Origin of the sequence: Natrinema gari JCM 14663 (assembly GCF_000337175.1) — an archaeon.
Taxonomy (GTDB): domain Archaea; phylum Halobacteriota; class Halobacteria; order Halobacteriales; family Natrialbaceae; genus Natrinema; species Natrinema gari.
The window spans coordinates 1-48,353 of record NZ_AOIJ01000082.1 but is presented as its reverse complement, the minus strand read 5'-3'; the positions used below and the strand labels follow the sequence as shown (position 1 = coordinate 48,353).

Here is a 48,353-nt window from a genome sequence, read left to right as displayed (position 1 = left end):
CGCGCCATCAGAGATGTGTATAAGAGACAGCCCCTCCTGTTCCTCTCGGAGACCTTCGTCTCGCCCGAACTCCTCCCCGGCTGGTTCGGCCCGCTGGTGAACCTCTCGCCGCTGACGTACTTCGCGCGGGGCGTGCGGGCGGTGACCTACGCGGGGGCGGACACGGAAACCGTCGCGGGCGTCGATCCCGCGCTCGCGAACCTCGGCATTCTCGCCGCCCTTGCCGTCCTCGCGTTCGCGCTGGGTGCGCGATCGATCCCGCAGACGGACTGACCGTCGCGACGGTCGATCGCAGTGGAGCCGCGCCGCTCGCCGCGAGAACGAACCGATTTACGCGCGCCGCTCCAATCGACGGCAACCAGTATGCGCTCGGGACACCCCACGGAGCAGGCTGTCGGCATGGAGTACTACGTCAGCGACGCGGACGGCGTCGGCGGCCGTCTCCGCGAGGACGACGCCGATTTCCGGGTGCGCGAACTCGAGCGCTTCGATACCGAGCCCGTCGACGCGCCGACGGCTGCCTACCCGCACCTCGTCTTTCGAGCGACGCTACGGGGCTGGGACACCAACGATTTCGCCGCGCGGCTCTCGGACGCGCTGGGGATCTCCCGCGAGCGAGTCAACTGGGCCGGCACGAAGGACAAGTACGCCGTGACGACGCAGTTGTTCTCGGTCTACGGTGCCGACCCCGACGAACTGCCCGAAATCGACGGCGTCGAGATCGAGGTCCTGGGGCGGGCCGGCCGAAACCTCGAGTTCGGCGATCTGGCGGGCAACGAGTTCGAACTCGTCGTCACCGGTCCCGAACGGCCGGACAACGCCGCGGCGATCACCGACGCCCTATGCGAGTTCGGCGGGCTCGGCGACTCACAGCGGCGCGGCGGCAGCGCGGCTGCTTCGAGCGGGACCGAGACATCGATCGGCGTCCCCAACTTCTTCGGCCAGCAGCGCTTTGGTAGTCGGCGGCCGGTCACGCACACGGTCGGGCTCGCGATCGCCCGCGACGACTGGGAGGGGGCAGTACTGGCCTACCTCGGGGAGCCGACCGATGCGGAACCGGCGGGGACCCAGGAGGCGAGAGCCTTCATCGAGGAGACCAGAGACTGGCAAGAAGCCCTCGAACGCGTGCCACACCGCCTGCGCTACGAGCGCTCGATGCTCCACGCGCTCGCCGAGTGCGACGGCGAACCCGGCCCCGAGGAGTTCAGAGCGGCCCTCGAGCGGGTGCCCTCGAACCTCCAGCGGCTGTTCGTCCACGCGGCCCAGTCGTACGCGTTCAACCTGATGCTCTCCGAGCGCCTCGAGCGCGGCTTGCCCTTCGACCGGCCCGTCGAGGGGGATGTGGTCTGCTTTTCGGATACCGACGCACCCGACGGGCTCGCGCTCCCCGATACCGACCGACTCCAGCGGGTCGACGAGCGCCGGGTCGACTCGGTGACCCGCCACTGCGAGCGCGGCCGGGCGTTCGTCACCGCGCCGCTGGTCGGCACCGAAACCGAACTCGCCGACGGCGAGCAGGGCGAGATCGAGCGCGCCGTCCTCGCGGACCTCGGCCTCGAGCCGGCGGACTTCGACCTGCCCGGGGAGTTCGGCTCGACCGGCACCCGGCGGGCGATCCTCCTGCGGACTGCCCTCTCGCTCGACCCCGACCCGCTGACGCTGACGTTCGCGCTGCCGAAGGGGTCGTACGCGACCGTCGTCTCCCGGGAGTACCTGAAGGTCGATCCGATCGACCTCGGCTGAGACGGCACTCGAGCGGGACTCGAACGCTCGAGGCGACCGTCACCGGTCGACGCCCGGCGGCGAAGCCTTTAGCACCGTGTCACGAGTAGGCTGGGAATATGGTCCTCGCACCCGAGCAGGAATCGAACCGAGGTGGAGTCCGCGCGTGATCGGGACGAACGAGCACCGCGAGATCGTCGACTGGGAGAAGACGACGGAAGACGGGCGCACGGTGTACGTCATCGAGTACAGCGAGCCCGTTCCGGAGCCGACGGGTCGCTCGAAGACGCTGTTCGGCGCGGGCAGCGGCGGCACGGTCCCCGCCGGCGAGCAGCACTTCGAACTGCCCGACGGCACGCACATCCCCGCGACCGAAGCCGCCTTCGACGCCGACGGAACGACGCTGCGGGTCCGCCGCAAGCGGTCGGTGGTCGATCGACTTCGGCGCTACTTGCCGTGGTGACGATGCTCGAGCTAGGTGCCACCCTCTTGTCCGGGCTGCTCCTCGTTCAGGGCCTGGTGGGATTCGCAGAGCGGCGGCTCTACACGGACGCGCAGCGATCCGGTGACCCGCTGCTCGTCCGACTCCAGCTTTTCGGCTCGCTGCTGGCGGTCGGGATCGGGCTTCTCGCCGCGGCGTGGATACGGCGTCACGGCCTGCCGTCGCCGTGGGCCTTCCTGCTGCTTACCGTCTGGGTGTCACTGACCGTGTTCCTCCAAATCGCTGTCTACCGGGCGATGGGCATCTCGCACAGTCCCGTGATCGACCGGGTCGCTTCGCGGCTGTCCTGACTCGAAGGCCGTCGGCCCGCTCGACTGTCACTCGAGCGTGGGGTGCAGCCGAGAGCGCCCCGATGCACCGCGCCGAAGCCGGCGGCACCGACACAGATCGCGAAGATGCCACGACGCCGGTGGCAGCGATCGCGCCGCCGATTTCCCGGACAAGCGATGCCAGCGGGAACAGCGGAATCGCCACGACGATCATACCGAGAAAAAGCAGATAGCAGCAGACCGATTCCGAGCAACGACGCGATGCCGTAGCGGAACGTCCCGAACGGGTCCGCGACGACGTCGTCCATCAGCCGGCCCGTGTCGTCGGATGCGACCGCGACGGGGTTCCACAGGGATCGACTTCGCTGAACCGAACAGCTACGTAGCTCGCCCCCAATCGACCGACCAGCCAATGGAACTGGACTCGGACCCGCACATCCTCCTGACGAACGACGACGGGATCGACGCGCCCGGCCTTCGGGCGCTGCACGACGCGCTCTCGGCGGTCGGCGAGGTGACCGTCGTCGCGCCGGACCGGAACCGGAGCGCCGTCGGCCGGTCGCTGTCCTACGGGCGGACGAACGCCTCGGACGGCGGGGACCTCTCGCTGGACCTCGAGGCCGACTCCTTTACCTCGCCGGTTCCTCACACCGATCACGACCTGGGCTACGCAGTCGACGGCACCCCTTGTGACTGCGCTATCGTCGGCGCGAAGGGGCTCGAGCCGGCCCCCGATATCGTCGTCTCGGGCTGTAACGACGGCGCAAACCTCGGCACGTACGTCTTCTCCCGATCAGGGACCGTCAGCGCCGCTATGGAGGCGGCCTTCCTCGGCACCCCGTCGATCGCCGTCTCGATGGACACGCTCGGTCACGACGACGCCCTCGAGCCCGCGGACTTCGAGCGGGCGGGCGAGATCACCGCCGCCCTCGTGGCCGGTGCACCCGGGACCGGTCTGTTCGATCGGGTCGACTACCTGAACGTCAACGTCCCCGGTCCGAGGGCCGAACCCGACGGCGTTGCGATCACGCGCCCGACCGAGGTCTACGAGATGGACGCCGCCTTCGAGGACGGCCGGTTCCAGCTGACGAACCGCCTCTGGCAGCAGATGGCCAACCGCGACATTCCCGACGGCGAAGACACCGACCGCCACGCCGTCCTCGAAGAGGCGGTCTCGATCTCCCCGCTTCGGGTCCCCTACGACGTCATCGATACGGAGCCGGTCCGGACCGTCTTCGACCGAATTCTGTGACGGCCGACACGCAGGTTCGTTGTCAGGTCACGAGCCAGCACAATTTAGGGAGTCGGCTCACAAGGGGCAGTCAATCGATCGATGGCGGACGGGAACCCACCGGACGAAACTGACGACAACCGGGGTGAAATCCCCTCGCAGCCGCCGAGCGGCGTCGGCCCGGCCTCGAGTCTCGGGACCGAGGCCGAGTCGGTCGTCGCCCCGACGGGCGACGGGACGACGGGGAGCGACGACGCCGATCCGGAGCCGATGTCGGCGATTGCTCCGACGGACTCGAAGTCGACGCGAGCGATCAGGGACGCCGTCCTCGCGGACGTGAAGGCGACGTTCGACGACCGGCCTGACGACGCGTTCCCCGGTCGCCCGTCCGACGCCTTCATCGAGGCGGAGTTCTTCGATTTCGGCTATCTCGACGACTACGAAGAGGTCGACCGCTACTGGGTCAACCGGCCGTACGCATACGTGACGATCCTGTACGACGAGTCGACCAACACCAACCGGTATCACGTCGTCGAACCCGACTTAGACGAGTTCGAGGAGTACGTTCGCGAGGACCTCATCCGGTCGCTGCGCAGCGATCTGCTGTACAAGGAGTTCGACGGCGAGATCGACCGGGCGGCGACCTTCGACGAGGAAGTCCCGCGGGTGATGCGTGAACACGCCCCGACCGTCGGCGACGGCTCCCTTCAGCAACTCCGCTACTACCTCCGCCGGGACTTCGTGAGCTACGGGAAGATCGACCCGATCATGCGCGACCGGGCGGTCGAGGATATCTCCTGTGACGGAGCGGCGAAACCCGTCTTCGTCTACCACCACGGCTACCGCGACCTGCGGACGAACCTCGCTTTCAGCGACGAGCGCCTGAGCGCGTACGTCGTGCGACTCGCCCAACGCGCCGGCAAACACCTCTCGGTGGCCGACCCCCTGATCGACGCCTCGCTCCCCGACGGGTCGCGCGTTCAACTCACACTCGGGGGTGAGGTGACGACCGGTGGAGCCAACTTCACCGTCCGGAAGTTCGCCGAGGTACCGTTCACGCCGGTCGACCTCGTCAACTGGGGCACGTTCAGCATCGCGCAGATGGCCTACCTCTGGCTGGCCGTCGAGAACAACGCCTCGCTGATGGTCGCCGGCGGCACCGGGTCGGGGAAGACGACCAGCCTCAACGCGATTTCGATGTTCGTACCGCCCGAAAGCAAGGTCGTCTCCATCGAGGATACGCCGGAGTTGACGCTGCCCCACGACAACTGGATCCAAAGCGTCACGCGCACGGGCGTCACCGCCGGCGGGCGCGGCTCCGTCGGGATGTTCGACCTCCTGCAAGCGGCGCTGCGCCAGCGACCGGAGTACCTCGTCGTCGGCGAGATCCGCACCGAAAGCGACGTGGCGCTCACCTTCTTCCAGTCGATCGCTACTGGGCACACGGCGTACACCACGTTCCACGCCGATTCCGTTCGCGGGCTGTTGAGCCGGCTGGGGAACGAGCCGCTGAACGTCCCGTCCGAGATGATCGGTAACCTCGATATCGTCTCGATCCAGCAACAGACGACCCAGAACGGCAAACGCGTTCGGCGCAACAGGCGGCTCGTCGAATTCGGCGCGGACGACGCGGACGATGACCTCGAGCCACACGAAGTGTTCCGGTACGATCCCCGCTCGGACGGGTTCGAGCAGACCACGGGCTCGAGAGTGCTCGGTGCCATCGCCGACGAACGGGGCTGGACGCCCGGCCGCATCGAACGGGAACTGGACCACCGCGAAGCGGTCCTCGAGTACCTGCTCGAGGCGGGCATCACCGACTACGAGAGCGTCGCCCGCGTCATCCAGGGCTTCATTCGCGATCCGGACTACGTTCTCGAGGAGGTCCGTGCCGGCGACCTCGACCCTGACCGGATCGCGGTGACGGAGGCCGACGACTGACCCGTGACCGACCGTGATCGATCCGGCGACGACGCCGACCGCCACCTCGACGAGCCGGCGTTCCGCGAGCCGGCGCTCGACGAGGCGACGGCCGAGGCCGTCCTCGAGGACGCGTTCGGTGACGATTCAGGGACCTCGAGCGGATCGCCGGCGGCCGACGAGCGACGGACGGCGGTGGCCGACGCCGAGCCGGAACCCGAGGAAGCGCTCAGCCAGCCGTTCGCCGAGGAGCGCCACCTCGGTGCCGACGAGCAACGCGAGTTCCGGGAGGCGTACGGCCGGACGCGAGCGTTCTTCAAAGCGCGACCGGAGCGCTATCGTGGGCTCCAGCGCCTGCTCAAGCAGGCCCGGATTCGGGACACCTACGATACGTACCTGACCGACAGCGCCAGACGTGCGGGGATCGCCGCGGTCGCCGCGGGATGCCTCGCGACCGTCGGCCTCCTCGCGCTGGTGCGTACAGGGACGCTAGCCAGCGTGCTCGAACCGCTGTTCGGTCTGTCCGGCCGGGCACGGGACGCGTTCCTGACGAACCCGCTGGTCGTGGCCGCACTATTCGTCCCCCTGCTTTGCTCGCTCGCTGCCGGCGGTGCCGTCTGGATTGGGCGGAACTACTACTACCCGCGCAGCGCGGTGGCGGCCCGGCGGCGCAGCATCGCGCTCAACCTCCCGTACGCCATCACGTTCATGTACGCGCTCTCCAGCGGCGGGATGAACGTCATCGAGGTGTGTCGCCGACTCGGGAACAGCGAGGCAGTCTATGGCGAGGTCGCAAACGAGTTCGACCTCGTCGTCCGCGAGATCGACCTGTTCGGCAACGACCTGTTGCAGGCGCTGGACAACGTCCGGATGCTGACCCCGAGCGACGACTTTCGGCGGTTCCTCGACGACCTGCTCGGCGTCCTCGACTCCGGCGGCGATCTCGAGACGTTCCTCGAGGCGGAATCCGAGGCGGCCCTCGAAGACGCGCTCGAGGAGCAGTCGTCGTTCACCGAGACGCTCGGCATGCTCAGCGAGGTGTTCGTCGTCGCGTTCGTCGCTGCACCGCTGTTCCTGATCGTCGTTTTGATGGTGATGGGATTCCTCGGCACGGAGACCGTCGGCCTGATCGCCGGGCTCGTCTACGTCGTCTTCCCGCTCTCGATGGGCGGGTTCCTGCTCCTCGTCGATGTGCTTTCGCGTCCGTACCAGGAGCCGACCGCCAGCCTCGCCGTCGCGACGGAGCGAACGGTCGAACTCGAGCAGGTGGTCGACGATCCTCGCTTTGCGGCCTATCAGCGGTCGAAACGGGAGACCGGTATCCGTGCGTTCCTCTCCGATCCGTTGCGGGCGATCACCGACTGCCCCGTCCGCTCGCTCGGGGTGACGGTGCCGGCCGCCCTCGCCGTCGCCGGGCTCGCTATCCGGACTGGACTCGTCGAACCGACCGCCGCCGCGTTCCTCGCTGCCCCGCTCCGGACGACCGTCGGGCTCGCCGTCGTCCCGTTGGTGACGGCGACCGCGCCGCTGACGGTCCTCCACGAGCGCGAGCGCCGCCGGACGACCGTCATCACCGAGCGATTCCCGGACGTGCTGAGCATCCTCGCCAGCGCGAACCGGATGGGCGTCGACATCGTCGACGCCTTCGATCTGGTCACGCGCTGGGCCAGCGGGACCCTCGCCGCGGAACTTCGCCGCGTCCGCAACGACGTGGCCTGGAACCACGACCTAACGCGCGCTCTCCTCGGCTTCGCCGACCGGCTGAACGTGCCTCAACTGACCCGGACGATGACCCTCGTCGCGGAGGGGAGCCGCTCGAGCGGCGATCTCCACGGCCTGCTCGAGATCGCGGCGACGAACACTCGGGCACAGGCGAAACTCGCCCGCGAGCGACGGCGCGAAGTCGGCTCGTACGTCGCGATCGTCGTGATCGGCTTCCTCGTCTATCTGCTGGTTATCGTTATGGTCAGCGCGAGCTATCTCACCCCGATCGCCGAGGTGGCGGCCGAGACCGATCCAGCGGCCGCCGGCGGGCCGATCTCGCTGGGCGCGATTCCCGTCGACACCTACGAGCTGCTGTTCCTCCACTCGGCGCTCATTCAGGGCTTCGGCAGCGGGCTGATCGCCGGGAAACTGGCCGAGAACGACATCCTCAGTGGCCTCAAGTACGGACTGGGACTGGTCGCTCTCACGGTCGTCGCCTTCTTCTTCCTGGTATAACCATGGTCGAACCTCATCCCTACGGCCGGAGCGGAACCGAGACGCAGCCGACGGCCCGGCTCGGCGGAACCGGAGCGTTCCGCGGCTCCGAGCGGGCGGTCTCGCCGGTCATCGGCGCGATACTCATGTTTGCACTGCTCCTCGCTTTGCTGGCGATCCTCCAGACGACCGCGATTCCCGCGGTCAACGAGGGCCTCGAGTTTCAGCACAACGAGCGGGTCCGGACTGAGGTGGGGGCTGTCGACGGGGCCGTCGATCGAGTGGCCGCGACCGGGAACGGCGAGACGGTCGCCATCGAGGCCGGCCTGCGCTACCCGCCCCGCCTGTTCTTCGTCAACCCGCCGCCCGCCGCCGGGACGGTTCGCACGACGGCCCCCGCCAGCGTCGAAATCGCCAACGCGGCCGCGGCGGGCGAGACCGGCGACTACTGGAACGGAACCCCGCGGACGTTCGAGACGCGGTCGCTCGAGTACGTGCCCAACTACAACGAGTACGACGACGCGCCGGTGACGGTGGCCGAGCCGTGGATCGTCTACGACCGCTTCGACGAGACGGCGGTCACGAGGGGCGAGCAGGATCTCGTCGACGCCCGTCGGCTCGATCTCGTCGCGCTGGCGGGTGACCGCTCCGTTTCAGAGGCCACCGGTGTCGCGATCGACCTCGAGCCGACCAGCGCGCCGGTGCGGACGGTGACGGTCCGCGACGACGGCGAACCGGTCACGCTGACGGTCCCGACGCGGCTCACCGAGGACGAGTGGGCCGCCCTCCTCGCGGACGAACGCGATCCGGACGGCGATCCCGACAACGACCGGTACGTGACACGTTTCGACTGTCAGCGAGCGCCGCCGGACCCCTGTGGCCGACTGACACTCACGCTCGAGCGCGGGGCCACCTACGAACTTCGGCTCGGGGCTGTCGCCCTCGGCAGCGGTGCGAACGAGGAGACGGCGGCGTATCTCACCGATCTCGAGGGCAACGCGACGACTGTCCCCGAGAGCGGCCGCCAGCGGCTCGTCGTCGAGGCCCGCGACCGGTTCGACAACCCCGTCAGTGGCGTTTCCGTGACCGGGAGCGTCGGTGGCGACGGGACTGTTCGGGCCGTCGATCCCGTGACTGACGCGGCGGGACGGGCGACGTTCGTCTACGAGGCCCCGTCGACCGTAGACCGGACGCGAGATGTCGAGCCGACGCTTCGCATCGGCGAGCGCGCACACCGCGAAGTCCGGTACGACATTCGTGTGCTGGATCGCGGCAACGGGACGGCCAGTCCTGGCGGAGGGTCAGATGGCGGTGACGAGGCAACCGGCACCGAGCCGAGCGTGTCGATCACCGCTGTCACGGCGACGAACCCGCCGGACAGCTACCGGGTCTCCATCGAGGCGACCGATGGGAACGGCGATCTCGAGCGGGCCGCGTTCGAACTCCGGGACCCCGATACCGGGACTCCCATCCGGACGGTGACGGCGGCCCTCGACGGCGAGCGCGATACGGTGACCGGACGGCTGCGAGCGAAGGGGCGCGAGCGACGCGCGGCGTACCGGCTCGTCGCGACCGTCGTCGACGCGGCCGGACAGACCGGCCGCGACGAGACGACCGTCCGCGGAAGCGGATAGTCCGGACTGGGTGTCGATCCGAGTCGCACTCTCCGGGGCCGGCGTTCGATCCGGTCGGAAACAGACCTGTTTTACATCCGTCCCGACAAGTTCGCCTATGGAGTGTCGCCACTGCGCATCGCCGCTCGAGAAACCCGGTGACTTCTGTCTGGTCTGTCGGGAGGCCAACACCGAGGCGGTCGTCCTCGATGCGGCACGCGACAGGGCGACGATCACGATGCTCGCCGGCGACCCCGACGAACCGACGGCGAGGGGCGACGACATCGACGCCGACGAACAGGTACTCGGCGAGACGACGATCACGACGACGCCCGAAGACGGCGAGAACGAACCCATCGAACTCCGCAACTTCGCGGGGCTGATCGGCGACGAGATCCGCCGGAAGCGTCCCGAGGAGGTCTACGCGGGCGGCGTCCGTGCGGTGATTCGCGCCGTCCGTGCTGACGTTCATCATCCCTTCTATCGTGTCGACGACGACGATCCCGTCCGGGCGGTCCTCGAGCGCCGCGGCAACCGCGCGCTCGACGTCGTCGAGACGCCGCCGGCCGAGAAGATCAGCGGCAGTCACTCGACGCTCATCGGCGGCCGTACTGGGATGCAGGCCATTCACACCGTCGCGGACCACCCCCACGTGAAGAAGGTGATCCCCGGCCCTATCGACGCCGGCGGGAAGGGGTCCCAATCAGGAATGCGCGCCAAAGTGACTCGCGCCGACGACGGCGGCAACGTTCGCATGCTGTTGCGCAACGGCTCGAGCGTCCAGGAGAACCGAGTCGTGACGACGGCTCGCGACCGGGAGATGGGCGAGCGCATCCGCGACGACCTCAACGACGTGCTCGCCGACGCCGAATTTCAGTAGCGTCCCGCTCGGCCATTGGTTCGGATTGCCAACCGCCGCTGTCAGTCGTGCCGTCGGGAGCGTTCCACAGCAACTAGTGTGTCGCGTCGATGGCAGTGTCAGGTGCTGCTGGTTGTGTGAGCTTTAATCCCCCGTCCGTAATTAGATCTAATTAGCCATGCTCGAGCGACCGGACGCCGTCCTGACCCTGATCCCGCTGTTGGCGGTAAGCGGCCTCGCGGTTCGGACGCTGCTTGCGGCCCCAAGCGTCGGCACGGGCCTACACACTGCACCGCTCGCGATCGCGGGCTACCTCGCCGCGCTCGCGCTCGTCTTTCTGGAACTGCTCGCGTGGCCGGTCGCCGAGCGACTCGGTGACTCCTGATCGGGGACCGTCGACTGACCGGTCCGCGGAGCGATTCCGACCGGAGGGGCGTCGCGACTCAACAGGTTTAAGAATCCGCTGGCGATAGTGTGGACCACTATGGCCAAGAAAGGACAGGTCGGTAGCGCTGGCCGCTTCGGTGCCCGCTACGGCCGCGTCGCCCGCCGTCGCGTCAGCGAGATCGAAGATGACATGGAAAACGCCGAGGTCGACGGCGACGACGTCACCCGCGTCGGCACCGGCATCTGGAAGAACGAGGAAACCGGCGAAGTCTTCACCGGCGGCGCGTACCGCCCTGAGACCCCCGCCGGCCGTACCGTCCAGCGCTCCATCCGCGCTGCCCTCGCAGAGGACGACGACTAACGCGTCCCGAGACTCAGTATGAGTTACAAATGCTCCCGCTGTAAACGCGACGTGCAACTCGACGAGTACGGCGGCGTCCGCTGTCCCTACTGCGGCCACCGCGTGCTCCTGAAAGAACGCAGCCGCGACGTCAAGGAAGTCGACGTCCAGTAACTGCCGTGTCTTCTCACGACGCGACACTCGAGTTCGACTACGAGACGCCGTCGCGTGCCGAACTCGTCGCCACGAGCGTCGCCCGCGAGATCGGCGAGATCGACGACGAGCGCTCACGGACGATCCTCGAGCGGGACGGCTCGTGCGTTCGGATCGACATCGACGCCGAGGACGTGGTCGCGCTCCGAGCGGCGCTGAACACCTGGTTCTCGCTAGTCGACGTCGCCGAACGGGCCGCTGACGCCGGCGAGGCCGTTCTCACGGCCCAGTAGCCACGCTGCTCGAGCCGAGCGACCGATCTCGAACTCAACGTGAGCCGAGGCCTCTTTCACCTCGCGACGTACGTGTTTACCGTCATCGGCGTCGTGTTACTCTCGCAAGCGTGGCGCTTTCATCCGGTGCCGAACTCCGGGCGGACGCTACTGGGCGCAGTGATCATGGGCTGGGGCGTTTTCAACCTCGTCGAAGACTGGTGAACCACCACCTGCTCGGCATTCACCACGTCTGGCCCGCCGGCCCGGGGTCGATCCTCCTTTGGGACGCGGGCTTCCTGCTCTGGGGCGTGCTCTTCCTCGGCGGCTATCTCGTGATCCGAACCGACGGCGCGGCGACGCCGACGACCGGCGACGAAGCGGTCGCGACGGACGGACGTGGCTAGGGATCCGATCCTCCGGACGGAAGACAAAGCTTGGCTTTATCAGTCCGGAGGGCGACGGTCGAGATATGCAAGGAAACCTGCCGCCGGAAGCACAAGAGAAAATCGAGCAGCTACAGGACCTTCAGGAGACGGCCCAGGAAGTCGCCGTCCAGAAACAGGAAGCCGAATCGGGCCTCACCGAGGCACAGAACGCCCTCGACGAACTCGAGAACATCGACGAGGGAACGACGATGTACCGGAACGTCGGCGAACTCCTCGTCGAGACCGACTACGACCAGGCCGAGGAGGACCTCGAGGACAAGGTCGATTCCCTCGAAATCCGCCTCGAGACCCTCGAGAAGCAGGAAGAGCGCGTGCAAGACCAGTTCGAGAGCCTCCAGGAGGAGCTCGAGGACCTGCTCGGTGGCGGCATGGGCGGCGGCCCGGCCGGCCCCGGCGGCCCGGGCGCTGGCGGCGCGTAAATGTCGACTGAGGAACCGTCGGACGAGACCGTCGTCCAGACGGCCTCGGACGCCGCGGAAGGCGTCATCTTCTCACAATACAAACAGTCCGACGTGCGCGATTACGACGTGACTGTCGTCTTCGAGGACGGCGTCCTCGAGGTCGATGTCTATCTCAACGCGCCCGAGGACGAGGCCAACCCCGAACGGATCGCCGACGACGCCGCGCTCGCAGCGCGACACGCGGTCGACGACCTGTTCGAGGCGTAGCTGACCGGTCCGTCCGGACACCGTTTTTCCCGACAAATGACGGAGAGCGACCGCTACGTCCGAGCGCCACCAGGTGCGAGCAACTCGATCGGATGGGCCACATCACGCTCGAGCAGCGTCTCGAGTTGGTCGCCACAGGAGGTTCCCGACGCGACGACGGGGAGACCGTCGTCGATCTCTTCGGCCAGCCGCTCGCCGACATCCATACTGAGTTCGTAGTACTCCCGCTTGTAGCCGAACGAGCCGGCCATCCCACAGCATTCGGCGCTCGAGAGTTCGGGGGCGTAGCCACAGCGCTCGAGGACAGCGGCAGTGGGCGCTTCGAGATCGAGCGTCCGTTGCTGGCAGTGGGAGTGGTAGGCGACCGGCTCCGCGCCGTCGCCGGTCGACAGAGCCGTCGGATCGGCCCCGTTCTCGAGGAGGCCGTAGACGTACTCGCAGATTTCGTAGCTGCCGTCCCGAAGCCGCTCGTACGAGTCCACCGGTAACAGGCGCTCGTACTCGCGGTGCATGGCCGCCAGATCGGAGGGTTCGATGACGACCACGTCTCGGCCGGCATCGAGGTCCTCGGCCAGCGCGGCGTAGAGTCGGCTCGCCTGTCTGTCCGCCGTCGCGATCATCCCCTGCGAGAGCGCCGCGCGACCGCTTTCAGGCAGGTTCGGCACGCGGACCGGCACGCCCAGCGCCTCGAGCGTCCGGACGGCGGCCTTCCCGCGGTCGATGTCGACGTAGTTCGTGTACACGTCGGTGTAGAGGACGGCCTCGCGGTCGATGTCGGCTCCGTTCCGTGAGTCAGCCCGAGCGGCCCGTCGACTCGAGGCAGCCGCGCCGCCTCGCCCCGCGAACCAATCGACGAGCGACTCTCGGCGGAAGGTCGGGAGATCGCGCCGGCGGTCGATACCGAGGGTACGCTCGAGAACTGCGCGGACGGGGCCGGCGTCGGCGAGCCAGTTCGAGACGGGAGCGGTCGCGCTGGCGGCTTTCGCGACCGTGCCGATATTCCCGAAGAAGCGTTTGCCGGGGTCAAGCCCGCCCGACTCCGCGTCGGGCGTGAGGCCGTCGACGAGGAAGTCGTACGCCTCGGGGTCGTCGCTGCGGTTGAGCCGATCCCTGACGACGGTGTTGATCCACGGGATGTCGATCTTCACCGGACAGGCGTCGACACAGTTCGTACAGCCGGTACAGAGGTCGTTGAACTCGGCCGCCGACTCCTGGCCGTGAACGCCGGCCTCCCAGCCGGTTGCGATGCCCCCCGAATAGGTCTCGCCGCCGAAGCCGTGGCCGCCGACGGACTGGAAGTTGGCACACGAGTTCGAGCAGGCTCCACAGCGGATGCAGTACAGAGTTTCCCGAAGCTGATCGTCCTCGCGCATGTCCATGCGGCCGTTGTCCAGCAGGACGAGGTGGAACTCGCGGTCCTGGGTTCCGGGCCCGTCCGCTCCCGTCCCGTCGGCCGCCGCTCCCTCGCCGGCCGTGATCGGCTTGTCCGGCGCGTCGAAATCCAGCGTCGGCGAGTCGGTCGGCGGGGACAGCATCGTGACGTACTGGGAGATCGGTTGCCCGGTCGCGCTCTTGGCGATGATGTCGACGAACGGCTCGAGGTCCGACAGCGTCGGGAGCAGTTTCTCGACGCCCGCGACCGCGACGTGCGTGTCGGGCGTGACCGCACATTTCCGGGCGTTACCCTCGTTCGTGACCAGCGTGATCGTCCCGCTGTCGGCGACGACGAAGTTCGCGCCGGTGACTCCCACATCGGCTCCATCGATGATCTCGCCGAGGTGATCGCGCGCGAACCGCGTCAACTCCGTGGCCGTCTCGAAGGGCGCGTCGGGATCGAACCGCTCGTTGAACAGGGTGGCGATCTCCTCGCGGGAAATGTGCATTGCCGGCCCGACGATGTGGGAAGGCGTCTCGTCCGCGAGTTGGAGGACCCACTCACCCAGATCGGTCTCGGTAACGTCGATCCCGTCGGCCTCGAGCGCGTCGTTGAGATCGATCTCCTCGGTCGTCATGGACTTCGATTTGACGACCGACGGCGACGCGGCTGCACCGTCGGCACCGTTCGTGGCCTCGCGGTTGACAACGTCAGTCACGTACGCGTTCGCGTCCGCGGCGTCGTCCGCGATGTAGACGGTCCCGCCGTTTTCCTCGACGGCTTCGCGGACCGTCTCGATCAACTCGGGGAGCCGATCGATAGCGGCTTCCTTGATCGAGCGCGCCTCGGTCCGCAGCTCCTCGAGGTCGTCGGTCCCACCGTAGGTCTCCTTTCGGCGGGCGTTCGAGGCGCTCGCGTGGGCGTGGATCGCCGGTCCCTCGGTCTCGAGCAGGTGCCGAATCCGGTCGGCCTGCTCCGAGCGCGTGTGTTGGGCCATCCTATCGGTCCTCCAGAACGATTACGTGAACGTCGCCGGGACCGTGGACGCCGTGGACGAGGTCGCCCATGTCGGCGGTCGCGCTCCGACCGGTCGCGAAGACGACGCTGTCCCGGCCCGCGTCGAACCCGTCGGCGAGTCGGTCGAAGCCGGCGCTTATATCAGGGACGATATCGCTCTCCGCGACGACGGCAACGTGTCGCTCCGGGTAGAGACTGATCGGTTCCGCGCCGTTGGCCGTCGACTCGACGGCGACTGTGCCGTACTCCGCGATCGCGAATCCGACCGGAGTGATGCCGGTCCGGGCGGCCGTCAGTTCGGCGGCCATCGGATCAGTCGTCACCGACGCCGGGAGGTCGACGTCGTCGAAGGGGAGGGGGACGCCGATCGCTGGTTCCGCGGCGATCGTTCCGATCCGCTCGCTCGCGTCGGCGGCCGTCACGCGCTCGAGTCCCACCTCGAGGCCCTCGAGTGCGCGTTCGAACCGACCGACAGTGTCGACTGTCATCGCGTTTCACATTCGTCCGAGCAGTAAAGACGCTGATGATCAATAAATTGTCATGTCGTAACGACACGGTGGCCCGAATCGATCGCGGGTCGGCACGGCCGTGTGCTTACCGCGATTTGCAGATCGCCAGGAAGTTCTCGAAGATCTCGTCGCCCTCCTCGGTGTGGGCGACCTCGGGGTGCCACTGGACGCCGTAGAGATCGCGGTCGGTGTCGCTCATCGCTTCGACGTTACAGACGTCGCTTTTCGCCGTTAGTTCGAAGCCCGCCGGCAGTTCCGTGACCTCGTCGGCGTGACTCGCCCAGACGCGGGTTTCGGGGTGCAGCGAACCGGTCAGCGGGTCGTCATCGTCGACGATGTCGACGGTCACGTCGGCGTACCCGCCGTACTCGCCGCTCCCGACGCTGCCGCCGAGTTCAGCGGCGATCAATTGCATTCCCAGGCAGATTCCCAGGACCGGCACGTCCGCCTCGAGATAGGCCGGCGACTCCCCGATCCGATCCATGTCCGGCCCACCCGAGAGGACGACGCCGTCGGCGTCGACGGCGTCCGGCGGCGTCTCGTTGTCGATCAATTCCGTGTCAACGCCGAGGTCACGAAGGGCCCGGCGCTCCAAGTGGGTGAACTGTCCGTGGTTGTCCACCACGACGATTTTCGTCATTGAGTGCCCGTAGCGGCCCACTCGGTAAAAGCGGTCCGGAAACCGCTCTCGGCGTCGGTGGTGACGGCGATCGCAGTATCGGGTGTGACGAGCGGAATCGAGAAGTCGGGCACACATCGCGACGGAAACGGCGAGTCTCGACTCGGCGTTCCGGTATGTTTATGCGTTCGTCACCGGTTACAACTGACATGGCAGTCGATCTCAGCGAATTCGAGCATCCGTCGTGGCTCACTGCGGCAGGAACGGGTATCGGCTACGTCACCATTCTCGGGCTGCTGACACTGCTGATGTTCGTCGTTCCGTGGCTCGTCTTCTCGGCACTGTAACGCGCCTGGAGTTCCGACGGATAACTCGCTGCCAGTCGGTCCGTCTGGTCCCTGTCGAGAGCGCCGAGCAGTGGAACCGGCCGTGTGATACTGTGGCCGCAGCTAGCCCGCCAAAGAGAACACAGCGGAGCGGCCACACTGCGACCGAACGGCGACGGCACCGCCGTCGCTCGAGCGGCGGAAAACCGAACGAAGAGAACTGCTGTCGACCTCGGGCAGGAGTTCAGGCGAACGTCTTCGAGACCTCGTCGGACTCGTCGGATTCGGCCTCGACCTTGTCCCAGGCGCTGCGGAAGTCCTCCATCCGGATTTCGGTGCGGTCGTCGCGGATGGCAAACATGCCGGCCTCGGTACAGACGGCCTTGATGTCGGCACCGGAGGCGTTGTCGGCCTCTTCGGCCAGTGCAGCGAAGTCGACATCGTCGGAGACGTTCATCCCGCGGGTGTGGATCTCGAAGATGATCTCGCGACCCTCGGCGTTGGGCTTTGGCACCTCGATCAGGCGGTCGAACCGGCCGGGACGGAGAATAGCCCGATCGAGCATGTCGAAGCGGTTGGTGGCAGCGATGATGCGAATTTCGCCGCGCTCCTCGAAGCCGTCCATCTCCGAGAGGAGTTGCATCATCGTCCGCTGGACCTCGGCGTCGCCGGAGGTCTTCGATTCCGTTCGCTTTGCCGCGATGGCGTCGATCTCGTCGATGAAGATGACGGCGGGCTCGTGTTCGCGGGCGACGTCGAAGAGGTCACGAACCAGCTTCGCACCCTCGCCGATGAACTTATGGACCAGCTCCGAGCCGGCCATCTTGATGAAGGTGGCGTCGGTCTGGTTGGCGACGGCCTTGGCGAGCATCGTCTTGCCCGTCCCCGGCGGCCCGTAGAGGAGAACGCCGCTCGGTGGGTCGATGCCCACGTCGTCGAACATCTCGGGCTTCTCGAGGGGCATCTCGACGGTCTCGCGGACCTCTTGCATCTGCTCTTCGAGGCCGCCGATGTCCTCGTAGCTGACCTCGGGGCTCTCGGTGACCTCCATCACGCGGGCGCGGACATCCGTCTCGTTCGAGAGGGGTTTGACGATCGACAGCGAGTTGTTGACCGCGACCCGGGCGTCGGGTTCGATGTCCGCGCGCATCTCGTCTGTGACTTCCGTCAGCGCCTCTTGGTTGTTCCCGTGTTGTTTGATGATAACGCCCTCGTCCGTGACTTCCTGGACGGTGGCGACGAACAGCGGGGACTGTTTGAGTTTCTTGTTCTCGTGTGTGAGACGCTCGAGTTTCTGCTGGTACTTGTTGTTCTCGGCGTTGGCATCGAGGAGCTTGTCACGCATCTCCTCGTTTTGCGCCTCGAGGATCTCCAGCCGTTCCTCGAGCGCCTGGATTTTCTCCTGTTGGGACGCCTCGTCCTCGTCGTATGGGAGGTCGACGTCGTCCACGGTGTCGCTCATCACCCGACCTTTGGGTGCTGGTTCATAAGAGACTTCGGGTAGGTGCATTCGCCCTCGAAATATAACCGTAGGATATCAAACCGAATGGCAAATATTATTACTCTGTATTCGAAACGGGGGAGTAGGATGAGTGCTTCAGAGCGGTTTCGACAAGAGACTTCCGAGCGCGGAACGTGGGACGACGTCCGAGACCTGCCGCCGAGCGCGAAACTCGTCGCGAAGGTCCTCGAGTACAACGACACGATGACCCAGCAACAGATCGCCGACGAGACGCTGCTGCCTTCCCGGACGGTCCGGTATGCGTTAAACCGACTCGATGAGGAGAACGTTATCGATTCTCGCTTCTCGTTTTCCGACGCTCGCAAGCGGCTCTACAGTCTGGACGTTCGATCTTGACCTCCTCCCACCCCTGAAGGGGTGGGATTCTTCCGGTGGGGATTTCGGCTATGCTGATCCCCCCAGAAGCAACTTTCCCCACCTCGCGGCAGGTACTCCGGTCTATGCGATCCTCTTTGGGATTTGCCCGCCTCATAGACGGGGCAGTTGTGGTGGGCCGCCACTCGTGATTGTCCTACTCGAGGCACACGGGCCGGGCCATCGGCCCAACTTCACTACCGGTAACTGGCGATCACACCCGACGGACTGGGTTTTCCCCGCGTCGTCTCGATATCGTCGTCCGGTTTCTACAGCGACCGGGCCCGTCGTCGCGTCCCGACTGTCTTCAGTTCCGTGTGACGTATCGTTTTTACTTTCACTCCGGTGACGGAACCCATTTACGACGGGCTTGCCAACGACTGGCCAATGACGCGGGTTATCCATACGGGCGATACCCACATCGGGTACCAGCAGTACAACTCGCCCGAGCGACGACGGGACTTCCTCGCGGCTTTCCGCTCGGTCGTCGAAGACGCAGTCGACGACGACGTCGACGCGGTGATCCACGCCGGCGACCTCTTTCACGATCGGCGGCCGGGGCTCGTCGACCTTCAAGGAACTGTTGACATCCTCCGGACGCTCGCCGATGCCGACATCCCTTTTCTCGCCGTCGTCGGCAACCACGAATCGAAGCGCGACGCCCAGTGGCTCGATCTCTTCGCGGACCTCGGCCTAGCGACACGGCTCGGGGCCGAGCCGGTCGTCATCGACGACACCGCCTTCTACGGACTCGACTTCGTCCCGCGATCGCGCCGGGACGATCTCACCTACGATTTCGACGCGCTGCCGGCCGAAGCGGCCCATGCGAGTTTAGTGAGTCACGGCCTCTTCGAACCCTTCGCACACGCCGACTGGGACACCGAAACCGTCCTCGCCGAGTCGACGGTCGATTTCGACGCCGTTCTGCTGGGGGACAACCACAAACCCGACACCGCCGACGTACTGGACACGTGGGTCACCTACTGCGGTTCGACCGAGCGTGCAAGCGCCAGCGAGCGCGCGGATCGAGGCTACAACCTCGTCGACTTCGCGGACGATGGGACGGTCGGTATCAGTCGCCGTGGCCTGCCCTCGACCCGCGAGTTCGTCTTCGTTGATGTCGAACTCGCCGCGGACGAGGGCATCGACCGCGTTCAGGAACGGGTCCGCCAGCACGACCTCGCGGACGCGGTCGTCATCGTCACCATCGACGGCGAGGGTCGACCGATCGCCCCGGCGGCCATCGAAGAACTCGCCATCGACCGCGGCGCGCTCGTCGCTCGCGTGAACGATCGTCGGGACCTCCCCGACGAGGACGAGGACGAGGACGTGTCGGTCAGCTTCGCCAACCCGGACGATGCGGTCCGCGAACGGATACGAGAGATGGGCCTCAGCGACGCCGCCCTCGAGATCGACGAGACCGTCCGGAGCGGCGATCTCGCCGATTCGAACGTCCGCGACTCCGTCGAGCGGCGGGTTCGCGACCTNAGATGTGTATAAGAGACAGGCCCGCACCGGAGCGCCGGCCGGCCGATGAAGACGTGACGACCGTTGCCGACCACCTCGCCGACGGTGCGGAGTCCGCCCCCGAGTCGACCGACGATGCGCCCGCCGCAGGGGCAGCGAGTGACAGCGCCGACGCGGTTGACGACGCTGGCGACGGCGGCGGGGCTGCAGGCACCGATGACCCCGACGAGACCGCCGACACCGACACCGCCTCGCTGGGTGATTTCGCATGAGAGTTGACCGCGTTCAGCTGTTGAACTTCAAGTGCTACGGCGACGCCGATCTCACGCTCGAGCGCGGCGTCACCGTCGTCCACGGCGTCAACGGCAGCGGAAAGTCGACGCTGCTCGAGGCCGTCTTCTTCGCGCTCTACGGCTCGAAGGCGCTGGACGACCGAACGCTCGATGACGTCATCACGACCGGCGAGGAGGAAGCGGCGGTCGAACTGTGGTTTACCCACGACGACCGTGAGTACCACGTCGAGCGCCGGCTCAAACTTCGCGGCGACCGCGCGGCCACGACGAAGTGCGTGCTCGAGATGCCGACGGCGACGATCGAGGGCGCTCGCGACGTGCGTCGGGAGGTCACCCAGCTCCTGCGGATGGACGCCGAGGCGTTCGTCAACTGCGCGTACGTCCGCCAGGGCGAGGTCAACAAGCTCATCCACGCCTCGCCGAGCGATCGCCAGGACATGATCGACGACCTGCTCCAACTCGGCGCGCTCGAGGACTACCGGGAGCGCGCCAGCGAAGCCCGCCTCGGCGTCAAGACGGTACTGGACGGCCAACAGGAGGTCCTCGAGGACATCCGCGCTCAGGTCGAGCAGAAAGAGGCAAAGGACCTCCACGAGGAACTGAACCGTCTCGAGTCCCGCCGAACTGACGTCGTCGAGGAGATCGATCATTACGAGACACAGCGCGAGCAGGCCGCGGAGACGCTCGAGACGGCCACGGCGGTCCTCGAACGCCACGAGGAGACCCGCGAGGAGATCGTGGCCCTCGAGGAGGAGATCGATGCGCTCCGGTCGAAGATCAGCGAGACCGAACGCAAGCGCGAGGACGCAAGCGACGAACTCGGCGAGGTCCGGGCTCGGCGGGCGGAACTCGCGACCGAGCGCGCCGAACTCCTCGATGCCGTCGGTCTCGAGGACGATACCGACGCGGACGCGGTCCGGGACCGCATCGCGGAACTCGAGGCTCGCGACGAGGAACTCGGCGATGAGCTACAGGAACTGACGGTGGCGATCGAAACCGGGACCGACGAGATCGAGCGACTTCGCGAGGAGGCCGCCGACCTCGAAGCGCGGGCCGAAACCGCTCGCGAGGAGGCCGCCGACATCGACGAGCGGATCGAGGCCGACGCGGAGGCGATCGCGGACCGCGAGGCGAAACTCGCGGACCTCGACGAGGAGATCGCGTCCGCGCGGGCGACGTTCGACGATGCGCCGGTCGCGTTCGGCGAGGCGGCGGCCCACCTCGAGGCTCTCGAGAGCGACCGCGAGGAACTGAGTGCGGCTCTCAACGACGTCGTCGCCGACATCCGGACCGCCGAGAACGCGATCGAGGAGGGCGAACGGCTGCTCGAGGAGGGCAAGTGTCCCGAGTGCGGCCAGCCGGTCGAGGACTCGCCCCACGTCGACGTGCTCGACGACCGCCGGGAGGAACTCGCCGCTCTCGAGGCCGAGCGCGAGGACCTCGAAGCGGAGCACGACGCGCTCGACGACCGGATCGACCGCGCCGAGACGCTCCGGGAGGCCGAACGGCGGGTCGAGCGACTCGAGGAGAACCACGACAACATCGAACAGTTGCTCGCCGAGAAACGCGAGAGCCTCGCGGACCGGCGCGACCAGCGCCAGCAGCTCCGAGACGACGCCGCGGCCTACGAAGCCGACGCCGAGGAAAAGCGATCCACGGCGGCCGAACGGGAAGCCGAGGTGGCCGATTCGCGGGCCGAACTCGGCGCGATCAACGCCGAACGCGGGGAGATCACGGAGACACTCGAGTCCCTCGAGCGAGTCTCGACCATCGCCGACGAGCGGGCGAGCCTCGAGAGCGAGATAGAAACGCTTCGCGAACGGCGACAGGACTGGGCGGAAATGAACGACGAGCGCCGCGAGACGCTCTCGACGAAACGCGATCGCAAGGCCGACCTCGAGTCGGAGTTCAACGAAGAGCGGGTCGACACCGCTCGCGAGGAGAAGGCGAACGCCGAGACCTATCTCGAGCAGGTCGACGACAAACTCGCGGCCCTCGCGGATCAGCGAAACGAGATTCAAAACGCGATCGGTGCCGTCGAAAACGAACTCGAGGAACTCGAACGGCTCCGCGAGCGCCGCAAGCGCCTCGCGGAGCGGTGTGAGCGGCTCGAGTCCCTCTACGAGGAGGCCGAGGCGTTACAGACGACGTACGGTGAACTGCGTACGGACCTGCGCCAGCGCAACGTCGAGACATTAGAGCGACTGCTGAACGAAACGTTCGACCTAGTCTATCAGAACGACTCCTACGCGGCGATCGATCTCGACGGCGACTACCGGTTGACCGTCTACCAGAAAGACGGCGAAGCCTTAGAGCCCGAGCAACTGTCCGGCGGCGAACGGGCGTTGTTCAACCTCAGCCTGCGGTGTGCCATCTATCGACTGCTTGCCGAGGGTGTCGAGGGCACAGCTCCGATGCCGCCGCTTATCCTCGACGAGCCGACGGTCTTCCTGGACTCCGGCCACGTCACGCAACTCGTCTCGCTGGTCGAATCGATGCGGGACCTGGGCGTCGAACAGATCGTCGTCGTCAGCCATGACGAGGAACTCGTCGGCGCGGCCGACTCCCTGGTCCGGGTCGAGAAGGACGCGACATCGAACCGATCGCGACTCGAGCGCGGCGAGCCGCCTGAGAGTGCACTACTCGCCTCCGACTAACGATGGTGACCGTGGCCGGCGGTTCGGTCGGCCAGCTCGATTTCAGGAGTCGCCCCTCGCCGTTTCGGGCCCCGATTCGGTGCGCGACCGGATCGTCTCGAGCGCCGTCTCGCAGTCCTCGGTCACCCGATACCCACGCTCGCCGACGATCTCGGTTTCCTCGAGCAGGCCGGCGGCCGAAAGGACCGTCAGCCGGCCATGCAGGTCGCTCTCGCAGCAGTCGTAGGCGTCGAGCAGGGTTCGAACGCCGAGTGGCCCCCGCTCCGAGAGTTCGAGCAGCAGTCCCAGCGTCTCCTCGTCGTGGACGGTAGTCACCAGCGTCAGCACCGGGTCGCCCACGCTTCGGGCGGCCATCTCGAGGGGAGAGCCCTCGTCGACGGCCTCGAGACGATCGTTGCGGATGTAACACTCGTTGCCGGTTTCGGGGTCACGCACGAGGCTCGCGCTGTCCGATCGTTTGAGAAGCAGGTACCGTTTACCGGTGTCGTCCTCGACTGTGTTCATGGGCTGTCGTTTTGCTCCGGTGATCGTGAGCGGGGAGCGTCCCCCGCCATCGGATCGGCTGCGTCGGGCGCTTTCGATTCGGCCGTTCCCGCGTCGATATCAGCTCCGTCGTCGGCCTCGGGATCGTCAGCGGTGCTAGCGTCGCGGTCTCGCTTGAACGTTTTGTATCGCCGGCCGGCGAACCCGAACAGTACGGCCCCGACAGCGACGAGGAGGCCGCCACGGAACAGATCGCCCTTGAACACCAGCAATAGCGACCCGAGCGACACGGCCAGCACGGCGGCGTTGATGACCAACACCAGCGCCCAAAACGTCTCGAGGATGTCGCCGGGGACGTCAGTCTCGTCGGTAGACACGGTTGGCGGCTCGATCCCGTCCGACAGATCGGGCAGGTCGTCGTCCGGAACGTCGTCCTCGGTCGACACCTGTGGGATCGTGAGCCCATCGCGTTCCTCGTCGTAGAAGTCCGCTTCCGGGTCCCACTCGTCGGGCTCGTTTTCGGTCCGATCGAATACCACATGCGGGTCGATGCCCAGGGAGGGGAAAAACGTTCGCTTCGCGAGTGCCGTCTCAGGCCAGGTCCGCGAGCGTGAGGGTTCGAGAGGTCTCGACCCACGCGAGCGGGTTCTGGGCGTCATAAAAAACGACGCCGTCGTCGGTCTCGTAGGATTCGATCGTTGCGGTCCCCGCGGGTTCACTACTCGGCTCGCTCCGATCCGTCGCGTCGTCGTTCACATGGGTGGACACGTCGATCACCTGAGTGCATGCTATGTGTTACCACTTTATATGTCTTGTTGCTTCCGCAAGCTCCGCTGACGGACTCCTGTCGACGGGTATCGCAGGCGGGGATTGCAGGGGTTTTTATCCGCCGACTGCAAATCTCGGTATCATGACTGAGGCGGGCCAGACCGGACTCACGGAGTTCGGCGGCGACTCCGCGGAGACCGACGACCGGCCGGACGAAGAGGCGGTTGCCGTCGCCGGTAACGGCGGGTCCGACGCCGCGGAGGTGATCGACGTCGTCGAGGAAACGCTGCCCGAATCCGAGGACGACCTCGAACTCGCCGTGATGCAGGTCGACTACACGATCGCCGGCTACGGCGACGAGGAACGGCCGATCATGCACGTCTTCGGGCGGACGCCCGACGGCGAGTTAGAGCACGTACAGGTCGTCGGCTTCAAACCGTATTTCTACGCGCCGACTGAGACGCTCGAGCAGCCGCCGGAGGAACAGTACGACCGGTTGACTGGCAGTCGGGAGTACGACGAGGACGGCGAGCCCTACGAGAGTATTCGGGGCGAGAAACTCACCAAGATCTTCGGTCAGACACCCCGTGACGTCGGACAGGTCCGCGACGACTTCGACCACTACGAGGCCGACATCCTGTTTCCCAACCGGTTTCTGATCGACAAGGACGTTCGCAGCGGGATTCGGGTCCCCGAACGCCGCGCCGACGACGACTCGCTGGTCGTTCCCCACGACGAGGTCGAAGCGGTCGACGTCGACGCCGCTCCGCGCGTGAACACCTTCGACATCGAGGTCGACGATCGCTCGGGCTTCCCCGAGGACGGCGAGGAGCCGATTCTCTGTCTCACCAGCCACGACTCCTACCGCGACGAGTACATCATGTGGCTCTACGAGGCTCCGATCGGCGACGGCGAGATTCCGACCGAGATCACGGAGTACGACCCGATCGAGGGCGAGATCGACCACGACGTGCGGTGCTTCGCGGCGGAGGAGGCCATGCTCGAGGCCTTCATCGAGTACGTCGAGGAAACCGATCCCGATGTCCTCACGGGCTGGAACTTCGAGGATTTCGACGCGCCGTACTTCCTCGACCGACTCGAGGAGCTTTCAGGCTCCCACCACGAGTACGATCTCTCGATCGATCGCCTCTCGCGGGTCGACGAGGTCTGGCGCAGCAACTGGGGCGGCCCGGACATCAAGGGTCGCGTCGTCTTCGACTTGCTCTATGGCTACCAGCGGATGGTCTTCTCCGAACTGGATTCCTACCGGCTCGACGCCGTCGGCGAGGAAGAATTGGGCGTCGGCAAGGAGCGCTACGCCGGCGACATCGGCGATCTCTGGGAGGGCGACCCCACGCAGCTGCTCGAGTACAACCTGCGGGACGTCGAGCTCTGTGTCGAACTCGACCGCCAGCAGGAGATCATCCCGTTCTGGGACGAAGTGCGCTCGTTCGTCGGCTGCAAACTCGAGGACGCGCCGACGCCGGGCGACGCGGTCGACATGTACGTCCTCCACGAGGCCCACGGTCGCTTCGCGCTGCCCTCGAAGGGCCAACAGGAGGCCGGCGAAGAGTACGAGGGCGGCGCGGTGTTCGAGCCGATTACGGGCGTCAAGGAGAACGTCACCGTGCTGGACCTGAAGTCGCTGTACCCGATGTGTATGACGACGATCAACGCCTCGCCGGAGACGAAGGTCGATCCCGACGAGTACGAAGGGGAGATGTACGAAGCGCCGACGGGGACCCACTTTCGGAAGGAGCCCGACGGCGTCAACCGCGAGATGATCACGGAACTGCTCGCCGAGCGCGAGGAGAAGAAAGAACTGCGAGACCAGCACGAACCCGGCTCGCCCGCGTACGAGCAGTACGACCGCCAACAGGGGGCGGTAAAGGTTATCATGAACTCGCTTTACGGCGTGTCTGGATGGGAACAATTCCGCCTCTATGACAAAGAAGCGGCATCCGCAATCACGGCTACCGGCCGCGAGGTCATCGAGTTCACGGACACGGCCGCAAACGAACTCGAGTATCAAGTTACGTATGGAGATACCGATTCGGTCATGCTCGAGCTCGGCCCCGGCGTCTCGAAGGAAGACGCCCTCGAGCAGTCCTTCGAGATCGAGGAGTACATCAACGGTCGCTACGACGACTTCGCGCGGGAGGACCTGAACGCCGAGGAACACCGGTTCCAGATCGAGTTCGAGAAGCTCTATCGACGATTCTTCCAAGCGGGAAAGAAGAAACGCTATGCGGGCCATATCACCTGGAAGGAGGGAAAGGACGTCAACGACGTCGACATCGTCGGCTTCGAGTACCAGCGCTCGGACATCGCACCGATCACCAAGGAGGTCCAACACCGCGTCATCGAGATGATCGTCCGCGAGGGCGACGTCGAGGGCGCAAAGGAGTACGTCAACGGCATCATCGAGGACGTACTGGCCGGCGAGATCTCGCTCGAGGAGATCGCGATTCCCGGCGGGATCGGGAAACGACTCGACAACTACGATACCGATACGGCCCAGGTCCGCGGCGCGAAGTACGCCAACCTGTTGCTTGGGACCAACTTCCAGCGCGGGAGCAAGCCAAAACGGCTCTACCTCGACCGCGTCGACCCGTCCTTCTTCGAACGGCTCGAGGCCGAGGAGGGGTTCGACGCCCGCACCGACCCTCTTTACGGTGCGTTCAAGCGCGACCCCGACGTCATCTGCTTCGAGTACGAAGACCAGATCCCCGAGGCGTTCGCGGTCGACTACGATAAAATGCTCGAGAAGACGCTGCAAGGGCCGATCGAGCGCATCCTCGAAGCACTGGACATCTCGTGGGACGAAGTGAAAAGCGGGCAAGAGCAGAAGGGACTCGACTCGTTCATGTGACTCGGGAAACGGACGGTGATCGAACCACATTCCGGAATCGGTACGCAATGCCGATTTGAAGTCCGTTTCTCGGTCGAAATCCGGATGCTGTATCACGGCCCTGTATCGGACTATCCGAACCGTGGTTTTCGAATCGGAAACTTATTTTGACTCTGCGGGACTGTATCCAATTGGATACGAAACCGTTATCAGTCATACGACCCACTATCCAGACGACAGAATACTATGGCACGCCTCGAACTCAACAATCTGCATGCGGAAGTAGCGGACGGCGACGAGACCATTCTCGAGGGCGTCAACCTCGAGGTTCAGTCGGACGAGATCCACGCGCTGATGGGACCGAACGGCTCCGGGAAGTCGACGACCGCGAAGGTCATCGCCGGCCACCCGGCCTACGAGGTCACCGAGGGCGACGTCCTGCTTCACCTCGAGGACGACGAGTTCGGCGAGGACATCGAGATCGACGAGGAGCAGCGCACCTGGAACCTCCTCGAACTCGAGCCGAACGAACGCGCCGCGCTCGGTATCTTCCTCGGCTTCCAGTATCCCGCGGAGATCGAAGGCGTCACGATGACGAACTTCCTCCGAACGGCGCTGAACGCCAAGATCGAGGAGCGCGAGGAACTCTTCGAGGACGAGGAGGGTGACGAGTCCGACGCGGCGGACGACGAGGGCTTCGAGTCCTCGCCGATGGAAGGCCCCGCGGACGAGGGTGAAATCGGTGTCGCCGAGTTCCAGCAAATTCTCCAGGAGAAGATGGAGCAACTGGAGATGGACGAGAAGTTCGCCCAGCGCTACCTCAACGCCGGGTTCTCCGGCGGGGAGAAGAAACAGAACGAAGTGCTGCAGGCCGCCATCCTCGAGCCCTCGATCGCCGTCCTCGACGAGATCGACTCCGGACTCGACATCGACCGCCTGCAGGACGTGTCCAACGGAATCAACGCCCTGCGCGACGAGCAGGGCACCGGCGTCCTCCAGATCACCCACTACCAGCGCATCCTCGACTACGTCGAGCCCGACCACGTCCACGTGATGCTCGACGGTCAGATCGCCAAGAGCGGCGGGCCAGAGCTCGCCGAGAAGCTCGAGGACAAGGGGTACGACTGGGTCCGCGAGGAAGTCTACGGCACCGCGTAACCGGATTCGACTAGAACAACCGTAATAACGCTACAGCCGTAACCACAACTACATCAACCAATGAGTTCCGATCAAGACCACCTACAAGAGACAGACACCGAGGCCCGGTTCGAGTTCAAGAAGGAAGAGAACGCCGCGGTCCGATCCGGGAAGGGCCTGACCGAGGAGGTCATTCGCATGATCTCCGAGGACAAGGACGAGCCCGACTGGATGCTCGAGCGCCGCCTGCGTGCGCTCGAGCAGTATCACAACATGCCGATGCCGTCCGGCTGGCCCGGCATGCCCGATCTCTCCGAACTCGACGTCGAGGAAATCATCCCGTACATCCGACCGGACGTCGACAAGCGCGAAGGCGTCGACGACTGGACGGAGCTGCCCGACGAGATCAAGGACACGTTCGACAAGCTCGGCATCCCGGAAGCGGAGAAGAACGCCCTCTCGGGCGTCGGTGCCCAGTACGAGTCCGAGGTCGTCTACCAGAACATGCAAGAGCAGTGGGAGGAGAAAGGCGTCATCTTCTGTAACATGGATGAGGCCGTTCGTGAGCATCCCGAGCTCGTCAAAGAGCACTTCATGACGACCTGCGTGCCGCCGAGCGACAACAAGTTCGCCGCCTTGCACGGGGCCGTCTGGTCCGGCGGGAGCTTCGTCTACGTCCCCGAGGACGTCACCGTCGAGATGCCGGTCCAGGCCTACTTCCGAATGAACTCCGAGGGAATGGGCCAGTTCGAGCACACGCTCATCATCGCCGAGGAAGGGTCGGAAGTCCACTACATCGAGGGCTGTTCCGCGCCGAAGTACGGCACCCACAACCTCCACAGCGGCGGTGTGGAAGTCTTCGTCGGCGAGGACGCTCACGTCCAGTACTCGACCGTCCAGAACTGGTCGAAGAACACCTTCAACCTCAACACCAAGCGCGCCATCTGCGAGGAAAACGGTACGATGGAGTGGGTCTCGGGCAGCATGGGCTCGAAAGCGACCATGCTCTACCCGTGTACGATCCTCAAGGGCCGCGGGTCGACCGACACCCACATCACCATCGCCTTCGCGGGCGAGGGCCAAGACATCGACACCGGCGCGAAGGTCTACCACAACGCGCCCGACACCAGCTCGACCATCGAGTCCAAGTCGATCTCCAAGGACGGCGGCCGCACCAACTACCGCGGGCTCGTCCACATCGCCGACGGCGCGGAGAACTCGAGCACTGCCGTCGAGTGTGACGCTCTGATGTTCGACAACGAGTCCACGTCGGACACCATGCCGTACATGGAGATCGAGGAGTCGAAGGTCGATGTCGCCCACGAGGCGACCGTCGGCAAGATCGGCGACGAGGACATCTTCTACCTCCAGTCCCGCGGACTGGACGACGACGACGCCAAGAAGATGATCGTCGCCGGCTTCATCGAGCCGATCACGGAGGAACTGCCGATCGAGTACGCGGTCGAACTCAACCGTCTCATCGAACTCGAGATGGAGGGGAGCCTCGGATAATATGAGCGCAGGAACACAGGTACACGCCAATCTGACCGAAGAACAGGTACGCGAGATCAGCGACGGACTCGACGAGCCCGACTGGCTCACGGAGACCCGTCTCGAGGCCCTCGCGGCTCTCGAGGAACTCGACATGCCCGATGTCATCCGGACGCCGGGGCGAGACTGGACGAACCTCCACGACCTGGACTTCGAGTCCCTCGTCGATCCGCTCAACGCGGCCGAGGACAAAGATCAGGTCGGCCCCGACGAGGCCGAGGTCCTGGCCTGGAGCGACGCCGTCGCCGAGCACGAGGACCTCCTCAAGGAGCACTTCGGCAGTATCGTCGACCCACAGGAGAACTACCTGACGGCGCTCTCGACGGCGCTGTTTTCCACCGGGACGGTCATCTACGTCCCCGAAGGCGTCGACGCCGAGGACGTGACCGTCCGCACCGAGCAGAACTCCCGCTCGCTGTTCAACTACACGCTCGTCGTCACCGAGGAGTCGTCTTCGGTCACGATCCTCGAGCGCCAGTCGACCGGCGCAGAACAGGACGAACAGTACTACAGCGGCGTCGTCGAAGTCGCCGCCGGCGAGAACAGTTACGTCCAGTACGGCAGTCTCCAGAACCTCTCGGAGGAGGCCTACAACTTTACCGTCAAGCGCGGCGTCGCCGACACCTACGCTACGATCGACTGGATCGAGGGCAACCTCGGGACCCAACTCACGAAGACGGAGGTCTCGACGACGCTCAGCGGCGATAGCTCCGAGACACAGATCGTTGGCGCGTTCTACGGCCACAACGACCAGCACTTCGACCTCGACGCGAAGGTCTGGCACCGCGCCGAGCACACGACCGCGGATCTCGTCACCCGCGGCGTCACCGACGATGTCGCCCGCTCGGTCTACGAGGGCGTCCAGGACGTCGGTGCCGATGCCTGGGACACCAGCTCATACCAGCGCGAGAATACGCTGATGCTCAGCGACGAGAGCGAGGCCGACGCCTCCCCGAAACTGATCATCAACAACCACGACACCGAGGCCAGCCACTCCGCGACGGTCGGCCAGATCGACGCGGAGGATCTGTTCTACATGACCTCCCGCGGTGTCGACCCGCGAGCGGCGCGTAACATGCTCGTCGAGGGCTTCTTCGTGCCCGTTCTCGAGGAGATCGACGTCGACGAACTCCGCGACGACCTCGAGGAGCTGATCGGCGCTCGACTCCGACAGCGCGACTGATCGCTGTCGGTCCCTGTACCTCCCGCCGTTTCGCGTTGTCGCCGTCCGCGCTCCGAGACGACTAAGTAACCACGGCTCCCTTGTCGTGATATGAGCCTGGGACAGCGTGTCTCGAGCGACCACCAGCTGACCCGATTGCTCCAGATCGGGGTCGTGCTGGAGGAACTCGTCGAGTCACGCGCCGCCCACCACATCGAGTCCCTGCCCCCCGAAGAGCGGGCGGAATTCGACGAGGAGGTGGAAGAGTTACTCGCGGAGGCCGCGACCGAGTCGGCCGAACACCGCGAGCGACTCGAGGCGCTGATCGACGATCTCGAGGCGGAAACGGTCGGATACGAGGAGATCAACGCACTGGTCGACGCCCAATACGGGCCGCCGGAGGACACGGACGGCGTCCTCTACGACCAGTTGGCCAACGAGGAAACGGCCTACAAGTTCTACGACGACCTGATCGAAGCGATCGAGGCCTCCGAGTCCGAGTTCGCCGTCGACCGCGAGCGGCTACTCGAGACGCTGTACAGCATCCGCGAGGAGGAAAAAGAGGGCGTCGAGGAAGTGACCGAGGTCATGGAGCAGCGAGCATGATCAGGGTGAGCGCCACGATCGCGGCCACCGAAGTGACCGCGTTGACGCCGTCCGCGACACGCATCGACGCCCGGCCGCGGGTGCGCCGGCGAGGGATCGACACGGCACGGAACGCGACCGACGGAGGGATGGCATGAACACTGCAGATCAATACCTCAAAGCGATCTATCTGGCCCAGCGCATCGAGGACGGCCCCGCATCGACCGGCACGCTTGCGGATCTCCTCGAGGTGAGTCCGGCCAGCGTCAACGAGATGATCGGTAAGCTCGAGGAGCGGGAACTCGTCGACCACGAGAAATACAAAGGTGCCAGTCTGACCGACGAAGGGCTCGAGCGAGCACACAATGCCCTCCAGACCTACTGCATCATCGAGCGGTTCCTCGCGAACGTCCTCGAGGTCGAGGAGTTTCGTGACGAGGCCCGCGCACTCGAAAGCGTTATCGACGATACCGTCGCGGAACGCCTCGACACAATCATCGACCGGCCAGCCCAGTGTCCCGATTGTTTCGATGCCGAGCAGGACTGCTGTGAACTGCTCGAACTCGAGGCCAGCGGTCGGGCCGACTGAGTCGGGTCGGTTGGACCCGTATACCGGTGCTGTTTTATAGGGATAGCAGAGAGGACTAGGAGACGGCACGGTCAGACAGCTACCTTTCAGCGCGCGTGGTTTCCACGTGTGTTCACCTGACTGACCTACCCCGTCTCTCAAATACCCACGAGCGGTTGCTATCGCGGTCGGAGTGCCGTACTGACCACTACGGGGACACGTTCTGCAGCGCAACATTGGGAGCGACTGCTGTACCGAATTCGGTGAGAGCGACCGACGAAATCACGGATTTCACCGTACGACACGCCCGGTCAGGGATCGCTGGACCCGTCCCGATCGCCGAATCGGACGTAGCGTCGGCCGACGATCGCCCCACCCGCGAGGGCGATGACGACCGCGACGCCGAGGCCGATCGGGAGCGACTGTGAGCCGCCCGCCCAGTCCGCTTCGAACACGTCGGCGTAGTACTTCGCGGCCGCCACGCTGTGGAGCGCGACGAGCACCTCGCGGTTGTTCTCGAGCGAGTTCGAATTCCAGTTCGCACTGCCTACGATCGCCGTCTCCCGATCGATCACGACGCCCTTGGCGTGGATCTTCTCGAATCGATCGGTGTCCTCAACGAGGCGGACCTCGAGCGGGAGGTCCTCACGGTCGGCGACCCGCTCGAGGTCGGCGGCCAGGGCTTCGTTTTCGTCGGCGTTGTACCACGTCGAGCCGAGCAGGAGTTTGACATCGACGCCGCGGCGGGCCGCCGCGAGGGTTGCCTCGAGCAGCGAGACGTCGCCGTCGATACTGGGCTGGATGACGAGGATCTCGTCATCGGCGTCGGCCAACAATGCCTGCATCCGGCCGTCGGCGTTGTCCGGCGCGAGCAGGAGTTCGGCGGATTCGACCGGGACCGTCGCCGGATCGTGAGTCGTCGGGAACTCGGGATCGGCTTCCGCCGACGAGAACCCCTGTGTCTCGTCGTCGACGAACGTGGTGTTCGCGCGGTAGGCACTGCCGGCCGTCGTGTCTCGGCCCTCGAAATCGGCGCTGAAAACCGTCGCGAGTCGGGCTGCGAGCGCCTCGCTTTCGAGGCGGACCCCCCAGCCGCGACTGCTCTCACCGCCGACGCCAGCGGGTTTCCAGTTTTCAGTCATGACCAGCACACGGTCGTCGACGACGGCGTACTTCGGGTGGTGATACCGGTAGCGAGCGTTCTCGCCGCCGATGACCCGGACGTCGACGCCACCGGACTCGAGCGTCTCGAGGACGCTCTCGGTCGGTGCGGGCGTGCCGCCGACCGGGCTCGCCTCGAGGAGGACGGCGACGTCAACGCCGCGGTCGGCCGCGTCGACGAGGTCGGCGACGATCGCGTCGGAGGTGACGGTGTACCCCGCCAGCAGCAGTCGATCGTCCGCGGTTCGGATCGTTGCTCGCGGAACCTCGGGGGTGTCGGGAAGGACGAATGCCGTCGCCTCGTCGACCGCAGTGCTCGCGACGGGGAGACAGGTCGCACCTGTGGGCCACCATCGACCGCTGTTCCTGTCGTCCGCTCCGTTAGTGGTCGGTTCCGTTCGGTACCATCGCGTTGCCGTCGGCGCGCGATCGTAGGTGACCGAATCGATCTCGGTCGTAGCGTTTTGGAGTCGGAGTTCGTCACCGTCGTTCGCGAGCTGGAGACGGCCCTCGAGTGCGAGGACGGGTGCGTCGGTCAGCGTCCGCGTGACGTTCGGAGCAGTGCTCAGCGCGACGCGGCCGGAAATCGTCTCGTTCGGGAGGGCTGCCGTCGTGTGGCCGTCAGTGAGGGAGACGTTCTCGAGTCGCGTTTCGGGCGGGGTCTCGAGGACGACGAACTCGCCGACGTTGCCGTCGGTCGCTGGGTTCGGGGCGATGGTGGCGATCCGCGGTCGCGCCGGTGTGTCGGTCGGCGGCGGGCTCGTGGCCGTCGCCGTCGTATCGCCCGCTCGGGACGGACAGTCGAGGGCGGTCGCGTCCGGGCTGGCAGGTGCTTGAGCGATTGGCCGGCCGTCCGCCGTCGCTCCGTCGGCGACAAAGCCCGCGGCTAGTGCGGTGCTGGCGACGAGACTACACACGAACGCCGCGACGAGGGCCACACGCCGGAGGGTCATCGCTCCGTCTGGCCGCCCTTTCGTACTTAAATCCGCGGGAGAATTCGACCGTCTCGCGCTACCTGCGGACGGGTGGGTCGGACCGGACGGATCGAATCGGTTCTATCCTGTCGCTCGTCAGGCCGCGGGCTCGAGGTTCACGCCCTCGGCTTCGGCCTGGACGAGATAGGCCCGGTCGTCGTCGTAGTCGGCGACGATCTCGAGCGCGTCCTGGGTACCGATGCGGTTGAGCGCCCACGCGGCGCTGGCCCGGACGCGGTCGGCCTCGTCGTCTTCGAGGACGTCCGCGAGCGGGTCGATGGCGCGCGTGTCGCCGATGAGTCCGAGCGCGCGCGCAGCCCAGCTGCGGACATCGTCCTCGTCGGCGACGAGTTGTTGGGCGATCGGCTCGACCGCGTCCGCGGCACCGATTTCGCCGAGCGCGCGGAACGCCGGCCGCTGGAGGTTCGGGTTGGAGTCGACGTAGTCGACCAGCGTGTCGACGATCTCCTCGTCGTCGACGCCGATCTTGCCGAGGATCCGCATGGCGGCTTGATCGCGCCGGTTTGCCTTCTGAAGCATCGGGTCGATGGCCTCCTCGGGACCCATCCGCTCTAAGGCCTCCATGCAGTGGTCCTCCATGAAATCGGAGTCGAAGGTCTCGAGCGCGAGCAGGATCTGCTCGACGTTGCCCTGCTTCTCGTGGACCTTGAGTGCGTGCCACTCCGGCGGGAAGTCCTTGACGTGGTCGAGCACGTCGTAGTACCCCTCCCGGCGGAGCTGTTCGCGGATCTCGAGGTCGGTCCACTCGGTCGCGTCATCGATCTCGCTCTGGAGGTCATCGGCCGCCTCGAGCAGCCCGGCGATCGTTTCGGCGTCCTCGTCGGCGTCGAGGGCACCGTCCGCCACGGCGTCGGCCGCGTCGTCGAGGGTCGCCTCGAGTCGGGCGGCGACCTCGTCGTCCTCGTCGGCCAGCGCCACTGACGCTCCGAGCAGCCCCTCGAGTTCGTCGAGGAAGCCCTCGACCGCGTCGATCAGTTCGGCGTTGCCCTCCTCGGTCCAGCGAGTGCTCGTGATCGTGTCGCTCGCGTCGTCGATTTCGCTCACGACGTCCTCGCCGTAGGGACCGCGCTGGTCGTCCAGGTCGGACCCCAGGTCCGAGAGAGCGCCCTCGAGCTCGTCGTACTCCGCCTGCAGTTCTTCTTCGGGGGCGGGGTCCTCGTCTTCGTCTTCCTCCTCGTCGGTCTCGGGCGGCTCCGGTACCTCGACGCTCTCGAGGTCGGCGCGGACGGAGTCGAGATCGGCCTCGACGACGTCTAAGTCGTCTTCGGTCTCGGCCGCCTCAAGGGCTCCCTCGAGTTCCTCGACGTCGGCCGCCACGGCGTCGAGTCGCTCGCCGATGGCTTCGAGATCGACGGCGGTTCCGTCCGGCTCGGCCTCGTCGGCCGCGTCGTCACCGTTTGCCTCGTCCTCGCTCATGGTCCCACCTCGGGACGACGCCGACGCGTGACTGTGTACATACTCTACGGTCGTGTCAGCACGGCCCTAAGCGTTTCCATGCACGTCGACCTCGCCGGTCCGTTCGGCGTCGCCCCAGTACAACCAGGGACTGCACGTCATGTACGCCAGCCCGAGCGTCAGGAGGGCGTAGGGAAACGTTCGACCGGCGAAATCGGGGACGAGGATCGCGAGCGCGTGGACGACACCCATGATCGCGGCGTCTCGAGCCAGGAGATCGGGATACCGGATTCGCGAGACCATCAGGTAACAGAACGCACCGGTCACTCCGAGGACGAGCCACGGCCGAAGCTCGCCTGCGAGAATCGCCGCGCCGAGCACCGTCGCGGCCAGCGTCGTCTGGACGCCCTCGGTGTGGCTGCCGGCGATGTCGTAGGCGGTGTACATCCCCAGACGGGTAACCGCCATCGCGACGAACAGCGCACAGACGACCGTCACGAGCAGGAGTGCGGGGGTAATTGACTCGAACCCGATCCCGAAGCCCTCGGTAACGACGACGAAGGAGAGGACGGCGGGGGCGACGGCGAAGGAGGCGACGTCAGCGAGCGAGTCGAGATAGGGGCCGGCATCGGTGCCGCCGTAGCGACGCGCGAGGATGCCGTCGAGGCCGTCCGCGATCGCCGCCAGGAGGATGAGGCGGGCGGCCAGCCCGATGTCGACGACCGCGACGACGACCGCGACGAACCCCAGAGCGGCGTTGGCGATCGTCACCGCGTCGGCGACACCCAACCGACCGACGAACCGGGGAAGCATATGCCCGGATTCGGCGGGGCGTTACCTTACGTGTTTTCGTTTCCGCAGGCGGCGTTTTCGAGAACCGAACCGGGGCGGTTATACCGCGACTCTTCGTACGGTTTGATATGCAACGGCGCGCCTGTCTCGCCGCCGTCGGAACCGCGCTCTCAACGACCCTGGCCGGGTGTTCGTCCGTCCTCAGCGCGTTCGACGACGACCCCTGTGGCGGCGAGGACTGTCACATCGGAATGAACCGCACCGAGTTCACGCCCGCCGTCTACGAAGTGTCGGCCGGCGATACGGTCGTCTGGAAGAACACCAGCGAGGCCGACCACACCGTCACGGCCTACGAGAGCGGCATTCCGGACGAGGCCGAGTACTTCGCGTCCGGCGGCTACGATAGTCAAGCGGCCGCGCGTGAGGCCTGGAAGGACCGCGGCGGCCGCCTCGGAACGCGCGATACGTTCGAACATACCTTCGAGATACCGGGGACCTACGAGTATTTCTGTATTCCACACGAGAATGCCGAGATGATCGGCGAAATCGTCGTCGAGTAACCCTCCAGTCGGGTCCCCGCCGCTGTAGATGGGCAGTCCCTCTCGAGCGACGCCGCTCGATTCCATCGCCGATGAATCGATGGCTGTCGGTTCGAGTCACGGCGGCGGAAGACAGCGGGCGCTACGCGGCGTTCGACCGCAAAAGATCGAATCGCGCCCCAGCGAGACTCGAGTCGACTCGCGGATCGCGATCAGTCCGCGGAGACGTCGTCTTCGTCGACGTCGACCGCGGTCGCTTCCTCTTCGGCGACTTCCTCGGGGTGGGCCTCGAGGGTGGCCTTCTGGATCTCGACGCGCCGCAGCGGGTAGATCGTCTTGGCCTCGCCGTAGATGCCGGAGGAGAGCCGTCCCTCGACGACGCTGTCGATGAGTTCCTCGAAGGAGCGCTCCTCGGCCGCCTCTTCGATCATCTGGACCATCCGTTCGCGGATGGCCTTCTCCTGGCTCGCGTCGGCCTTCTTGGTCGTGAACGCGACGGGCTGGATCTGCACGCGGTAGTCGTCCGTCGTAAGGACGGTGACGTAGGCCTCGATCTTCGAGGCACCGCGACGGACCAGCGAGCGCAGGTAGTCCCGCGTCAGGGAGTGTTCAACGAACTCCGTGTACGCGCTGTCGCTGCCGACATCGGTAATCTTGAAGGTCAGCTTGGTGTTGTTCTCGCTGGCGTTGTTGTTGAGTTCGCCGAGCGTCGTTTCGAGCGTTCGGCCGTAGACTTTGTCCGGTTCGTCAGCGGGGGTTTCGCCGAGTTCCTGGCGATCGAACTGCTCGGGTGCCAGAACGGTGTACCACCGCTTTTCCTGTTTCGCACGTGAAACTGATCGTTCACTCATTGTGTGTTGTGTCTGAGTCGGTATCGTGATCGGACACAGGTCCCGTGTCCGTCGGTCGGTCGTCCTGTACGGGTCGCGCCTGCGATGCGATGTCGATCGCGACTGCGAGGTTGACGACGTAGTCGTCGACCGTCGATTGCAGGCCGCTGGTCGTCTCGCGGTCGATCCGCGTGACGACCGTTCCTGTGCGATCGTCGCCGTCGGTCCCGTCGACGACGCCGTCGCGCTCGACGGTCGTCGTCATCTCGTCGGTGTTGTCCGGGTCGAGCGCCCGTGCGACGAGCGTCGCATCGTCGTGGTCCGTCCGAATCGTCGCGCGCCGGCTCATAGCAGGTCCCTCGCTGCCGCGATGATCGCCGAGTCGTCCACGTCTCCGTCGTACCGAAGGTAGCCCCGCCGCCGGCCGATGTCGTACTCGACAGCGGTACCGTCGGCGTCCGTATCCGCCCCCTCGAGATCGCGCGCGATTCCCTCGACGGTCGCGCCGAGGGGTTCGGGTTCGCGGGTCGCGATCGCCGCCTCGCCGTTGCCGACGGTGAGAACGGCCGGCTCCGGCGACCGGTAGGCCGCCGCAATCGCCGCGACCGCCTCGACGGGACCGTCGTCGATGCCGACGACGAACAGCCCGTCGTAGCGGCCGGTCGACGCGCCCTCGAGCGCCGCGTGGGCGCGACGACCGCGCTCACGCCACGCGTCGAGTGCGGGCTCGCGCAGGTCGTGGCCAAGCACGAGTGCCGTCCCGGTTCCGGGGTCGGTCCGCGCCAGCGCCTCGAGCACGTCGGCGAAACCGCCGAGCGTCGCGAAGGGCGACGCGGGCGTGGCGTAGGGTCGCAGTGCCCGACCGATCGTCTCCGCGGCGGCGTCGGTCGCCTCGTCGGCACCGACGGTGTCGAGTGCGACGAGCGAGCCGATCGCGCGATGGTCGTCCGCGTCGAGCGCATCGGGATCGCCGGTGTCGACGCCCGAAAGCGCTTCGCGAGTCGCGTCGGGATCGCCCGACCACGGCGTGCGAAGGCGCGTCGAGTGTGCAAGCCCGTCGACCAGATCCGCGGTCGGTACCGCGACGCCCGGTCGCCGCTCGAGGAGCCCGCGCTCGCGTGCGGTCTCGAGGAGCCATTCGGTCTCGCCCGCACCGGGGTCGCTCCCGCCGGCGACGACGCCGGCGAGCGCGAGCACCGGGTCCGGCGTCGCACCGAGCTCGCGGACGAGATCGATGGCCTCAAGCGCTGCGGGTCGGTCCGTCGCCTCGAGTTCGAAGACGTGCTCGCCGTCGGCGGCCGCATCGGCGGCACCGACGACGACCGTCACGTCACCGTCGGTAGTCGGCGCTCGAGCCCGCTCGGATCGCTCCGTGACCGTCCGTCCGACGGTCACCTGAAACGGCGTCTCGCGGTCGTCGAGGGCGTTCGCGAGGAGGCCACTCGCCGCGATCGCGTCGCCGTCAGCACGGGCGATCAGGCGGACGAAGCCGGCGCTCTCGAGGACGCTCGTGGCGGACGCCGGCTCGGCGGATCGACCCTCGGTGGACATCTGGCGTTACGCGGTGTCTTCGATGAGTTCCTTCGCGAACTCGGGCGTGTAGGTGAAGTCCGCCTCGAGTTCGTCGCCGCGGTAATACGTGACCAGGCGACGAACCTTCGCTTCGGTGTTCTGCAGGGCACGCTTGTTCTGGTGGTCCTGCTGGTTTTGCTGGACGTGCTCGCGCAGACGCACGGCACGTTCCATCAGGTTCCAGAGGTCCTCGGGGATGTCCGCTCGCGCGTCGTTCTCCTCGAGGATCTCGGTGATCTTCTTTCCGGTTGCCAGCTTGATGTCGGGGATGGGTGTGCCGGTGACGCCTTCGTCACGCAGCTTCATCCCGATCTGGCTTGGATCGTGGCCCTGCTGTGCTAGTTCGACGACCCGGTCTTCGATGTCTTCGGGGTCGACGTCGCTCCACTCCGGCGGTTCGTCTGCCGACGGCTTGTCCGAACCGGACGAGCCGCGACGGCGGGGGTGCATTCGTGCCATTGTTGAGGATAGGAATCGCACTGACCGCTCAGTATACTGTCGAACGACAGTACTGGCTCTCGCCATGCACTTCCGCAATCCCAAGCCACCCGGAAGAGTGGGTGACACAGTCGGATTTGCGGCCGTGCGCTTCCCACGCTCACTTCCCGCGTCGGGGACTAAAGGGTTTCTACATCGCCATCTCACACGCGCGGTCGGCCGATCTCCGTCCCGTGTCTCTCCCGCCGCTCGATGAACTGTCCGTCGACCGCATTTTTTCGTGCGTTACGTTCATACCGCGGGAGTCCGAAGCGACAGGTACGGAATGAGGCGCGAGCACTTCACGTTAGACGTCACCAACATCGACTGGGTCGAAACCGACGGCGAGCCAGCGAAGCCATCGGTATCGATCGACTTCACCGGCCCGGCGACCATGCTTCGCGAGCGCCTCACTGGTCCTGACGGAGACGTTCTCGAGGCGCGCGAAACGGACGCGGCCCTCCGCCTGCAGGGACCGCTCGAGGACGACACCACGGGAGTAGTGAGCGTGACCAACCGCATCACCGGCGAGTTCATCCTCGAGCTCAACGAGGACGCCGAGGACGTCCTCCAGTTCATCCGCGCGGCGCGGGGGTACGGCGAGGATGCCGCCGACGATGAGGGTCGCTACGAGGTCGCGATTACGCTCGACGGGGACCCGTTCGTCAGCTACGACAAACGGACGTTTCTCGTCTACGATGACGAGGGAAGCTTGCTCCGCCAGCACAGCTTGATCCCCAGCGGCGTCGAACTGTAGCCGTCTCCGTTCGTTCTCACCGCCCAGGATCGGACCGGCAGTTATAAGCATTTAGGCATGCCTAAAGGGAATATACGCCGGCAGACGCCGGAGTCGATTTATGGCGAACGGACAACTACTCACGACGGCGGTCGAGGACGAAGCGCAGGCACCGACGACCGCGGAGACGGTCCTCGAACTCGACGGCGTCGCGAAACGGTTCGGGAGCGAAGACATCATCGGGGACCTCTCCCTGGCCGTTCGCGAGGGCGAGATCCTGACGCTGCTCGGCCCGTCGGGGTGTGGGAAGACCACGACGCTGCGCCTGATCGCCGGCCTCGAGAAGCCAAACGCCGGACAAGTCCGGCTGCAAGACGAGACTGTCGCCGGTGACGGACGGTTCGTCCCGCCGGAGGAACGCGGCGTCGGCGTCGTCTTTCAGGACTTCGCGCTCTTTCCCCATCTGACCGCTCACGAGAACGTCGCATTCGGCCTCCAGGAGTGGGCCGACGCCGAACGCGACGCCCGCGTCGACGAACTCCTCGAACTCGTCGGACTCACGGACCACGGCGAGGACTATCCGGACGAACTCTCGGGCGGACAACAACAGCGGATCGCGCTCGCGCGCTCGCTGGCCCCGGAGCCCGAGATGCTGTTGCTCGACGAGCCGTTTTCGAACCTGGACGTGGATCTGCGCGTCGAGATGCGCGAGGAGGTCCGTCGCATCATTAAGGAAACCGGCGTCACCGCCATCTCGGTCACCCACGATCAGGAGGAGGCGCTATCGATCTCCGACCGGGTCGCCGTGATGAACGACGGCGATATCGAGCAGATCGACACCCCACAACAGGTCTTTCAACAGCCCGAGTCGCGGTTCGTGGCCGGCTTCCTCGGTCATGCCAGCTTCCTCCCGGGCGAGGTCCACGGCGACCACGTCGAGACCGCACTCGGCCGCGTGCTCCGCGACGACGTTCACGGGCTCGCCCACCAGTACGACGGGAGCATCGTCGATCTGTTGGTCCGTCCCGACGACGTGACGGCCTATCCCGCCGCGGAAGCCGAGGCCGACGGCCGCGTCGTCTACCGACGGTATCTCGGCCCGACGGTCCTCTATCGCGTGGAACTCGACGGCGGCGAGACCATCGAGTGCATGCACAACCACTCCGACCGGATCGATCTCGATGAGCGCGTCGGCGTCCGCGTCACCGCCGACCACGAACTCGCGTGGTTCCCCGCCGACCACCGCACGGAGCCCGATGCGGACCAGGTTCCATCCGGTGCCGATTGACCGGCCACTCCCGCGCCCGACACTGTCTCCTCCCCGCTTTCGACGACTGCCAGACGTATTATCGTTGTCGACAGTGCTTTAATGAAGTTCTGAAGCATGTGATCCCTTATGTCTGGGCGGAGGCAAATCGCGACGGCCTGTGGAATCGCCGCACCGATCGTTTCGGTGAGTGCGATCCTGCTCTCGATCCTCGTTGCACCCCCGGAGACGTTCACCTGGCAGGGACGAACCCTCTCGGATATGGGTCGCTACGGCGCGCCGACGTTCGCGCTGTTCAACGGTGGCCTGATCGTGAGCGGACTCCTCGGCGTGCCGTTCGTCTGGCGACTGTGGCTCACGAGTCGTAACTCCGTCGAGCGTCTCGGGGTGGTTCTGGTCACGATCGCCGTCGTCGGGATGATCGGCGTCGGCGTCTTCTTCCTCGATCACACGGTAGTCTACCTCGATCGGAGCGTCCACGGTGTCGCGGCGGTGACCGTCTTCGCCGCCGCGCCGGTCGCGAGTTGGGTCTACGGCAGCGGGGCCGCGCTGGCCGGCGACGGCCGCGTCGCGGTCGCGTCGTTCTGGCTCGGAAACGTCCACCCGCTCGCTTGGTTCATCTGGCTGCTCACGGAGAACGACACCGCCAACTGGGTCGCCGTTCCCGAGTTCGTCGCCGCCGTCGCCCTCGCCGTGTGGATCATCTCGCTGGCACTCACGATCCGACGCCGGGACGACAGCGAACCGGACGGGCCGAACCGCTGAACGGTTTGGGCCGCTTTTGCGATACTCGGCCACACAACGCTTAAATCGAAACCGTCCCTAACGAGGTGTATGCATAAAGACGAACTCCTCGAACTCCACGAAGAACTCGTCGTCATCATGGAGTACTTCTCGGATCGCGAGGAGGTCGACGAAACGCTGTTCGATCCCTATCGTCAACTCGACGTCGATCCGTCCCACGTCCACAAGTCGAAAAGCGAACACAAACACGCGGTCTTCGTCCTCGGCAACGCCCTGGCGAGCGCGATGAGCGAAGACGAGTTCTCGAGTGCCGGTCGGATCGGCAAACGCATGAAGGAACTCGCCGAGGACGCGGAGTCGAAAATATAGACAGTATCTAGGCGAAACGTATTTAGTGTGGTTCTCGCTTGTTGAACTATGGACCCGCGCACGCAAGAGCGCGTCGAGGAGTGGGACTCCCGCCCGTTCAACGGTGGGTTCGATGGTCTCTCCGATCTCGCTGCCGCTGATTTCTCCGGTGCCGTGTCGGCTGTCGGCACGTGGGTATTCATGCTCAACGGCCGTATTATCGGCATCATCGACGGCGATATCGAGGACTTCGAAACCGCCTCTGGCACGCAGTACGAGGCCCCCCACCCGTCGCTTCCCCTGCTCTGTGCAATGGAGGAACGCGGCGGTGACACACGAGCGAAGTACTACACGAACGAGACGCCGCTCCGGGAGGTGGACAACACCCTCCAGAGCGGCTCGTTTACCGGCTACATCGAACTGAGCGAAAACGTCCTCAGCGGCGATTACTACGCCGTCTACTACGGCGGCCGGCGGATGGCCGCCGCCTACATCGGCAACGCCGAACGGCTGCTCACTGGCGACGAGGCCTTCGATCGAGCGGCCGACGAAGTCGGCATCTACGAAGTGACCGACGTCGATATCGAGGTGACTGACGTGCCGGGGACGGGCGAGGCAAGCGCCGGCTCCGGACCCACGGAGGGGACGACCGACCGCTCCGACTCGAGTCCGACGACCGGAACAGTTCCGGGGACCGATCCGGCAACGTCCGTCGCCGAGACGGACACGCCTGGCGGCGACGGTGCCGAGTCCGAACCCGGCGTCGGTGCGACGGACTCGGCGATCGATCCGATCGACATCTCGAGTACCGAGTCGACCGATACCGTCGGTGCGACGGGAAGCGAGTCGATCGAGGATGGGGCCGCGGACGATCCGTCCTCGCTGACGGGGGAGATCGATCTGACGGGCGACGCGTCGGGGATTACCGCGACCGACGACGCCACGTCGGAGTCCGACTCCGCTTCGAGCGGAATCACCGAGCCGGACCCCTCCGCCGCCGGTTCGGCTCCTGAGCCCGACCCATCCGCCGGGACGGACGCAGCTGCCGAGACCGGTCACTCCCAAGAGTCGATGCCATCGGACGGCTCCGTCGACAGTCAGGAACAGGGGGCACCCGAACGCGTCCAACGGGACGCGCGAGCGACTGCCGACGACACGACCGCACCCGCGACCGACGATCCCGTAGGGACCGACTCACCGCCAAGCGAGCCCGGGACGACCGATACTGCGTCGAGCGCGACCGACGACGGCGGAACCGGCGTGAGCATCGACGTCACCCCCGCAGACGGGGCGGATCCCGAGTCCGAGACCGACGGCGAGGCGGCGTCGGACTCGAATCCCGACCTCGCGGAGGTCGAGGCGGCGGCCGAGGAGTTAGAGCGCAACGATATCTCCTGGGTCGACGAGGAGGGGGACGATGGGCTGGCGGACGGATCGACGGCCGAGGACCCCACCGCCGACTCCGGTGACGCTTCCGCGGACGACGAGGACGGGTATCTCGACGAACAACTCGAACGCGAGGAAGCCTGGCGGGAGACGCGACGCATCCCGTCGATCGATCCCGACGACAGCGAACCTGCGGACGAACCGAGTACGAGCAGTGACAGCCGTCGTACGCGGACGGGTCGGTCGGCCGCCTCGTCGGCGGGTGCGGACGCTACGACCGCCGCCACATCGGACGGACAACGGACCGGTTCACGAAACGGGGAGCGGACGGCGGAGTCGACGGCGACCGAGACGCGTTCGGGGCGCTCCCAGACGGGAGGCCGCCAGCGGACGGCGGCCACGGCTCAGTCGGAGTCATCGGCCGACGGTCCGGCCGCCGATCGGAAGCAACAGCGAATCGACGAACTCACCGAGAAACTCGAGACGCTACAGGAGCAACGCGACGCCCTCGCGACGAAGGCCGAGGAACTCGAGGCTGAACGCGACCGACTGCGGTCGACGAACGACGAACTGTCCACGACGGTCGAGCGCCTCCAGTCCCGAATCGAAGACCTCGAGGCGGAACTGGAACGCGAGCGAACCGACTCCGGCGACGCCGCCGACTCCGGGGCTGCCGCCGAGACGCACCTCTCGGCCCAGCAGGCGCTTTCGGGGACGAACCTCTTCGTGCGGTACGCCTCGAAGAGTCGGCCAACCCTCGAGACGGCTCACGACGGCGACGCCGACCGCAGCGAGGTCGCGTCGAACCTCCGGCTCGAGCATCACACGCAGTTCGACTCGGCCGCTGCCGCGGTTGATGGGGAGCCGTACGCGGACTTCCTCCCGTCTTCGATGGAGTTTCGGTTCGTCGACTGGCTCACCGAGGTCGTCCTCTACGAGATTCGTGATACCGGTAACGCGGACAGTCTGGTTGACCTCTACGACGCTATTCCTCGCATCGATCGGGCCGAACTCGACGCGACGATCTCGCTCGAGAACGACGACACCGAGGACGTGCCCGACGAGCTGACCTTCGATATCGTCGCGTTCGACAAGATGGGGAACCCGTTGGTCCTCGTGACGCTCAACGACTCCCGGGAGCCGGCGACGAAGGAGATGCTCGAGGGCTTGGAGGAAGCAGCCTCCGCGATCAAAGCCAATTACCCGGATCTCGCGGCGGCGTTCGCCGTCACCTCGAGTTACTTCGAGCCCGGCGCGCTCGAGGTGGCCGAGCAGGCGACCAGCGGCGGCTTTCTCAGCCGCGGCTCGAAGCTGAGTTACGTCAACCTCTCGCGCAAGGACGGCTACCACCTCTGTCTCGTCGAATCACGCTCGGAAGGGTTCCACATGAACGTCCCCGAACTGTAGTCGACGAGCACGCACTCTAATTGCCGGCGTTTCGGACCAGGAGGACGGCAGCGAACGCCGCTCGAGCGACGGGTGTCCGATGGCTGACGCGGCCGTCCCGATCGCTGGGACCCGTGGCGACGAAGCCGAGACGAAAGCGGGGCGCTCCGGGAACGAAAAACGGCGATAAGATCGTCAGCGAGTCAGCAACGCGCGGGCTGCCGGTCGCAGGGGCGGGCGACAGCGCCGAACTGGACGAGAGACTACCCTTCGATCTCCGCGACGTCTTCGATCTTCATCCCGTTGAGTTTCTCGACGATGTCGTCGATCTTGCCGTCGAGTTCGTCAACGAATTCGACAGTCCGCTCGGTCTTGATCGCACCCTGACTCGAGGGCTCGATCAGGTTCTCCTCCTCAAGGACCCGAAGCGAGTAGCGAACCTTGTGGTGGGGATATCCGGTTTCGTTGGACATTTTCACGATCCCGATCGGTTCGTTCTCGATGACCATCTTCAGGACCTGGAGATGACGTTCCAGCATATCGACTTCCTTCTCAAGCCTATCTATCATGGCATTTGTTAACTTGTCTTTGGGCCTTTTAAAAGTTACTCTCGGCAACTGAACGGACCGGTTTCGACTAGATATCCGTTCCTGTCAGTAGTTAACGTTTCCGATCCCGGCGATTCGCGGGATCGGCCGGCCGGTTGGGCTCCGTCCGGCAGGGGTCTACACCCGGTCACGGGGGCGATAGACTGTGCTGTCGGCCGGTCCCGGGCACTCGGTTTCGGGGTCGACCACGGAACGGCAGTCCGGATGGTGTACCCTCCCTTGTGCCTGCACCTATATATACTGGTAGCTATCGAACCGAGCGACATGGCACATCCCACGGCCGACTCCGAACGCTGCTCGTCAGTTACCCGTATACCGAAATCTGTTTATCGGCCCGGGAAGAATCCGCCGCTGTTATGACCGTCACTATCGTCGGGTCGCAACTCGGCGACGAAGGCAAGGGTGGGGTCGTCGACCTCTACGGCGACGCCGCCGACGTCGTTGCCCGGTATCAGGGCGGCGACAACGCTGGACATACCGTCGTCCACGACGGCGAGAAGTACAAACTGTCGCTGGTGCCGTCGGGAGCCGTTCGCGGCAAGATCGGCGTCCTCGGCAACGGTTGCGTCGTCAACCCCGAGACGCTGTTCGACGAGATCGATACCCTCCGCGAACGCGGTCTCGAGCCGGACGTCCGGGTCTCCGAGCGCGCACACGTTATTCTCCCCTATCACCGCGCGCTCGACGGCATCGAGGAGGAAGAGAAGGAAGACCTCGCCGCCGGGACGACCAAGCGCGGGATCGGGCCGACCTACGAGGACAAGGCCGGCCGTCGCGGCGTCCGTGTGGGCGATCTGCTCGACTCCGACACGCTCCGCGAACGCCTCGAGTACGTCGTTCCCCAGAAGAAGGCCCTCGCCGAGGAGGTCTTCGACAAGGAGACCGGCGAGGCGTTCGATATCGATCACCTCTACGAGACCTACCGCGAGTACGGCGAGCGCCTCGCCGACGAGGGGATGACCGTCGACTGCGGGACCTTCCTCCAGAACCGGATCGACGCCGGCGACAACGTCATGCTCGAGGGTGCACAGGGAACCTCCCTCGACATCGACCACGGGGTCTACCCCTACGTCACCTCGTCGAACCCGACTGCGGGCGGTGCGACCGTCGGCACCGGACTCGGGCCGACCGTCATCGGGGACGGCGAGGTCATCGGTATCGTCAAGGCCTATCTCTCGCGCGTCGGGACTGGGCCGCTCCCGACCGAACTCGGCGGAGTCGAGGGACAGACGCCGGACTACGACGCGGCCGACGGTGCGGGCGCGGACGAAGAGGCGCTCGCGACCGCCATCCGCGACGAAGGCGGGGAGTACGGCACCGTCACCGGCCGCCCGCGGCGGGTCGGCTGGCTCGATATGCCGATGCTGCGCCACGCGGCTCGTGCGAACGGCTTTACCGGACTCGCGGTCAACCACATCGATGTCCTGTCCGGCCTCGACACGGTCGAAGTCGGCCACAGCTACGAGTTCGACGGCGAGGAAATCCTCACCATGCCCCCGACGACCGAACAGTGGAGCCGCTGTGAAGCCACGTTCAAGTCGTTCGACGGCTGGCCGGACGTCGACTGGACCGCGGTCGCCGAGGACGGGTACGAGGCGATCCCGGAGAACGCACGCACGTACCTCGAGTACATCAGCGACGAACTCGACGCCCCGATCTACGCCGTCGGCGTCGGCCCCGGCCGCGAGGAGACCGTCGTCGTCGAGAACCCGTACGAGTGACATCCTCCCCGGCGTAACCGCCGGGATTCTCCCGCTGATTACCGATCGGGTCCGGCGACGGGTCGCGAGCGACTCGCTCACGTCGTTCCCGAAACCTTTTGCTGTCGGCGGCAAGCCTACGTAGTATGAAGGAGTCGTTACTGGAGATTCTCTGCTGCCCGCTCGACAAACACGACTTGGAACTCGAGGACGCCGAGTACGACGACGAGGAAGTCGTCGGTGGCGATCTCGTCTGTACCGAGTGTGGCGAAGCCTACCCGATCGAGGACGGCATTCCGAACCTGCTGCCGCCGGATATGCGAGAGGAGACGCCGGCCTGAGCGGCCCCACCCATTATGTCCGGAACCGAGGTCTCCGTCCACGTCAACCGCGGGGCCGCCGAGGCGCTCGAGGCGACGAGCGAGACGCTCGAAACCAGCGCGTCGTTTTCGGTCCTGTTGTACGGCCACGAGACGCCGGCGCACGTCCATTGTCGTCTCGACGGTGACCTCGAACGGGTCGCATCCCTCGGGGAATCGAACTACTACGTCGAACCCGAGACCTGTCTCTTATACACATCTCTGATGGC

General features: G+C 65.8%; 48 protein-coding genes and 3 pseudogenes. 36 read left to right on the top strand and 15 right to left on the bottom strand.

All coding sequences use genetic code 11. The annotated features are described in order from the left end of the window. The 16 genes and pseudogenes from C486_RS17730 to C486_RS17655 all read left to right on the top strand — a co-directional run. A pseudogene (locus C486_RS17730) lies at window positions 1-273 on the top strand (hypothetical protein); the annotation flags it as partial. A gap of 90 nt (window positions 274-363) precedes the next feature. Further along, window positions 364-1,743 carry a tRNA pseudouridine(13) synthase TruD gene (gene truD, locus C486_RS17725; protein WP_008458635.1) on the top strand — a complete coding sequence of 460 codons (1,380 nt, stop codon included), beginning with the start codon at window positions 364-366 and terminating at the stop codon, window positions 1,741-1,743. A 145-nt stretch (window positions 1,744-1,888) separates the two neighbouring features. Next, the gene (locus C486_RS17720) at window positions 1,889-2,185 is read left to right on the top strand and encodes a hypothetical protein (protein WP_008458633.1); all 297 of its coding nucleotides are present in this window, start codon (window positions 1,889-1,891) and stop codon (window positions 2,183-2,185) included. A 2-nt stretch (window positions 2,186-2,187) separates the two neighbouring features. Continuing rightward, window positions 2,188-2,514 carry a hypothetical protein gene (locus tag C486_RS17715; protein WP_241432542.1) on the top strand — a complete coding sequence of 109 codons (327 nt, stop codon included), beginning with the start codon at window positions 2,188-2,190 and terminating at the stop codon, window positions 2,512-2,514. A 391-nt stretch (window positions 2,515-2,905) separates the two neighbouring features. Then, window positions 2,906-3,745: a 5'/3'-nucleotidase SurE gene (gene surE / locus C486_RS17710; protein ID WP_008458629.1), complete on the top strand. Its 840-nt coding sequence runs from the start codon at window positions 2,906-2,908 to the stop codon at window positions 3,743-3,745. 81 nt (window positions 3,746-3,826) lie between these two features. Continuing rightward, the gene (locus C486_RS17705) at window positions 3,827-5,665 is read left to right on the top strand and encodes a type II/IV secretion system ATPase subunit (RefSeq protein WP_008458627.1); all 1,839 of its coding nucleotides are present in this window, start codon (window positions 3,827-3,829) and stop codon (window positions 5,663-5,665) included. A 3-nt stretch (window positions 5,666-5,668) separates the two neighbouring features. Further along, window positions 5,669-7,864: a type II secretion system F family protein gene (locus C486_RS17700; protein WP_008458625.1), complete on the top strand. Its 2,196-nt coding sequence runs from the start codon at window positions 5,669-5,671 to the stop codon at window positions 7,862-7,864. A gap of 2 nt (window positions 7,865-7,866) precedes the next feature. Continuing rightward, window positions 7,867-9,477: an Ig-like domain-containing protein gene (locus tag C486_RS17695; protein ID WP_008458623.1), complete on the top strand. Its 1,611-nt coding sequence runs from the start codon at window positions 7,867-7,869 to the stop codon at window positions 9,475-9,477. A gap of 97 nt (window positions 9,478-9,574) precedes the next feature. Beyond that, a complete protein-coding gene (locus tag C486_RS17690) occupies window positions 9,575-10,336 on the top strand; it encodes a DUF2103 domain-containing protein (protein ID WP_008458621.1) in 762 nt (253 codons plus the stop codon). Window positions 10,337-10,493: 157 nt separating this feature from the next. Then, window positions 10,494-10,700, top strand: a complete 207-nt coding sequence (locus tag C486_RS17685) for a hypothetical protein (protein WP_008458620.1) — start codon at window positions 10,494-10,496, stop codon at window positions 10,698-10,700. Between the two features lie 99 nt (window positions 10,701-10,799). Next, window positions 10,800-11,063, top strand: a complete 264-nt coding sequence (locus tag C486_RS17680) for a hypothetical protein (protein ID WP_006185277.1) — start codon at window positions 10,800-10,802, stop codon at window positions 11,061-11,063. Between the two features lie 18 nt (window positions 11,064-11,081). Further along, entirely contained in the window at window positions 11,082-11,216 is a 135-nt protein-coding gene (locus C486_RS17675; RefSeq protein ID WP_006181151.1) for a DNA-directed RNA polymerase subunit P, read from the top strand. 5 nt (window positions 11,217-11,221) lie between these two features. Beyond that, window positions 11,222-11,488 carry a KEOPS complex subunit Pcc1 gene (locus C486_RS17670; RefSeq protein ID WP_008458617.1) on the top strand — a complete coding sequence of 89 codons (267 nt, stop codon included), beginning with the start codon at window positions 11,222-11,224 and terminating at the stop codon, window positions 11,486-11,488. Between the two features lie 9 nt (window positions 11,489-11,497). Further along, window positions 11,498-11,874 (top strand): annotated as a pseudogene (locus C486_RS22695) (DUF2243 domain-containing protein); the annotation flags it as partial. Window positions 11,875-11,939: 65 nt separating this feature from the next. Then, complete coding sequence (locus C486_RS17660) at window positions 11,940-12,335, top strand: prefoldin subunit beta (RefSeq protein ID WP_006185273.1); 396 nt, start codon at window positions 11,940-11,942, stop codon at window positions 12,333-12,335. After that, a complete protein-coding gene (locus C486_RS17655; RefSeq protein WP_008458609.1) occupies window positions 12,336-12,584 on the top strand; it encodes a DUF3194 domain-containing protein in 249 nt (82 codons plus the stop codon). 53 nt (window positions 12,585-12,637) lie between these two features. On the opposite strand, the gene C486_RS17650 is transcribed toward C486_RS17655, so the two are convergent. The 3 genes from C486_RS17650 to C486_RS17640 all read right to left on the bottom strand — a co-directional run bounded on the left by C486_RS17650 (window position 12,638) and on the right by C486_RS17640 (window position 16,125). Next, the gene (locus tag C486_RS17650; protein ID WP_008458607.1) at window positions 12,638-14,956 is read right to left on the bottom strand and encodes an LUD domain-containing protein; all 2,319 of its coding nucleotides are present in this window, start codon (window positions 14,954-14,956) and stop codon (window positions 12,638-12,640) included. Window position 14,957: 1 nt separating this feature from the next. Continuing rightward, on the bottom strand, window positions 14,958-15,464 hold the full coding sequence (locus tag C486_RS17645) for an LUD domain-containing protein (protein ID WP_008458605.1): 507 nt from the start codon (window positions 15,462-15,464) through the stop codon (window positions 14,958-14,960). A gap of 106 nt (window positions 15,465-15,570) precedes the next feature. Beyond that, complete coding sequence (locus C486_RS17640; RefSeq protein ID WP_008458603.1) at window positions 15,571-16,125, bottom strand: GMP synthase subunit A; 555 nt, start codon at window positions 16,123-16,125, stop codon at window positions 15,571-15,573. A 188-nt stretch (window positions 16,126-16,313) separates the two neighbouring features. On the opposite strand from C486_RS17640, the gene C486_RS21830 reads away from it, so the two are divergent. Next, window positions 16,314-16,451, top strand: coding sequence for a hypothetical protein (locus C486_RS21830; RefSeq protein WP_008458600.1), 138 nt, complete (start codon window positions 16,314-16,316; stop codon window positions 16,449-16,451). Window positions 16,452-16,674: 223 nt separating this feature from the next. On the opposite strand, the gene pan1 is transcribed toward C486_RS21830, so the two are convergent. Continuing rightward, the gene (gene pan1 / locus C486_RS17635; protein ID WP_008458598.1) at window positions 16,675-17,892 is read right to left on the bottom strand and encodes a proteasome-activating nucleotidase Pan1; all 1,218 of its coding nucleotides are present in this window, start codon (window positions 17,890-17,892) and stop codon (window positions 16,675-16,677) included. 126 nt (window positions 17,893-18,018) lie between these two features. Between pan1 and C486_RS17630 the strand changes: the two genes are divergently transcribed. The 3 genes and pseudogenes from C486_RS17630 (at window position 18,019) to rad50 (ending at window position 22,723) form a co-directional block, all read left to right on the top strand. After that, window positions 18,019-18,288: a MarR family transcriptional regulator gene (locus C486_RS17630; RefSeq protein WP_008458597.1), complete on the top strand. Its 270-nt coding sequence runs from the start codon at window positions 18,019-18,021 to the stop codon at window positions 18,286-18,288. Window positions 18,289-18,693: 405 nt separating this feature from the next. Next, a pseudogene (mre11, locus tag C486_RS17625) lies at window positions 18,694-20,045 on the top strand (DNA double-strand break repair protein Mre11). Then, a complete protein-coding gene (gene rad50, locus C486_RS17615) occupies window positions 20,042-22,723 on the top strand; it encodes a DNA double-strand break repair ATPase Rad50 (RefSeq protein WP_008458593.1) in 2,682 nt (893 codons plus the stop codon). Before mre11 ends, rad50 begins: the two are co-directional and overlap by 4 nt. A 42-nt stretch (window positions 22,724-22,765) precedes the next feature. On the opposite strand, the gene C486_RS17610 is transcribed toward rad50, so the two are convergent. From C486_RS17610 to C486_RS17600, 3 genes are read right to left on the bottom strand one after another with little or no spacing between them, the layout of a single operon-like run. Then, the gene (locus C486_RS17610) at window positions 22,766-23,227 is read right to left on the bottom strand and encodes a DUF7346 family protein (protein WP_008458592.1); all 462 of its coding nucleotides are present in this window, start codon (window positions 23,225-23,227) and stop codon (window positions 22,766-22,768) included. After that, a complete protein-coding gene (locus C486_RS17605; RefSeq protein WP_008458590.1) occupies window positions 23,224-23,745 on the bottom strand; it encodes a DUF7322 domain-containing protein in 522 nt (173 codons plus the stop codon). The genes C486_RS17610 and C486_RS17605 overlap by 4 nt, the downstream gene beginning before the upstream one ends. A gap of 52 nt (window positions 23,746-23,797) precedes the next feature. Beyond that, window positions 23,798-23,983, bottom strand: coding sequence for a DUF7331 family protein (locus C486_RS17600; RefSeq protein WP_083866056.1), 186 nt, complete (start codon window positions 23,981-23,983; stop codon window positions 23,798-23,800). Between the two features lie 133 nt (window positions 23,984-24,116). Here C486_RS17600 and C486_RS17595 point away from each other — a divergent pair, with 133 nt between their 5' ends. The 7 genes from C486_RS17595 (at window position 24,117) to C486_RS17570 (ending at window position 31,849) form a co-directional block, all read left to right on the top strand. Continuing rightward, the gene (locus C486_RS17595; RefSeq protein WP_008458584.1) at window positions 24,117-26,846 is read left to right on the top strand and encodes a DNA-directed DNA polymerase; all 2,730 of its coding nucleotides are present in this window, start codon (window positions 24,117-24,119) and stop codon (window positions 26,844-26,846) included. A gap of 225 nt (window positions 26,847-27,071) precedes the next feature. Then, window positions 27,072-27,983, top strand: coding sequence for an ABC transporter ATP-binding protein (locus C486_RS17590; protein ID WP_008458582.1), 912 nt, complete (start codon window positions 27,072-27,074; stop codon window positions 27,981-27,983). A gap of 60 nt (window positions 27,984-28,043) precedes the next feature. Then, window positions 28,044-29,474: a Fe-S cluster assembly protein SufB gene (gene sufB, locus C486_RS17585; protein WP_008458580.1), complete on the top strand. Its 1,431-nt coding sequence runs from the start codon at window positions 28,044-28,046 to the stop codon at window positions 29,472-29,474. A 1-nt stretch (window position 29,475) separates the two neighbouring features. Further along, on the top strand, window positions 29,476-30,696 hold the full coding sequence (gene sufD / locus C486_RS17580) for a Fe-S cluster assembly protein SufD (protein ID WP_008458578.1): 1,221 nt from the start codon (window positions 29,476-29,478) through the stop codon (window positions 30,694-30,696). Between the two features lie 90 nt (window positions 30,697-30,786). Further along, window positions 30,787-31,281, top strand: coding sequence for a hypothetical protein (locus C486_RS17575; protein ID WP_008458577.1), 495 nt, complete (start codon window positions 30,787-30,789; stop codon window positions 31,279-31,281). Further along, window positions 31,278-31,418 carry a hypothetical protein gene (locus C486_RS21430; protein WP_155945801.1) on the top strand — a complete coding sequence of 47 codons (141 nt, stop codon included), beginning with the start codon at window positions 31,278-31,280 and terminating at the stop codon, window positions 31,416-31,418. Before C486_RS17575 ends, C486_RS21430 begins: the two co-directional genes overlap by 4 nt. Further along, a complete protein-coding gene (locus tag C486_RS17570; protein ID WP_008458574.1) occupies window positions 31,415-31,849 on the top strand; it encodes a metal-dependent transcriptional regulator in 435 nt (144 codons plus the stop codon). The genes C486_RS21430 and C486_RS17570 overlap by 4 nt, the downstream gene beginning before the upstream one ends. Window positions 31,850-32,139: 290 nt before the next feature. On the opposite strand, the gene C486_RS17565 is transcribed toward C486_RS17570, so the two are convergent. From C486_RS17565 to C486_RS17555, 3 genes are all read right to left on the bottom strand, one after another. Continuing rightward, window positions 32,140-33,942 (bottom strand): phospholipase D-like domain-containing protein, encoded by a 1,803-nt coding sequence (locus tag C486_RS17565; RefSeq protein WP_008458572.1) that lies wholly within the window; start codon window positions 33,940-33,942, stop codon window positions 32,140-32,142. 117 nt (window positions 33,943-34,059) lie between these two features. Next, on the bottom strand, window positions 34,060-35,400 hold the full coding sequence (locus tag C486_RS17560) for a HEAT repeat domain-containing protein (RefSeq protein ID WP_008458571.1): 1,341 nt from the start codon (window positions 35,398-35,400) through the stop codon (window positions 34,060-34,062). A gap of 66 nt (window positions 35,401-35,466) precedes the next feature. Continuing rightward, window positions 35,467-36,192: a protein sorting system archaetidylserine synthase gene (locus C486_RS17555; RefSeq protein WP_008458569.1), complete on the bottom strand. Its 726-nt coding sequence runs from the start codon at window positions 36,190-36,192 to the stop codon at window positions 35,467-35,469. A gap of 107 nt (window positions 36,193-36,299) precedes the next feature. Here C486_RS17555 and C486_RS17550 point away from each other — a divergent pair, with 107 nt between their 5' ends. Further along, window positions 36,300-36,731 carry a cupredoxin domain-containing protein gene (locus tag C486_RS17550; RefSeq protein WP_008458567.1) on the top strand — a complete coding sequence of 144 codons (432 nt, stop codon included), beginning with the start codon at window positions 36,300-36,302 and terminating at the stop codon, window positions 36,729-36,731. A gap of 191 nt (window positions 36,732-36,922) precedes the next feature. On the opposite strand, the gene C486_RS17545 is transcribed toward C486_RS17550, so the two are convergent. The 4 genes from C486_RS17545 to C486_RS17530 are packed head-to-tail and all read right to left on the bottom strand — an operon-like array spanning window position 36,923 to window position 39,571. Then, window positions 36,923-37,561: a 30S ribosomal protein S3ae gene (locus tag C486_RS17545; RefSeq protein ID WP_006185248.1), complete on the bottom strand. Its 639-nt coding sequence runs from the start codon at window positions 37,559-37,561 to the stop codon at window positions 36,923-36,925. Next, window positions 37,554-37,889 (bottom strand): KEOPS complex subunit Pcc1, encoded by a 336-nt coding sequence (locus C486_RS17540; protein WP_008458565.1) that lies wholly within the window; start codon window positions 37,887-37,889, stop codon window positions 37,554-37,556. Before C486_RS17540 ends, C486_RS17545 begins: the two co-directional genes overlap by 8 nt. Further along, on the bottom strand, window positions 37,886-39,091 hold the full coding sequence (locus C486_RS17535; protein WP_008458564.1) for a hypothetical protein: 1,206 nt from the start codon (window positions 39,089-39,091) through the stop codon (window positions 37,886-37,888). The genes C486_RS17540 and C486_RS17535 overlap by 4 nt, the downstream gene beginning before the upstream one ends. Window positions 39,092-39,097: 6 nt before the next feature. Continuing rightward, entirely contained in the window at window positions 39,098-39,571 is a 474-nt protein-coding gene (locus C486_RS17530; protein WP_008458562.1) for a 30S ribosomal protein S15, read from the bottom strand. Between the two features lie 304 nt (window positions 39,572-39,875). Here C486_RS17530 and C486_RS17525 point away from each other — a divergent pair, with 304 nt between their 5' ends. The 5 genes from C486_RS17525 to C486_RS17505 all read left to right on the top strand — a co-directional run bounded on the left by C486_RS17525 (window position 39,876) and on the right by C486_RS17505 (window position 45,477). Further along, entirely contained in the window at window positions 39,876-40,346 is a 471-nt protein-coding gene (locus C486_RS17525) for a DUF5793 family protein (protein WP_008458561.1), read from the top strand. Window positions 40,347-40,446: 100 nt separating this feature from the next. Then, window positions 40,447-41,613 carry an ABC transporter ATP-binding protein gene (locus C486_RS17520; protein WP_008458560.1) on the top strand — a complete coding sequence of 389 codons (1,167 nt, stop codon included), beginning with the start codon at window positions 40,447-40,449 and terminating at the stop codon, window positions 41,611-41,613. A 108-nt stretch (window positions 41,614-41,721) separates the two neighbouring features. Beyond that, entirely contained in the window at window positions 41,722-42,357 is a 636-nt protein-coding gene (locus C486_RS17515) for a DUF998 domain-containing protein (RefSeq protein WP_049910684.1), read from the top strand. 69 nt (window positions 42,358-42,426) lie between these two features. Then, the gene (locus C486_RS17510) at window positions 42,427-42,705 is read left to right on the top strand and encodes a UPF0058 family protein (RefSeq protein WP_006186471.1); all 279 of its coding nucleotides are present in this window, start codon (window positions 42,427-42,429) and stop codon (window positions 42,703-42,705) included. Between the two features lie 48 nt (window positions 42,706-42,753). After that, on the top strand, window positions 42,754-45,477 hold the full coding sequence (locus C486_RS17505; protein ID WP_008458558.1) for a DUF7527 domain-containing protein: 2,724 nt from the start codon (window positions 42,754-42,756) through the stop codon (window positions 45,475-45,477). A 242-nt stretch (window positions 45,478-45,719) separates the two neighbouring features. On the opposite strand, the gene C486_RS17500 is transcribed toward C486_RS17505, so the two are convergent. Then, entirely contained in the window at window positions 45,720-46,025 is a 306-nt protein-coding gene (locus tag C486_RS17500) for a hypothetical protein (protein ID WP_008458557.1), read from the bottom strand. Between the two features lie 395 nt (window positions 46,026-46,420). On the opposite strand from C486_RS17500, the gene C486_RS17495 reads away from it, so the two are divergent. The 3 genes from C486_RS17495 to C486_RS17485 all read left to right on the top strand — a co-directional run. Continuing rightward, entirely contained in the window at window positions 46,421-47,785 is a 1,365-nt protein-coding gene (locus tag C486_RS17495; protein ID WP_008458556.1) for an adenylosuccinate synthase, read from the top strand. A 125-nt stretch (window positions 47,786-47,910) separates the two neighbouring features. Beyond that, window positions 47,911-48,105 carry a methytransferase partner Trm112 gene (locus C486_RS17490; RefSeq protein WP_008458555.1) on the top strand — a complete coding sequence of 65 codons (195 nt, stop codon included), beginning with the start codon at window positions 47,911-47,913 and terminating at the stop codon, window positions 48,103-48,105. Between the two features lie 15 nt (window positions 48,106-48,120). Continuing rightward, window positions 48,121-48,353 (top strand): DUF7524 family protein (locus C486_RS17485; protein ID WP_008458554.1); only part of this gene is annotated, 233 nt, incomplete at its 3' end.

What these genes read in the sequence shown, in the direction of transcription:
- C486_RS17660 (WP_006185273.1), top strand. Translation starts at nt 11,940, where the DNA reads ATGCAAGGAAACCTGCCGCCGGAAGCACAAGAGAAAATCGAGCAGCTA.
- sufB (WP_008458580.1), top strand. Translation starts at nt 28,044, where the DNA reads ATGAGTTCCGATCAAGACCACCTACAAGAGACAGACACCGAGGCCCGG.
- C486_RS17540 (WP_008458565.1), bottom strand. Translation starts at nt 37,889, where the DNA reads ATGAGCCGGCGCGCGACGATTCGGACGGACCACGACGATGCGACGCTC.
- C486_RS17520 (WP_008458560.1), top strand. Translation starts at nt 40,447, where the DNA reads ATGGCGAACGGACAACTACTCACGACGGCGGTCGAGGACGAAGCGCAG.
- C486_RS17525 (WP_008458561.1), top strand. Translation starts at nt 39,876, where the DNA reads ATGAGGCGCGAGCACTTCACGTTAGACGTCACCAACATCGACTGGGTC.
- C486_RS17695 (WP_008458623.1), top strand. Translation starts at nt 7,867, where the DNA reads ATGGTCGAACCTCATCCCTACGGCCGGAGCGGAACCGAGACGCAGCCG.
- pan1 (WP_008458598.1), bottom strand. Translation starts at nt 17,892, where the DNA reads ATGAGCGACACCGTGGACGACGTCGACCTCCCATACGACGAGGACGAG.
- sufD (WP_008458578.1), top strand. Translation starts at nt 29,476, where the DNA reads ATGAGCGCAGGAACACAGGTACACGCCAATCTGACCGAAGAACAGGTA.
- C486_RS17685 (WP_008458620.1), top strand. Translation starts at nt 10,494, where the DNA reads ATGCTCGAGCGACCGGACGCCGTCCTGACCCTGATCCCGCTGTTGGCG.
- surE (WP_008458629.1), top strand. Translation starts at nt 2,906, where the DNA reads ATGGAACTGGACTCGGACCCGCACATCCTCCTGACGAACGACGACGGG.
- C486_RS17595 (WP_008458584.1), top strand. Translation starts at nt 24,117, where the DNA reads ATGACTGAGGCGGGCCAGACCGGACTCACGGAGTTCGGCGGCGACTCC.
- C486_RS17550 (WP_008458567.1), top strand. Translation starts at nt 36,300, where the DNA reads ATGCAACGGCGCGCCTGTCTCGCCGCCGTCGGAACCGCGCTCTCAACG.
- C486_RS17500 (WP_008458557.1), bottom strand. Translation starts at nt 46,025, where the DNA reads ATGATAGATAGGCTTGAGAAGGAAGTCGATATGCTGGAACGTCATCTC.
- C486_RS17610 (WP_008458592.1), bottom strand. Translation starts at nt 23,227, where the DNA reads ATGAACACAGTCGAGGACGACACCGGTAAACGGTACCTGCTTCTCAAA.
- C486_RS17705 (WP_008458627.1), top strand. Translation starts at nt 3,827, where the DNA reads ATGGCGGACGGGAACCCACCGGACGAAACTGACGACAACCGGGGTGAA.
- C486_RS17630 (WP_008458597.1), top strand. Translation starts at nt 18,019, where the DNA reads ATGAGTGCTTCAGAGCGGTTTCGACAAGAGACTTCCGAGCGCGGAACG.
- C486_RS17490 (WP_008458555.1), top strand. Translation starts at nt 47,911, where the DNA reads ATGAAGGAGTCGTTACTGGAGATTCTCTGCTGCCCGCTCGACAAACAC.
- C486_RS21430 (WP_155945801.1), top strand. Translation starts at nt 31,278, where the DNA reads ATGATCAGGGTGAGCGCCACGATCGCGGCCACCGAAGTGACCGCGTTG.
- C486_RS17505 (WP_008458558.1), top strand. Translation starts at nt 42,754, where the DNA reads ATGGACCCGCGCACGCAAGAGCGCGTCGAGGAGTGGGACTCCCGCCCG.
- C486_RS17565 (WP_008458572.1), bottom strand. Translation starts at nt 33,942, where the DNA reads ATGACCCTCCGGCGTGTGGCCCTCGTCGCGGCGTTCGTGTGTAGTCTC.
- C486_RS17515 (WP_049910684.1), top strand. Translation starts at nt 41,722, where the DNA reads ATGTCTGGGCGGAGGCAAATCGCGACGGCCTGTGGAATCGCCGCACCG.
- C486_RS17640 (WP_008458603.1), bottom strand. Translation starts at nt 16,125, where the DNA reads ATGACGAAAATCGTCGTGGTGGACAACCACGGACAGTTCACCCACTTG.
- C486_RS17590 (WP_008458582.1), top strand. Translation starts at nt 27,072, where the DNA reads ATGGCACGCCTCGAACTCAACAATCTGCATGCGGAAGTAGCGGACGGC.
- C486_RS17650 (WP_008458607.1), bottom strand. Translation starts at nt 14,956, where the DNA reads ATGGCCCAACACACGCGCTCGGAGCAGGCCGACCGGATTCGGCACCTG.
- C486_RS21830 (WP_008458600.1), top strand. Translation starts at nt 16,314, where the DNA reads ATGGCAGTCGATCTCAGCGAATTCGAGCATCCGTCGTGGCTCACTGCG.
- C486_RS17675 (WP_006181151.1), top strand. Translation starts at nt 11,082, where the DNA reads ATGAGTTACAAATGCTCCCGCTGTAAACGCGACGTGCAACTCGACGAG.
- C486_RS17680 (WP_006185277.1), top strand. Translation starts at nt 10,800, where the DNA reads ATGGCCAAGAAAGGACAGGTCGGTAGCGCTGGCCGCTTCGGTGCCCGC.
- C486_RS17530 (WP_008458562.1), bottom strand. Translation starts at nt 39,571, where the DNA reads ATGGCACGAATGCACCCCCGCCGTCGCGGCTCGTCCGGTTCGGACAAG.
- C486_RS17555 (WP_008458569.1), bottom strand. Translation starts at nt 36,192, where the DNA reads ATGCTTCCCCGGTTCGTCGGTCGGTTGGGTGTCGCCGACGCGGTGACG.
- C486_RS17715 (WP_241432542.1), top strand. Translation starts at nt 2,188, where the DNA reads ATGCTCGAGCTAGGTGCCACCCTCTTGTCCGGGCTGCTCCTCGTTCAG.
- rad50 (WP_008458593.1), top strand. Translation starts at nt 20,042, where the DNA reads ATGAGAGTTGACCGCGTTCAGCTGTTGAACTTCAAGTGCTACGGCGAC.
- C486_RS17645 (WP_008458605.1), bottom strand. Translation starts at nt 15,464, where the DNA reads ATGACAGTCGACACTGTCGGTCGGTTCGAACGCGCACTCGAGGGCCTC.
- C486_RS17510 (WP_006186471.1), top strand. Translation starts at nt 42,427, where the DNA reads ATGCATAAAGACGAACTCCTCGAACTCCACGAAGAACTCGTCGTCATC.
- C486_RS17495 (WP_008458556.1), top strand. Translation starts at nt 46,421, where the DNA reads ATGACCGTCACTATCGTCGGGTCGCAACTCGGCGACGAAGGCAAGGGT.
- C486_RS17535 (WP_008458564.1), bottom strand. Translation starts at nt 39,091, where the DNA reads ATGTCCACCGAGGGTCGATCCGCCGAGCCGGCGTCCGCCACGAGCGTC.
- C486_RS17655 (WP_008458609.1), top strand. Translation starts at nt 12,336, where the DNA reads ATGTCGACTGAGGAACCGTCGGACGAGACCGTCGTCCAGACGGCCTCG.
- truD (WP_008458635.1), top strand. Translation starts at nt 364, where the DNA reads ATGCGCTCGGGACACCCCACGGAGCAGGCTGTCGGCATGGAGTACTAC.
- C486_RS17560 (WP_008458571.1), bottom strand. Translation starts at nt 35,400, where the DNA reads ATGAGCGAGGACGAGGCAAACGGTGACGACGCGGCCGACGAGGCCGAG.
- C486_RS17690 (WP_008458621.1), top strand. Translation starts at nt 9,575, where the DNA reads ATGGAGTGTCGCCACTGCGCATCGCCGCTCGAGAAACCCGGTGACTTC.
- C486_RS17545 (WP_006185248.1), bottom strand. Translation starts at nt 37,561, where the DNA reads ATGAGTGAACGATCAGTTTCACGTGCGAAACAGGAAAAGCGGTGGTAC.
- C486_RS17575 (WP_008458577.1), top strand. Translation starts at nt 30,787, where the DNA reads ATGAGCCTGGGACAGCGTGTCTCGAGCGACCACCAGCTGACCCGATTG.
- C486_RS17570 (WP_008458574.1), top strand. Translation starts at nt 31,415, where the DNA reads ATGAACACTGCAGATCAATACCTCAAAGCGATCTATCTGGCCCAGCGC.